Source organism: Moraxella haemolytica (assembly GCF_030177935.1).
Lineage (GTDB): Bacteria > Pseudomonadota > Gammaproteobacteria > Pseudomonadales > Moraxellaceae > Moraxella > Moraxella haemolytica.
Window position 1 is genome coordinate 1,038,085 of the sequence record NZ_CP089974.1, and the last position, 57,671, is coordinate 1,095,755.

52 protein-coding genes, 1 other RNA gene and 3 pseudogenes (2 of these 56 only partly in view) are annotated in these 57,671 nt (G+C 42.0%); 17 read left to right on the forward strand and 39 right to left on the reverse strand.

Annotation, left to right across the window (positions count from 1 at the left end; genetic code table 11):
• Positions 1 to 235, forward strand: partial view of a trypsin-like peptidase domain-containing protein gene (locus LU276_RS04860; protein ID WP_284674511.1) — the end only. 938 nt of this gene lie to the left of the window's left edge; 235 of the gene's 1,173 nt are visible here — the last part of the coding sequence; the start codon falls outside the window, past its left edge; its stop codon occupies positions 233 to 235.
• A gap of 103 nt (positions 236 to 338) precedes the next feature.
• Here the strand turns inward: LU276_RS04860 and LU276_RS04865 are convergent, their stop codons facing one another.
• Positions 339 to 1,523, reverse strand: coding sequence for an NRAMP family divalent metal transporter (locus tag LU276_RS04865; RefSeq protein ID WP_418001289.1), 1,185 nt, complete (start codon positions 1,521 to 1,523; stop codon positions 339 to 341).
• Between the two features lie 953 nt (positions 1,524 to 2,476).
• Between LU276_RS04865 and LU276_RS04870 the strand changes: the two genes are divergently transcribed.
• Entirely contained in the window at positions 2,477 to 3,232 is a 756-nt protein-coding gene (locus LU276_RS04870) for a MipA/OmpV family protein (protein WP_284674513.1), read from the forward strand.
• Positions 3,233 to 3,318: 86 nt separating this feature from the next.
• Here the strand turns inward: LU276_RS04870 and yghU are convergent, their stop codons facing one another.
• From yghU to LU276_RS04905, 7 genes are all read right to left on the reverse strand, one after another.
• Complete coding sequence (gene yghU / locus LU276_RS04875; RefSeq protein WP_284674514.1) at positions 3,319 to 4,122, reverse strand: glutathione-dependent disulfide-bond oxidoreductase; 804 nt, start codon at positions 4,120 to 4,122, stop codon at positions 3,319 to 3,321.
• A gap of 157 nt (positions 4,123 to 4,279) precedes the next feature.
• On the reverse strand, positions 4,280 to 4,759 hold the full coding sequence (locus tag LU276_RS04880; RefSeq protein WP_284674515.1) for a hypothetical protein: 480 nt from the start codon (positions 4,757 to 4,759) through the stop codon (positions 4,280 to 4,282).
• A gap of 184 nt (positions 4,760 to 4,943) precedes the next feature.
• On the reverse strand, positions 4,944 to 6,590 hold the full coding sequence (locus LU276_RS04885; protein ID WP_284674516.1) for a 2-oxo acid dehydrogenase subunit E2: 1,647 nt from the start codon (positions 6,588 to 6,590) through the stop codon (positions 4,944 to 4,946).
• Positions 6,591 to 6,600: 10 nt separating this feature from the next.
• Positions 6,601 to 9,426, reverse strand: a complete 2,826-nt coding sequence (gene aceE / locus LU276_RS04890) for a pyruvate dehydrogenase (acetyl-transferring), homodimeric type (RefSeq protein ID WP_284674517.1) — start codon at positions 9,424 to 9,426, stop codon at positions 6,601 to 6,603.
• Between the two features lie 312 nt (positions 9,427 to 9,738).
• Positions 9,739 to 10,212: a bacterioferritin gene (gene bfr, locus LU276_RS04895; RefSeq protein ID WP_284674518.1), complete on the reverse strand. Its 474-nt coding sequence runs from the start codon at positions 10,210 to 10,212 to the stop codon at positions 9,739 to 9,741.
• Positions 10,213 to 10,264: 52 nt separating this feature from the next.
• Positions 10,265 to 10,759 (reverse strand): bacterioferritin, encoded by a 495-nt coding sequence (bfr, locus tag LU276_RS04900; protein WP_284674586.1) that lies wholly within the window; start codon positions 10,757 to 10,759, stop codon positions 10,265 to 10,267.
• Between the two features lie 537 nt (positions 10,760 to 11,296).
• A complete protein-coding gene (locus LU276_RS04905; RefSeq protein ID WP_284674519.1) occupies positions 11,297 to 11,491 on the reverse strand; it encodes a (2Fe-2S)-binding protein in 195 nt (64 codons plus the stop codon).
• Between the two features lie 342 nt (positions 11,492 to 11,833).
• Here LU276_RS04905 and LU276_RS04910 point away from each other — a divergent pair, with 342 nt between their 5' ends.
• On the forward strand, positions 11,834 to 13,246 hold the full coding sequence (locus LU276_RS04910; protein WP_284674520.1) for an L-serine ammonia-lyase: 1,413 nt from the start codon (positions 11,834 to 11,836) through the stop codon (positions 13,244 to 13,246).
• Between the two features lie 197 nt (positions 13,247 to 13,443).
• Here LU276_RS04910 and LU276_RS04915 read toward each other — a convergent pair whose 3' ends face one another.
• From LU276_RS04915 to xthA, 3 genes are all read right to left on the reverse strand, one after another.
• Positions 13,444 to 13,632, reverse strand: coding sequence for an NF038104 family lipoprotein (locus LU276_RS04915; protein ID WP_284674521.1), 189 nt, complete (start codon positions 13,630 to 13,632; stop codon positions 13,444 to 13,446).
• Positions 13,633 to 13,663: 31 nt separating this feature from the next.
• A complete protein-coding gene (argJ, locus tag LU276_RS04920; RefSeq protein WP_284674522.1) occupies positions 13,664 to 14,881 on the reverse strand; it encodes a bifunctional glutamate N-acetyltransferase/amino-acid acetyltransferase ArgJ in 1,218 nt (405 codons plus the stop codon).
• Positions 14,882 to 14,942: 61 nt separating this feature from the next.
• Positions 14,943 to 15,758: an exodeoxyribonuclease III gene (gene xthA, locus LU276_RS04925; RefSeq protein WP_284674523.1), complete on the reverse strand. Its 816-nt coding sequence runs from the start codon at positions 15,756 to 15,758 to the stop codon at positions 14,943 to 14,945.
• A gap of 136 nt (positions 15,759 to 15,894) precedes the next feature.
• Here xthA and LU276_RS04930 point away from each other — a divergent pair, with 136 nt between their 5' ends.
• Positions 15,895 to 16,335, forward strand: a complete 441-nt coding sequence (locus tag LU276_RS04930; RefSeq protein WP_284674524.1) for a thioesterase family protein — start codon at positions 15,895 to 15,897, stop codon at positions 16,333 to 16,335.
• Between the two features lie 121 nt (positions 16,336 to 16,456).
• Here the strand turns inward: LU276_RS04930 and LU276_RS04935 are convergent, their stop codons facing one another.
• From LU276_RS04935 to LU276_RS04975, 8 genes and pseudogenes are all read right to left on the reverse strand, one after another.
• Positions 16,457 to 17,323: an SDR family oxidoreductase gene (locus tag LU276_RS04935; protein ID WP_284674525.1), complete on the reverse strand. Its 867-nt coding sequence runs from the start codon at positions 17,321 to 17,323 to the stop codon at positions 16,457 to 16,459.
• Positions 17,324 to 17,414: 91 nt separating this feature from the next.
• Positions 17,415 to 18,174, reverse strand: a pseudogene (locus tag LU276_RS04945) (S49 family peptidase).
• 104 nt (positions 18,175 to 18,278) lie between these two features.
• Entirely contained in the window at positions 18,279 to 20,132 is a 1,854-nt protein-coding gene (locus LU276_RS04950) for a potassium/proton antiporter (protein ID WP_284674528.1), read from the reverse strand.
• 264 nt (positions 20,133 to 20,396) lie between these two features.
• Positions 20,397 to 21,995, reverse strand: a complete 1,599-nt coding sequence (locus LU276_RS04955) for an ABC transporter ATP-binding protein (protein ID WP_284674529.1) — start codon at positions 21,993 to 21,995, stop codon at positions 20,397 to 20,399.
• 20 nt (positions 21,996 to 22,015) lie between these two features.
• On the reverse strand, positions 22,016 to 22,909 hold the full coding sequence (gene oppC / locus LU276_RS04960; protein WP_284674530.1) for an oligopeptide ABC transporter permease OppC: 894 nt from the start codon (positions 22,907 to 22,909) through the stop codon (positions 22,016 to 22,018).
• An 18-nt stretch (positions 22,910 to 22,927) separates the two neighbouring features.
• Positions 22,928 to 23,848, reverse strand: coding sequence for an oligopeptide ABC transporter permease OppB (gene oppB, locus LU276_RS04965; RefSeq protein WP_284674531.1), 921 nt, complete (start codon positions 23,846 to 23,848; stop codon positions 22,928 to 22,930).
• A 336-nt stretch (positions 23,849 to 24,184) separates the two neighbouring features.
• Positions 24,185 to 25,807 carry a peptide ABC transporter substrate-binding protein gene (locus LU276_RS04970; RefSeq protein ID WP_284672786.1) on the reverse strand — a complete coding sequence of 541 codons (1,623 nt, stop codon included), beginning with the start codon at positions 25,805 to 25,807 and terminating at the stop codon, positions 24,185 to 24,187.
• 15 nt (positions 25,808 to 25,822) lie between these two features.
• The gene (locus LU276_RS04975) at positions 25,823 to 27,481 is read right to left on the reverse strand and encodes an ABC transporter substrate-binding protein (protein WP_284672787.1); all 1,659 of its coding nucleotides are present in this window, start codon (positions 27,479 to 27,481) and stop codon (positions 25,823 to 25,825) included.
• A gap of 382 nt (positions 27,482 to 27,863) precedes the next feature.
• On the opposite strand from LU276_RS04975, the gene aspS reads away from it, so the two are divergent.
• Genes aspS through LU276_RS04990 form a run of 3 tightly spaced genes read left to right on the forward strand, consistent with a single transcriptional unit; the run spans position 27,864 to position 31,348 of the window.
• Positions 27,864 to 29,660 carry an aspartate--tRNA ligase gene (gene aspS, locus LU276_RS04980; RefSeq protein ID WP_284672788.1) on the forward strand — a complete coding sequence of 599 codons (1,797 nt, stop codon included), beginning with the start codon at positions 27,864 to 27,866 and terminating at the stop codon, positions 29,658 to 29,660.
• Positions 29,661 to 29,672: 12 nt separating this feature from the next.
• Positions 29,673 to 30,599: a lysophospholipid acyltransferase family protein gene (locus LU276_RS04985; RefSeq protein WP_284672789.1), complete on the forward strand. Its 927-nt coding sequence runs from the start codon at positions 29,673 to 29,675 to the stop codon at positions 30,597 to 30,599.
• Positions 30,596 to 31,348 (forward strand): glycosyltransferase, encoded by a 753-nt coding sequence (locus LU276_RS04990; RefSeq protein ID WP_284672790.1) that lies wholly within the window; start codon positions 30,596 to 30,598, stop codon positions 31,346 to 31,348. The genes LU276_RS04985 and LU276_RS04990 overlap by 4 nt, the downstream gene beginning before the upstream one ends.
• Positions 31,349 to 31,405: 57 nt before the next feature.
• Here the strand turns inward: LU276_RS04990 and LU276_RS04995 are convergent, their stop codons facing one another.
• The 4 genes and pseudogenes from LU276_RS04995 to LU276_RS10100 all read right to left on the reverse strand — a co-directional run bounded on the left by LU276_RS04995 (position 31,406) and on the right by LU276_RS10100 (position 33,538).
• Positions 31,406 to 31,576, reverse strand: coding sequence for a hypothetical protein (locus tag LU276_RS04995; RefSeq protein WP_284672791.1), 171 nt, complete (start codon positions 31,574 to 31,576; stop codon positions 31,406 to 31,408).
• 459 nt (positions 31,577 to 32,035) lie between these two features.
• Positions 32,036 to 32,302 (reverse strand): DUF3360 family protein, encoded by a 267-nt coding sequence (locus LU276_RS10090; protein ID WP_470365339.1) that lies wholly within the window; start codon positions 32,300 to 32,302, stop codon positions 32,036 to 32,038.
• A pseudogene (locus LU276_RS10095) lies at positions 32,286 to 32,950 on the reverse strand (DUF3360 family protein). Before LU276_RS10095 ends, LU276_RS10090 begins: the two are co-directional and overlap by 17 nt.
• Positions 32,931 to 33,538, reverse strand: a pseudogene (locus LU276_RS10100) (DUF3360 family protein). Before LU276_RS10100 ends, LU276_RS10095 begins: the two co-directional pseudogenes overlap by 20 nt.
• Positions 33,539 to 33,973: 435 nt before the next feature.
• Between LU276_RS10100 and LU276_RS05025 the strand changes: the two are divergent.
• From LU276_RS05025 to LU276_RS05035, 3 genes are all read left to right on the forward strand, one after another.
• Positions 33,974 to 34,168: a DNA gyrase inhibitor YacG gene (locus LU276_RS05025; protein WP_284672796.1), complete on the forward strand. Its 195-nt coding sequence runs from the start codon at positions 33,974 to 33,976 to the stop codon at positions 34,166 to 34,168.
• A gap of 14 nt (positions 34,169 to 34,182) precedes the next feature.
• Entirely contained in the window at positions 34,183 to 35,349 is a 1,167-nt protein-coding gene (locus LU276_RS05030) for an aspartate aminotransferase family protein (protein ID WP_284672797.1), read from the forward strand.
• Between the two features lie 225 nt (positions 35,350 to 35,574).
• Positions 35,575 to 37,143, forward strand: a complete 1,569-nt coding sequence (locus LU276_RS05035) for a phospholipase D-like domain-containing protein (protein ID WP_284672798.1) — start codon at positions 35,575 to 35,577, stop codon at positions 37,141 to 37,143.
• Between the two features lie 235 nt (positions 37,144 to 37,378).
• Here the strand turns inward: LU276_RS05035 and rpiA are convergent, their stop codons facing one another.
• The 7 genes from rpiA to LU276_RS05070 all read right to left on the reverse strand — a co-directional run bounded on the left by rpiA (position 37,379) and on the right by LU276_RS05070 (position 42,660).
• Complete coding sequence (rpiA, locus tag LU276_RS05040; RefSeq protein ID WP_284672799.1) at positions 37,379 to 38,044, reverse strand: ribose-5-phosphate isomerase RpiA; 666 nt, start codon at positions 38,042 to 38,044, stop codon at positions 37,379 to 37,381.
• Between the two features lie 114 nt (positions 38,045 to 38,158).
• Positions 38,159 to 38,255, reverse strand: an RNA gene (gene ffs / locus LU276_RS05045) — signal recognition particle sRNA small type.
• Between the two features lie 82 nt (positions 38,256 to 38,337).
• The gene (locus LU276_RS05050; protein WP_284672800.1) at positions 38,338 to 38,829 is read right to left on the reverse strand and encodes a SixA phosphatase family protein; all 492 of its coding nucleotides are present in this window, start codon (positions 38,827 to 38,829) and stop codon (positions 38,338 to 38,340) included.
• A gap of 5 nt (positions 38,830 to 38,834) precedes the next feature.
• Positions 38,835 to 40,157, reverse strand: coding sequence for an NAD(P)H-dependent glycerol-3-phosphate dehydrogenase (locus tag LU276_RS05055; protein WP_284672801.1), 1,323 nt, complete (start codon positions 40,155 to 40,157; stop codon positions 38,835 to 38,837).
• Positions 40,158 to 40,211: 54 nt separating this feature from the next.
• The gene (locus LU276_RS05060) at positions 40,212 to 40,793 is read right to left on the reverse strand and encodes a nitroreductase family protein (protein ID WP_284672802.1); all 582 of its coding nucleotides are present in this window, start codon (positions 40,791 to 40,793) and stop codon (positions 40,212 to 40,214) included.
• A 23-nt stretch (positions 40,794 to 40,816) separates the two neighbouring features.
• Positions 40,817 to 41,917, reverse strand: coding sequence for a cell division protein ZapE (gene zapE / locus LU276_RS05065; protein WP_284672803.1), 1,101 nt, complete (start codon positions 41,915 to 41,917; stop codon positions 40,817 to 40,819).
• 71 nt (positions 41,918 to 41,988) lie between these two features.
• Positions 41,989 to 42,660, reverse strand: coding sequence for an alpha/beta hydrolase (locus tag LU276_RS05070; RefSeq protein WP_284672804.1), 672 nt, complete (start codon positions 42,658 to 42,660; stop codon positions 41,989 to 41,991).
• Between the two features lie 315 nt (positions 42,661 to 42,975).
• On the opposite strand from LU276_RS05070, the gene LU276_RS05075 reads away from it, so the two are divergent.
• The 5 genes from LU276_RS05075 (at position 42,976) to LU276_RS05095 (ending at position 47,857) form a co-directional block, all read left to right on the forward strand.
• Positions 42,976 to 44,040: a sulfate ABC transporter substrate-binding protein gene (locus LU276_RS05075; protein ID WP_284672805.1), complete on the forward strand. Its 1,065-nt coding sequence runs from the start codon at positions 42,976 to 42,978 to the stop codon at positions 44,038 to 44,040.
• Positions 44,041 to 44,303: 263 nt separating this feature from the next.
• Positions 44,304 to 45,185 (forward strand): sulfate ABC transporter permease subunit CysT, encoded by an 882-nt coding sequence (gene cysT, locus LU276_RS05080; RefSeq protein WP_284672806.1) that lies wholly within the window; start codon positions 44,304 to 44,306, stop codon positions 45,183 to 45,185.
• Between the two features lie 89 nt (positions 45,186 to 45,274).
• Positions 45,275 to 46,120, forward strand: coding sequence for a sulfate ABC transporter permease subunit CysW (cysW, locus tag LU276_RS05085; RefSeq protein ID WP_284672807.1), 846 nt, complete (start codon positions 45,275 to 45,277; stop codon positions 46,118 to 46,120).
• 52 nt (positions 46,121 to 46,172) lie between these two features.
• Positions 46,173 to 46,886 (forward strand): sulfate/molybdate ABC transporter ATP-binding protein, encoded by a 714-nt coding sequence (locus tag LU276_RS05090; RefSeq protein WP_284672808.1) that lies wholly within the window; start codon positions 46,173 to 46,175, stop codon positions 46,884 to 46,886.
• A 167-nt stretch (positions 46,887 to 47,053) separates the two neighbouring features.
• Positions 47,054 to 47,857 (forward strand): hypothetical protein, encoded by an 804-nt coding sequence (locus LU276_RS05095; protein ID WP_284672809.1) that lies wholly within the window; start codon positions 47,054 to 47,056, stop codon positions 47,855 to 47,857.
• Positions 47,858 to 48,059: 202 nt separating this feature from the next.
• Here the strand turns inward: LU276_RS05095 and LU276_RS05100 are convergent, their stop codons facing one another.
• From LU276_RS05100 to fumC, 3 genes are all read right to left on the reverse strand, one after another.
• Positions 48,060 to 49,754, reverse strand: coding sequence for an amino acid ABC transporter ATP-binding/permease protein (locus LU276_RS05100; protein WP_284672810.1), 1,695 nt, complete (start codon positions 49,752 to 49,754; stop codon positions 48,060 to 48,062).
• Complete coding sequence (gene cydD / locus LU276_RS05105; RefSeq protein WP_284672811.1) at positions 49,751 to 51,556, reverse strand: thiol reductant ABC exporter subunit CydD; 1,806 nt, start codon at positions 51,554 to 51,556, stop codon at positions 49,751 to 49,753. The genes LU276_RS05100 and cydD overlap by 4 nt, the downstream gene beginning before the upstream one ends.
• A 263-nt stretch (positions 51,557 to 51,819) precedes the next feature.
• A complete protein-coding gene (fumC, locus tag LU276_RS05110) occupies positions 51,820 to 53,211 on the reverse strand; it encodes a class II fumarate hydratase (RefSeq protein ID WP_284674588.1) in 1,392 nt (463 codons plus the stop codon).
• A gap of 152 nt (positions 53,212 to 53,363) precedes the next feature.
• Here fumC and LU276_RS05115 point away from each other — a divergent pair, with 152 nt between their 5' ends.
• Together LU276_RS05115 and LU276_RS05120 are read left to right on the forward strand one after the other, a co-directional pair.
• Positions 53,364 to 53,930 carry a 5-formyltetrahydrofolate cyclo-ligase gene (locus LU276_RS05115; protein ID WP_284672812.1) on the forward strand — a complete coding sequence of 189 codons (567 nt, stop codon included), beginning with the start codon at positions 53,364 to 53,366 and terminating at the stop codon, positions 53,928 to 53,930.
• Between the two features lie 566 nt (positions 53,931 to 54,496).
• Complete coding sequence (locus LU276_RS05120) at positions 54,497 to 54,694, forward strand: ribbon-helix-helix domain-containing protein (RefSeq protein ID WP_284672813.1); 198 nt, start codon at positions 54,497 to 54,499, stop codon at positions 54,692 to 54,694.
• Here LU276_RS05120 and LU276_RS05125 read toward each other — a convergent pair.
• The 6 genes from LU276_RS05125 to LU276_RS05150 form a co-directional block, all read right to left on the reverse strand.
• On the reverse strand, positions 54,681 to 55,454 hold the full coding sequence (locus LU276_RS05125; protein WP_284672814.1) for an NlpC/P60 family protein: 774 nt from the start codon (positions 55,452 to 55,454) through the stop codon (positions 54,681 to 54,683). The two genes, LU276_RS05120 and LU276_RS05125, sit on opposite strands and share 14 nt — an antisense overlap.
• 8 nt (positions 55,455 to 55,462) lie before the next feature.
• Positions 55,463 to 55,966: a phage minor tail protein L gene (locus LU276_RS05130; RefSeq protein ID WP_284672815.1), complete on the reverse strand. Its 504-nt coding sequence runs from the start codon at positions 55,964 to 55,966 to the stop codon at positions 55,463 to 55,465.
• Positions 55,967 to 56,015: 49 nt separating this feature from the next.
• A complete protein-coding gene (locus LU276_RS05135) occupies positions 56,016 to 56,411 on the reverse strand; it encodes a hypothetical protein (RefSeq protein WP_284672816.1) in 396 nt (131 codons plus the stop codon).
• A 103-nt stretch (positions 56,412 to 56,514) separates the two neighbouring features.
• Entirely contained in the window at positions 56,515 to 56,844 is a 330-nt protein-coding gene (locus LU276_RS05140; RefSeq protein WP_284672817.1) for a phage tail protein, read from the reverse strand.
• Between the two features lie 59 nt (positions 56,845 to 56,903).
• Positions 56,904 to 57,167, reverse strand: a complete 264-nt coding sequence (locus tag LU276_RS05145) for a hypothetical protein (RefSeq protein ID WP_284672818.1) — start codon at positions 57,165 to 57,167, stop codon at positions 56,904 to 56,906.
• Between the two features lie 2 nt (positions 57,168 to 57,169).
• Positions 57,170 to 57,671: the end of a tape measure protein gene (locus tag LU276_RS05150; protein WP_284672819.1), read on the reverse strand. It continues 3,380 nt past the right edge of the window; 502 of the gene's 3,882 nt are visible here — the last part of the coding sequence; its start codon lies beyond the right edge, outside the window — the gene reads right to left on this strand; the stop codon is at positions 57,170 to 57,172.

Sequence of the window (57,671 nt, forward strand, 5' to 3'; positions counted from 1 at the left end):
CCAAGGCGTCATCGTCTCACAAGTATGGGAAGATACGCCTGCTCACCGAGCAGGACTTAGAGTAGGGGATATCATTACCGATCTTGATGGCATACCAACCAATGACATCAACACCCTAACAGGAATTGTCGCTAAGCACACCCCAAATACCAAACTTGACGCTCAGATTTTACGAGATGGCAAGTCGCTCAAGATTAGCATTACGCTTGGCGAACGACCAAGTATCCAGCAGTAGCTTACTAACCAATAAAAACAGCCTGTCAATAATGCAGGCTGTTTTTATTGGATTTATCAATGTGTATTATACAAAATATCATCGTTTTTGTTAGATAAAACCGCTAACCAATCACTTTGAAAAACTGCAACAAAAACAAGATGCTAAATCCAGTCAAAAAGATAATACCACTAATCGCAAACCATTTCATACCAGCAGAAGTGGTTGGCTGATTTTTAATCAAAGAATAATTAAGATAAGCATAAATCGGTGCGGCAATAAATGCAACAATCATGGCAAATTTCAATAAAGCTGCCATTTGACCTAAGAAAAATGCAATAATGGCATAACCCATCACTAATGCAAAAGTTGTCCATATTTTGACATATTTTTCGGTAAGTTCAGTAGTGCCTTTCATGATGAGTGATAAGCTCTCAGCATTGGTGCGTCCATAACCATCAGCCGAAGTGATGACCGTACCAAACATACATAAAAAAGCAATGAAAGTTACCAGTAATTTTGACCAGTCGCCAATGGTCATTGTATACATGCTGATGAGCTGACCAACATAAGCACCACCTTGCACGGCAATCTCTTGACCTGAGCCATACTGTACAAAGACGCCCAACGCCAAGAAAAATAATGCCAGCACCACTGAAGTTAAATAACCCACATTAAGGTCTACCATGCCCTGATAACGACTCGTGTTATCCGTGCTAATCTTTTTGGCAGTCCAAACCGAGGTGATTACTGAAAATTCAAGTGGGGCAGGCATAAAGCCCATCAGTGCAACAACAAAACCCAAAGCTGATAGATTCCAAGGCGATGGCTCAATAAAATCAGGTGCGACCACCGATGCCTTGCTTGCTGCAATGATCACCGCAACAACCGTAGCAATGGTCAAGGCTGCCATAATCCATTTTGTCAAATTATCCAACACCTTGTAACGACCACCTATCAGCAATACCCATGATGATGACATCACAATAGCTGACAACACCAAAGTATTCGTCTCAAAAGGCAATATATACCCCAAAATTACCGCACATAACAAGGAAACCGCACCTGTGGTGATGACACTTGAGATGGTATTCATCACAAAGAAAACCAATAGGTATAACCGAGATTTTTTTGCGTAACCAACCACTAGGCTATTGCCCGTATTGTACGCATACTCGGTGGCAAAACGATAAAAAGGGTACTTAAAAAAGTTTGCCAAGATGATTATGATTGCAAGCTGCCAGCCGTACAAAGCACCTGCTTGAGTTGATGAAATTAAATGCGAAGCCCCAATGGCTGCAGATGCCATCAAGATGCCTGGGCCAAATGCCCGCCAAGATAATTTTCTGTCGGTGCTGATTTGTGATAGATTGCTCACAAAACTCTCCTTAATCCAATTCAATATCAAAAATGATAGTGTAAATAAAATTGTTATATACTAAAACAAAAATGCTACAAAAACCATATTTTATTACTCAATTTTTACAAAATTAGCAATAAAAGCTGACCAATCTTGGAATTTTTAGAATAACTGGGCAGATTTTCCAATATTATGGCAAATAAAAGAAGGGTTGGTTTGGATTAGATATCTAAGTAAACGCATACCTTGACATTTGAGTATCAGATATTTCAACACATAAAAAAGCAATTAATAAAAGTTATTTAATGTAATTTGAAGCCATCAAAGAAAACAAGAGCTTGTGGAACAATCCAAAATTTGTAGTGCCTTGGGATTTTCGTCAGAACAAAAAGCAGTAAATAAACAAAAAACCCAAGTTTAAAAACTTGGGTTTTTTATAATTCATACACTTACGCATATGAATTAGCTTTATGTTGCTAAGACCAGTCCTGACCAGTGAGCCTAAAAGAAAGAAGATTACATAAAACACTTGCTTAGCTTGTAATGTTTTAGCTGCCCACACGAACCCTAGAAATGCTATATTGCATGAGATTAATAATAACACAAAAATACTATCTGTCAAGAATTTTTAATTTTTTGATAGAATATGCTTTGGCAATGACAGGTCTGTTTGAGAAGATAGGTGAAAAATATTTTATTTAACATAATATACATTATGCGAAGTATAACTAACCAAACCGGAGTTTTTTGGAATTGCTGGGCATCATGCCATCATACTTAACCAGATTCCAATATTGACGATAAAATTTTCTCAAAATTACAAATTAGCACAACCATTCACGCAAATTTTATTTTATAATAGATGTATGCTTTATCTGATTTGGTATCTTATCGGTGATTTTATGAAATTTGTTTATTTATCCTTGCTCATGGCATCTACCTTGCCATTCATCACTCACGCCCAAAGCCTACCAGTCAATCCCGACGCTCGCCTTAGTCTTGGTTTGAATGTTGCCTATGGCAAAAACGCTTATCAAGCAGACAATATTTTGGTCGTCAGTCCACATGGTTTTTATGACAACAACCGATGGTATATTGAAGGTGGTGAAGCTGGATTTTACCCTTATAAAGACAACAAGCACCATGCTCGCATTGGCTTGGCATATGATGGACCGAGTTTTAATCCCAAAAACTCTAAAGGCACACTACAGGGCTTGGATAAACGAAAAGCATCGGCACAAGCATTGATAAGCTATATGTATGTAAGCCCCATTGGCGGTTTTAAGGCAAAAGTTGCTACAGACGCCCTATCGCATCATGATGGCACTGTCATTACATTGTCGCATATTAGTCGTTTTGAGCACGATAAATTCACTATTTACCCCACCGTTGGTGTTAATTGGTATGATAAGAACTACAATAGCTACTACTATGGCGTATCCTCAGCTGAAAGTAATCGCACAGGCATAGATGCTTATCAACCTAATAGTGGCTTTGCCCCTTTTGCCTCAGCGATGATCAACTATGAAATGAAAGACAATATTACCTTATTTGCCAATCAACGCATAGAATGGCTTGCATCCGCCCAAAAAAATAGTCCAATGACCGACGACAAAATCACCAGTACCACAAGATTGGGCGTTAGCTATCGATTTTAAACAATGATGGGTATCTGGTTATGCCATACAGTAACCGCTCAGTATTTGAGCGGTTTTTTGTGGTTTAATCAGTACTGGCATTATGATTACTTGGTTAAGGGTTGTAATACCAGACTCTCTGCTTTTTTTACTGTCTCTTTATTGGCAATATTATTTGCCCATTTTTGCACATGTGGATATTCATCAACATTCAAGAACCGAGCAGCATTATAATGCTCACCAATATACAATTTACCCAGTACAAGCCAACCATACCAAGGATAAATTGCCATATCCGCCACCGTATATTCATCGCTAGCCACATACTCACGACTTGCCAAATGCTGATTTAGAACATCAAGCTGTCGTTTGGTTTCCATCGTGTAACGATTGATGGCATATTCTACAGGTTCTGGTGCATAAGCATAAAAATGACCAAAACCACCACCTACAAACGGTGCAGAACCCATCTGCCACATGAGCCACGACAACACTTCGGCATGCTTGGCGGTATCGGTTGGCAAGAATTTATTATATTTTTGGGCAAGGTGCAATAAAATCGCCCCGCTTTCAAAAATATTCACAGGCTCATCACCTGATCTATCAATCAAGGCAGGTATCTTAGAATTGGGATTGATTGACACAAAATCCGTACCAAACTGATCGCCTGCCACGATATCAATCTTATAGGCATCAAAATCTAAAAGACCTAACGCTTTTAGCTCCTCTAAGATGATGTTTACCTTAACACCATTGGGCGTATTTAGACTATATAGTTGATATGGTTTATCGCCTTTTGGCAGGATATATTCATGGCGAGCTCCTGCAGTTGGGCGGTTAGTGCCACCAAATTTACCGCCCATATTGATGGCATTAAAATCCCAGACTGCTGGCGGTGTGTATGTTGTCATAAAAAATCTCTCTTTTGGGGTAATTTTCTTAATAAACTTTATGGGTTAAGTCCATGCTGATTGATGGGCAATTATGCCATTACTTTATACATTCAAAATAAAGACAATGGCTATACCAACCATCACCATGCCAATCACTTTATGATTTCATCTGTTTTTATGTTAAGCGACGGCATTCACCAAAAAAACCATCTTCAAAAATATAGCGGTGCCTATCTTTACCATCAAATTCAACCGAATGCTGATTATTAACTTCCATCAACTGCTCGACTTCTGCTTTGATGTCGGCAGTTGCTTGATCGCTCAGTTTTACCAAACTGTCGCCAATAAAATGATAAGTATAATCTTCATTGATTTTTTGATTGGTCATATACAGCTTATCATCTTGAACATGCCAATCATAAGTAATGCTTGTTATATTAAGAAAAGATTGGTATGGAGGTAAGGACTTATCAATATACTCTATCAGTTCATGAGCCCATCCATCTTGATGATAGCGAATTATATTTTTCGCATGAATGTTTTGCATTTTTGCTTCACACAGCCAGTCACCCACCAAATCATCACGGATAGATGACTGGGCGTGGCTAAGCGTTGCCAGCAGCACAGACAGGCTACATAATAGTATTTTTAGCATTAGATACTCCTTATTTATTCTTTTTAAAAGAGTGCAAGACAAGATGATTGGATTTCTTTGTTCGCTCTTTTTTAATTAAATTAAGTATAGCCAAGTCATACCTATTTTACAATCGTCGATACAAATAAAAAGGCAGTATGACACCGCCCTTTTATTTGTATCGCCAGTTAATTTATCTTTGCCTTTATAGCAAAATCTTGCGTGGGTCAGCAAGCAGTTTGGCGATATAGCGAGTAAATACGGCAGCATCAGCACCATTGATGGTGCGATGGTCGTAAGACAGCGACAATGGCAACATCAAGCGCGGCTCGAATTCTTTACCATTCCAACGAGGTTGGAAGGTTGACTCTGAAATACCCAAGATTGCTACTTGTGGGTGATTAACTAACGGCGTAAAGTAAGTGCCACCCATATTACCTTGAGATGAGATGGTAAATGACGCACCTTGTAAGTCCTTAGCACTAAGTTTCTTATCTCGTGCTTTTTTGGCAAGCTCACCAATTTCAATCGCCAACTGCTTAATGCCTTTGGATTGAGCATCACGAATGACAGGGACAATCAAACCATCGTCAGTTGCCACCGCAATCCCCATGTGTACAGATTTTCGGATAATCATCTGCGTGTTGTCATCTGATACATGGCTATTAAATTTTGGATGCTGTGTTAGAGCATATGCCACCGCCTTAACAATAAAGGCTAAGATGGTCAAACCCACACCCTGTGCTTTAAACTCTGCTTTTAGTTCATTACGCAAGTTTTCGGTATCGGTGATATCCGCCAAATCAAACTGCGTTACCTGTGGTAATAGCGTGTTTAGATTCAGTTGTGGAATCGAGACTTTTTGTAGACGGGTCAAATTCACTGTCTCAATCTCACCCCAAATCTCTTTATTGGACATATCAGGCAATGGCGGTAAGCTAATGCCAGTAGCTTTGGCAGGTGTGCCATTTGCCACCGATGTGGCTTTTGCTCCTGTCATGACTGACTTCACATAGCCAAACAAGTCTTCTTTTAGAATGCGACCATGAGCCGCTGTGCCTGTAACCGCACTAATATCCACACCCAATTCACGAGCCAACTTACGCACAGCAGGCCCTGCGTGTGCATTGCGTGCTTTTTCATTCACTTGTACTTCAGATAACTTGGTGGTAGGTGCTGATGGTGCAACAGTGGCATTGGTTTCTGATTTTGGTGTATCTGCCTTTGGTTGTTGCGTTTGGGCCGGCTGTGCCTGCTCTGTCGCAACGGTTGTAGTAGCTGCAGCTGACTTGATGACCACAAAGGACTGACCGTTTGATACGCTATCGCCTGCATTAACCAAAATAGACTCAATCATGCCAGAAACAGGGGCAGGCACCTCAACCGATGCTTTATCCGACTCAACCAGTAGTAATGGCTGATTCTCATCAACAATATCGCCAACAGCCACTAAAATCTCAGCGACTTCGGCACTCTCTACACCCAAATCAGGTAGGTTATAGGTTTGGCTGCTAGCCACTTCGCTTTTGGTAGGCTGTGAATGCTCAACAACTGTGGTGGCTTGCGGTTGATTGTCTTGCTGAACTGACTGCTCTTCTGCTTGAACAGGTGTATTGTCCGCTGTATCTGTTGCCTCAACAGTTAACAGAATACTACCTTCGCTTACGCTATCTCCCACATTGATGGCAATAGCAGTAACTTTTCCTGAGACAGGCGACGGTATTTCTACCGACGCTTTATCCGATTCAACTAGGATAATGTTGTCATTTTCGCTGATCACATCACCGATATTTACCAAAATCTCGGCGACTTCAGCACTCTCTACACCCAAATCAGGGGCTTTAATTTCCATGTTCGTCTCCTTATTTTGGCTCTACAACTTGGTTGTCATTTAGGATTGGTGCATCAGCTTGATTCTTGATACGACCTTCGTTACTGATGACCTCGTCAGAATCCTCAACAAAGTCAGGCACTGGTGTTGGATTTTGATTGACCGATACCGCAGGAGCATCTGGGAAATAATCATAATGTGGTTGTGGCTGCCAAGCTGGTGCTTGATCCACATCAATCTCAAGGCTGTTGATGGCATCTAGAACCAAACGCACATCAATCTCACCTTCATCTGCCAATTTTTTCAATGTTGCCACAACAATATGTTCAGCATTCACATGGAAGAAATTACGCAACTGTTCACGACTGTCTGAGCGACCAAAGCCATCAGTACCTAGCGTGGTGTATGGACGGCTATCAGGTAACCAACCACGAATCTGTTCTGAATAGTTACGCATATAATCTGTCGCTGCAACCACGATACCTTTGTGCGGTGCAAGCTGTTTGGTTATCCAAGGTGTCTTAACCTCTTCGGTTGGGTGTAGGCGGTTATAATCATCACACGCCATACCATCACGAGTCAGCTCGTTGAAGCTAGTTACACTCCAGACATTCGCTTTGATACCAAAATCGTCATTTAAAATGCGAGCAGCTTTTTGAACTTCACGCAAAATAACACCTGAGCCTAACAACTGCACTTGGCTTGAACCGTTGTCTTCTAGAAGATACATACCACGCTTGATGCCTTCTTCAACACCCTCTGGCATGGCGTGATGTTGGTAGTTCTCATTCATCAAGGTAATGTAGTAGTACACACGCTCACCCTCACCATACATGCGTCTTAAACCATCGTGCATGATGACCGCCAACTCATAACCAAAGCATGGATCGTAGGTTACACAGTTTGGTACAGTGCCAAATAAGATATGACTATGGCCATCTTGATGTTGCAAGCCCTCACCGTTTAGCGTGGTGCGACCTGCTGTCGCTCCGAACAAGAAACCTTGCGACTGCATATCACCAGCAAGCCATGCCAAATCACCGATACGCTGGAATCCAAACATTGAGTAGTAGATATACATTGGAATCATCGGTAAGGCATTGGTTGAATAACTGGTTGCCAAGGCAAGCCACGCACTCATTGCCCCTGCTTCGTTAATCCCCTCTTCTAGCATATGTCCATCTTTGGCTTCTTTATAGCCCATCAAAGCTTCGGCGTCTTCTGCAGTATAATTTTGACCTGCAGCAGAGTAGATGCCCAACTGACGGAACATACCCTCCAGACCAAAGGTGCGCGCCTCATCTGGCACAATTGGTACGACATATTTATTTAGTGCTTTGTCTTTTAATAGAGCTGATAATAGACGCACGAACACCATCGTGGTTGATTGCTCTTTACCTTTTGAGCCTTGTAATACTTGGTCAAAGATAGACAGCTCGGGAATTTGTAGTGGAATATGACCGCTACGACGAGCAGGTAGATGTCCACCCAATGCCTGACGGCGACCCATTAAGTATTTGTATTCTGCCGAGTCTTCTGATGGGCGATAAAATGGTAGTGTTTGTAGGTCTTCATCACTAAATGGCAAGTCAAAACGATCTCGGAAATATTTTAGACCTGTTTCATCAAGTTTTTTTAGCTGATGTGCTTTGTTCACCGCTTGAATTTGACTTGATAGACCATAGCCTTTAACGGTTTTTACCAAAATAACGGTAGGCTGACCTTTGGTTTTCATTGCTTCAGCATAGGCAGCATAGACTTTCTTTGGATCATGACCACCACGGTTTAGGTGCATCAATTCTTCATCGGAAAGGTCTTTGACCATCTCTGCAAGTTCTGGATACTTGCCAAAGAATTCTTTACGCACAAAAGCACCATCACGAGCAGTATATAGCTGATATTCACCATCTACGACCTCTTCCATGCGGTGTTTTAAAGCGCCTGTATGGTCTTTGGCAAGCAGACTATCCCAATGGTCGCCCCAGATTACTTTAATTACTCGCCAGCCGGCACCACGGAAGACAGATTCTAGTTCTTGAATGATTTTGCCATTGCCACGCACAGGACCATCAAGTCGTTGCAAGTTGCAGTTAATCACCCAAATAAGGTTGTCAAGCTTTTCACGACCTGCCATGCTAATAGCACCCAAGCTTTCTGGTTCGTCCGTTTCACCATCGCCTAGAAACGCCCAAATTTTGCGGTTTTCGTCTTTAATGAGCTTGCGGTTGGTTAGGTATTTTTGGATATGTGCTTGATAAATTGAAGTCAATGGACCTAGACCCATTGATACGGTTGGAAACTGCCAATAATCAGGCATTAGGTAAGGATGCGGATAACTTGATAGACCCTTACCACCCACTTCACGGCGAAAATTGGTTAACTGCTCTTCGGTCAAACGACCTTCTAAGAATGAACGAGCGTACATACCTGGTGCACCATGACCTTGATAATAAATCATATCACCGCCAAAGTTCTCATCTGGGGCACGCCAAAAATGGTTAAAACCTGTTTCATACAAGGTTGCTGATGACGCAAAAGTCGCCAAATGCCCACCTAACTCATCGTCATTTTGGTTGGCACGCATCACCATCGCCAAAGCATTATAACGCACAAGGGCACGCAACTTACGCTCCATGTGCAAATCACCTGGATAGGTTGGTTCATCTTCTACAGGAATGGTGTTGATGTAGGCGGTATCTAGGCGGTTAAACGGTAGACCTTCTTGCACCGCCATGTTATACAAGGCTTTTAGCAAAAATTGAGCACGCTCTTTGTCGGCATTTTTAATGACTGAAGCAAATGCGTCAAGCCATTCTTGGGTTTCGACATGGTCAGAATCTTTATAGTAAGTCGTCATGATGATTCCTTAGGAAGTTTCGCCAAATTGGCAGTGAATTGGTGCACCACCTCATTCTCTTTGTTGTGTTCTACAGAGATATTTGAGATTGTTTTGCACTTTTTTGATGGTTTAATATTATAAAGGCTTTTTAAAAAAAAGTTTATCGCTTTTAGAAAATGTAAAAATTATCAGTATTTTTTAAAAAAATACTGATTGAAAATCAATTTATTATAACATAAAAATTTTATAAAAATAAGAATTATAATTATTTATACAATAAAAAACTAAGACCGATCAGCGTGATGCTCATCGGTCTTTTTGTGGTTAAATTTACGCTTCGCCGGCTTGCATTTGAATGTAGTTTTGGATACCAATGTCTTCAATTTTTTCTAATTGAGTCTCTAGGTAGTCCTCATACTCTTCATTAGCATCTTTTAGCGTGATGAGTAGTTCACGAGAAACAAAGTCCCGTTTTTGCGTGCAAATGTCAATGGCGTTAAGCAATACATCATGCTTGCGTTTCTCTAGACGCAAATCACAGTTTAGGATTTCTTGAACATCTTCGCCGATAAGCAATTTGCCCAGCTCCTGCAGATTTGGTAGACCCTCAAGCAACAAGATACGCTCAATGAGTTCATCAGACCATTTCATTTCACGAATTGACTGATGGTAAAATACATCGTTTAATTCATTGATGCCCCAATTTTTAACGATACGAGCATGCAAAAAATATTGGTTGATGGCAATTAACGACTGATTCAATACCGAATTTAATGCACGGATAACCTCTTTATCACCTTTCATGACTTATCCTTAATTGTATGATTTTATCTTTATGAGTAAAGATAGTCTATCATTAGTGAGTTACTGTTGCCATGTTTGGTTCGGCGGTTTGACTTTGTAGGTAGTTTTGTAGCCCCATCAAGTCAATCAAACGAAGCTGTTTTTCTAGCCAATGAGCATGGTCTTCTTCGGTGTCTTTTAGCTGTCCGACCAACATATCACGAGTAACATAATCACGCTCTGCCTCACAAATGGCGATACCCTCTTTTAGATGCTCTTGTACAGCATATTCTAGGTCTAAATCACTTTTTAGCATGGCTGGCACATCAGCACCAATATTAATCTCACCTACTTGCATATTTGGTGTGCCACCCAGCATAATGATGCGATTGATGAGCAAGCGAGCATGCAAGGTCTCATCTTCCATTTCGTGATAAATACGGTCATGTAACTTGCCAAGTTCCCATTCAGCATACATTTGCGAATGGATAAAATACTGATCTCTTGCACCCAGCTCACCTGCCAATAAGAAATTTAAATAATCAATAACTTTTTGAGACGACTTCATCATAAGCTCCTTTAATTAAACAAAACATGATTTCATACAGCATGGTTAATGAATATGATAAACGGAAAAATGAACGAACTACAATGGGTTTGGATAATGCTTAACCAACTTAATCTCGCTCACCGCTTAGCTTACTGCATTGATACTATCGTCTTATATTAACATAATCACCACAAAAATCATGTCAAAATTTGTATCACTAATGAACTGATAACGAAGTGCAATCTGCGAATGCCTCTCAAATTTACCAAGACATAAGCCTACTAACACAATCAAAGTCAAAAGATAATCATTTTAAAAAATATTTTATAACATATTGATTTTATTGATAAAAATAAAAAAATAACAACTCACAAAAGCAAGTTGTTATCATTTCATCATGATTGCGGTCATTTTATTCAAGAATGATTATTCATTAGCTATTTTAACCAATGCCCACCAAGCTAAACCACCCACCGCTTTCTTTATTCATAGAAACAATACGGTAATAATTTAATGGTAAAGATTTAATTTTTAGGTTCGGTGTTATTTGTAACATTAGCCTGCCATCACATCAATCGCAGGCAAATTGGCAAGATGCTCATCAACCAAATCTTGCACCATAGGAATACAACAACCACAACAAGTGCCTACCTGCAAAGTATCTTGTAGTCCCTGCACGGTCGTGATGCCTTGCACCATGGCAGTGTTGATTTGTGTGTCCTTGACATCATGGCAGATACATACATACATTATTATTCTCCCTAGGTGGCAACTCTCGGTTTATTGCTTGCTTGGATTTCACAACTGCATGATAGCAGAGATGATATATTAGCTGAAGCAATCGCTCAATTACTCGGATACTAATATAGCAAGAATAATTCTTGTTTGCAATAGTTTTTGAGAATTTTTCTTATATGATAAAGAAAATAAATAATAATATCCTTAACGATTGATAAAATCAAATATCCGACCAAAACACTCAGATTTGACAAGTTTGAATTTTATGATTGATTTGGTATCAAATATGGGCATTTTGTTTTGTGTTATTTTGTGGCATAATGGCAAAAAAATGATTAGATCTAAGGAGTGGTCATGATCAGTGTTTTTGATTTATTTAAAATTGGTATTGGGCCGTCCAGTTCGCATACGGTTGGACCAATGGTAGCGGCAAGTCGTTTTTTATCACTATTAGGCGAACACATCAATCAAGTTAAGCAAGTGCGAGTGGATTTGTATGGTTCGCTATCTGCTACAGGCAAAGGGCATGCTACCGATACAGCAACAATCTTGGGTTTGCTTGGGCATAAGCCACGAACCATTGACACCACCAAAACCGAAAGCTATCTACGCCCTGTCATGGAAGATGGCGTGATGATGCTAGGTGGCGTACAACAGATTGCCTTTGATTATGGTCGAGATGTTGTATGGTATGACGATGTTACCTTGCCTTTTCACCCCAATGGCATGACTTTAACCGCCTTATTTGATGAAGGCGAATCCATTAGCCAGACTTATTACTCAATTGGTGGCGGCTTTGTGATGGACGATAAGGAAATCAATGCAGAATCAGTCCATGATGATGAATGTCAATACCCCTACCCATTTAGGCTTGCTTCTGAATTATCTGCCATCTGCGAAGCAAAATCATGGAATATTGCAGAGCTGATGCAACACAACGAAACTGCCATTAGAAGTGAAGAAGAAGTCAAAAACTACCTAAATGAAATTTGGGAAGTCATGCAGGCGTGCGTTACAGAAGGCTGCAAAAAAGACGGTATCTTGCCAGGCGGTCTAAATGTCAAAAGAAGAGCTAAAGCTCTGTATGATCAGCTATCCAAAGAATATGGCAAATCCACTGATGGCGGACTGTTAGCAATGGACTGGGTGGATTTATACGCCCTAGCGGTCAATGAAGAGAATGCTGCAGGCGGTAAAGTGGTAACCGCCCCCACTAATGGTGCAGCAGGCATTATTCCTGCAGTTTTGCATTATTATCGTGGGTTTATTCCTGAATTTAGTTATCAAGGCGTGCGAGATTTCTTGTTGGTAGCAGGAGCAATCGGTGCACTCATCAAACAAAATGCTTCTATTTCAGGTGCGGAAGTTGGCTGTCAAGGCGAGGTAGGTTCAGCCTGTGCGATGGCGGCGGCAGGACTTGCCCATGTTATGGGCGGTTCGGTCGCTCAATGCCTAAATGCTGCCGAGATCGGTCTTGAACATAACCTAGGATTAACCTGCGATCCCATCGCAGGATTGGTACAGGTCCCCTGTATTGAGCGAAATGCGATGGCATCGGTCAAAGCAATCAATGCTGCTCGCCTTGCCTTGCGTGGCGATGGTTCTCATCATGTCTCACTGGATAAGGCAATCTTAACCATGAAAGAGACAGGAAAAGACATGATGGATAAATACAAAGAAACTGCTCGTGGTGGTCTTGCGGTCTATGCCGACAACCGCATTCCGACCGCAAGCGTTGGCGTAATGGTGGGTTTTAGTCAGTGCTAAGATATCCATCAGCCCTAAAATCAAGCCAATAAAAGAGCGATATGCTTTTTTATTGGCTAATTAAATACTTAGAGCAGTAAATACTTAAAACAGCAAGTTTTTAACAATTAAAGTAGCAGGCTTAATTAAGCTAAGTATCATGGATCGTAAAGCCTTGCACCTTCTTACAAAGATGCGGTCTTTTGGATAAACGCACATCAGTGCTTTTCTTTTTCTTTTTTATTATCATCTGGAACAACTGCCCGCACCACAGCCACCGTGCCTTTTACCACACCTTTGGTGGTCTTATAAGCAATTTTCACAGGTGTTGTTACAACCTTATGTACACAGGCTTGCAACACCAAGCCTGACAACCCAAGCGTTATTATCAATATCAATTTTTTCACGGTTATCTTATCTTTTTAGAACCCTAATCAGCTAGCTACGATAATCAGCATTGATACTGACATAATCGTGCGATAAATCGCAAGTATAAACCGTATCAACATAAGCTGTATCATACCCCAAATCAATACTGACGGTAATTTCAGGGCGATTCATCACCGCTTGACCTAGGCTTTCTGTATAGCCATCAACCAGACCGCCACGCTGACAGATGACAACTTCATCAAGCAAGACATTAACACAAGCCTGATCAATAGATGCACCCGCATAACCAACCGCCGCCAAAATCCTTCCCCAATTCGGATCAGACGCAAAAAATGCCGTCTTTACAAGCGGTGAATGTGCCACTGCATAAGCAACTTTGGTACAATCATTAAGACTTTGACCACCTGACACCTTTACCGTGATGAACTTGCTCGCTCCTTCGCCATCTCGTACGATAAGCTGAGCAATTTTTAGCATGACTTCTTTGATTAACTCAAATACTACCTGATAGTGGGCATGATTTTCATCATCAATAAGCGTACCCACTTTTCCTGTAGCAATGAGCGTACAGCAGTCATTGGTTGATGTATCGCCATCAACGGTAATGCGGTTAAAAGTCTGATTGGTGAGCGTAGCTAGGATTCGTTGTAAGAGTGGCCGGCTGATATTAGCATCCGTTGCTACAAAACCAAGCATGGTTGCCATATTTGGACGAATCATACCCGCCCCTTTACTGATACCAGTAACAGTATAGGTTGTGCCGTCAATAGTCGTCTGCACGCTATGCCCCTTTGGCGTGGTATCAGTGGTCATGATGGCATAAGCAGCGTTTAGCCAGTTGTCTGCTTTTAGGTCTGCTAACGCAGCATCAAGCCCAGCGATAATGCGTTCGCTTGGCAATCGCTCGCCAATTACCCCTGTAGAATATGGCAACACCTCTACCATATCCACACCGGTTTTATTCGCCAAAGCCTGACAGACTGCCACCGCCCTATCAATCCCTTCTTGACCCGTAGCAGCATTGGCATTTCCTGTATTAATGACAAGATAGCAAGGCATGGTTTTGGAGATATGCGACCGAACCACTTGCACAGGGGCGGCAGCAAAGGCGTTTTGGGTGGTAACCACCGCCACATTTGCTTTGTCGCTAATCTCAAATATGCTTAAATCACGGCGATTTTCATAACGCACCGCCGCCTCTGCAATACCAATTCTCACCCCATTGATGGGCAATAAAGGCACTAAGTTTACATCACCTACAGGCATAAGACCTCTTTATTTATCTAAAATTCACTGATTATTTGGGTTGTGATAAACACACAAACGATTACAATGCAAATCTCGCCCAAATTGGTGCATGGTCAGACGGCTTCTCCAATCCACGAATATCATAGCTAATCCCTGCATCCACACAGTCGGCGATGAGTTGATCCGTACACAAAATATGGTCGATGCGTAATCCTCGTTTTGGTGTATCCTCAAAACCCTTTGAACGGTAATCAAACCAGCTAAATTCATCAGCACTATCAGGCTTAAACTTGCGATAAGTGTCGTGCAAATCACGACTCATTAAAGCATCATACCACTCTCTTTCTTCTGGCAAAAATGAACAAGTGCCATTTTTTAACCAGCGTTTAGCATTTTGTTCACCAATACCAACATCACAATCATGCGGTGAGATGTTCATATCCCCCATGATAATCAGCTCTCGCCCTTGACCTTTTAGTTCATCAATATAAGTATTTAAATCCGCATAAAAAGCACGCTTCATGGGAAATTTAATCTCATGATCTCGGTTTTCGCCTTGTGGAAAATAGCCATTAATCACATCAATCTGACGCCCACCTACTTCAAATCTGGCATGAATCAAACGCCTTTGGGCATCAGCATCGGCAAAAGGGAAGCCCTTTTGCACAAAAATCGGTTTAGATTTTGATAAAATCGCCACACCATAATGGGCTTTTTGTCCAAAAAACTCCACATGATAGCCCAAGCTCTTAACATCAATCAGCGGAAATGCCTCATCATGCACTTTGGTTTCTTGTAATCCAATGATGTCCGCTCCCAACATATCACGCACAGCAACAAGTTGATGCGGTCTGGCACGCAGCCCATTGATATTAAAGCTCACAAAAGTTGTCATGTCTCAATCTCTATCTATAAAAATGATGCTATTGTAACAAACTTTTGATAAAAATTTTGCAAATTTTGCATGACTTTGCTAAATTGGGCGTAGCATAATGCCAATTTAGATAACTCACCCACCATCAGGATACACCATGAATAGCCCTATTTTTCATCATACTTATAAAGTCTATATCAATCACACAGACGCAGGTGGCATCGTCTATCATGCCAATCACCTGACCTTTTTTGAAAATTGTCGCAGAGATTGGCTAAGCTCGCTTGGGTTTCATGGTTATTTTTTTGATGCTGATGGTGTGGCAGGTGGTACAGACAGCCATGATGGAAAAATTCACTTTGTGGTCGCTCGTGCCGATTTGACCTATAAATTACCACTCTTTGTTGATGATGTGCTGATTGTTACCGTGCAAAAGATGACAAAAAAGTCCGCCAGTCTTATTCTAACCCAACATATTTATCGCTCGTATGATGATTTTAAAAGCGGTAAGGTTGCAAGTACTGGCGTGATTACCTTAGCTTGCGTTATCAATAGCGATGATGGCATTCGCCCCTGTCGACTGCCTCGCACCTTTTAACAGCACCACCAACTCATTTGTTATCGCCTAGAAAAAGGAGCGGTACTACCTACTGCTCTTTTTTATGCTCTTTATTTTAAAGCAAGTCAGTTATCAAGACTACCAAATCACAACCACCAAATCACAAAAACTTAGTAATCAATCGCAGTGGCAAATACTTCATGCCCAGACCAATTGGCAACCACGGCCATGCAGGCACATATGCTTCATCAACTTTCGCTTCAATCGCTTTGACAATCACATCAGCACCCTCCTCTTCTTCAACTTCAAAAGGTAGGTATTTTGCTCCAATATTTAAATCAGTACGAACATATCCTGGATAGATGGTTGATACCGTGATAGGCAGTTTTTCAGTGATGGCATCAGCACGAATTCCCTCTGCCAATGTTGCAAGCCCTGCCTTAGCTGCAGCATAGGTGGTTAAATGGCGTGGCAGACCACGCACAGCCGACATGCTAGATATGACCACCAGATGACCACTATTTTGACGGCGGAAAATCTGCATGGCAGATTCACACTGTGCCAATGCAGAGATGAAGTTGGTCTCAGCGGTAGCACGGTTAATGGCAAAACGACCATAACCAATCACACGGCTGTCCCCAACCCCTGCATTCACAATGATTTTATCAATGGTTGTGCCATTTGCCTGCACTTCTTTATCAAAGTCATCGAACACCAAGAATACATCATCATAGATGGTAACATCAAGTGGGCGAACATAAACCTTGATGCCAAACTCTTGCTCAAGCTCTGCTTTTAGTGCCTCTAGGCGGTCAAGCCGTCTGGCACAGATTGCCAAATCATAACCTAAAAAAGCAAACTTACGAGCCATCATCGCCCCAAGTCCTGAGCTTGCCCCTGTAATTAGAACAACTTTACCTTGACCGATGCCACGAATGTCTTTTAAATCTTTAATTTTATTAAACCGGTTTGCCACCACACGACCAAACTTATCCGCTTTAGCAAACAACTCTTCTAATCTTTTCATAACTTACCCATAAAACAACTTAAAAAATAAGTAGCTATTTTAGCGTATTTTTTGGTAAAATTCTAATAATTTACTGTGTACAATCAATCACTTAAGGGCGATTAATCTTCGCCAAAAACTCGGCAGCTCTTAAGCCAGCTTTACCAACAAAGTCTGTTATAGAAACGCCAATTTGCTCATCTAAGCCTAATTTTTCTAGCAAATTTGGCTTGGTGCGTAAGTTTAATGCAAAGACATTGTGATTATCCATTAATCCCAAAATATACGCATCTGATGTGCCAAGCTCATCAATCAAGCCCAAAGTATGGGCGTCTTTGCCAAACCAAAATTCACCTGTCGCTACTTTTTCAATATCTAGGCGTGGTCGATGATGCACCAATAATCTTATCAGCCACGCACGCCATCATATAGCCACCACTGGCAGCGATTTTATCCACACAGACGGTTAAAGACAGCTGAGCTTCTTTAATTCTTTGCAACTGTTCAGCAGCCAGTCCATAAGCATGCACCTGACCACCACCACTTTCAAGACGAATCACCACCTCATCGTTGGCTTTAGCCACGCTAATAATGGCACTAATCTCTTCACGAAGCTGTGATACGGCACTTGCTTTGATGTCGCCATCAAAATCTAGCACATAGATGGTTTTGGCATCATCTTGCTTATTGGTTGTCTTATCCTGCCCTTTTTCTTTAGCATTTGACTTAGCCAAAGACAAAAGTTTAGATAGACAACCACCACAATCATCGGCAGTAACTACTTGCTCAAACTCTTGTCGTTGCTTTTTTTGGACTTTGTTTAAGTGAGTGATTTGTAACTCTACTGGTTTTTTTGATGAAAAAAGTAGCATATTAACCCTTAAAATTTTATAGCATGGTTGATAAAAACTTTTATGCAAATTCACTAAAAATAAATTGGTGCGGTGTTTTTCAAGTTCAGCCAAACGGCAGACCCTTAGCTGTCTGTTGTATTTTTTAGACCTACGCCACGCAAGCGACCGTACCCATCAATATCACGAACAATCAGCGACCAAGCATCATTGAGTCTCACCTCATCGCCCTTGACAGGCTCCGCCTTAAAATGCGATAGCATGAACTCTTCAACCGTCTGATCACGAGCATCGCTCAAAGTTTGCATCAACTCATCATCAATACCAGCCAAGCCTGTGGCACTAGGCGATAAAGTAAACATATCTAAAGCACTGGCAACGGGTGCGATTTTACTAAAACGATTTTGACTAAGGCTACGAGTTGCCAAATTATAAAACGGTAAATCCATGATGCGTGCGTGTGGAGACAACAGCCAATCACCATAAAACTCACTGGTTTTTTGATATTGAGTAGCGGAGTTGTTAAAAACCTTAGCAATATTACCCGCCCAATCACCCAGCAAAGCATACCAAACAATATCGCCAACTTTAAGCACTGTATCATCGTCAACATGCACAAGATGACTGCCACGAACAACAGCGAAGACGCTGATTTCTTGAGGATTTACCTTTCCTGAAATGTCTTGTGGGTGGCGACCAATGGCAAACGCACCGGGCTTAACCTCAAACTCATATAAAGTTATATTGGCTTGATCACCCACCCAAATTTCATGTTCAGCCTTAGGTTCAGCATCGGTTGGCACCCAAACTTTAAACAACCGAGACATGAATGGAATTGTTGTGCCTTGTGCCAGCAAAGATAAAATCACCACACCAAAGACGATGTCAAACGCTAAATTTGCCCCTACAACACCGCTGACCACAGGAATGATGGCCAGTGTGATTGGTACCGCACCTCTTAGACCAACCCACGAGATAAAACCAATCTCTTTTAGACGAAAACCAAACGGTATTAGGCTTGTTGCCACCGCAATCGGACGAGCTACAAATAACAAGAATAAAAAGATTGCCAGTGAATAATACCACTCTTCAATCATTCTTGATGGTGTAACCAATAGACCCAACACCACAAATAGTACTGCTTGTGATAGCCAAGCAAAACTATCCATGACACGCAAAACATGTTCTGTAGCACGGACTTTGGTATTGCCAATGATGACACCTGCCAAATACACCGCCAAAAATCCACTGCCCCCAAATAAGTTGGTCGCACCAAACACCGCCATACCTGCTGACATGATTAAAATGGCGTACATACCATCAGCCAAATGCACCTTTGGTAATAACTTAGATAACAACCAACCTGCCGCCAATCCTGTAATCAGACCAACTAAAATCTGTTGGGTTAGCATTAGGATGATGCTGCCGATTGTTTGACTCTCTGGATTGAGATTCAAAGCAATCATGACCGTAACCAACAAAATTGCCAAAGGGTCATTCGTGCCAGATTCCAACTCAAGTGTGGCCTGCACACGATCATTGAGCTTGACCCCGCCATTTCTAAGTAGGCTAAAAACCGCTGCAGCGTCAGTTGAACCAACAATCGCTGCCATCAAAAAACCCAATCGCCAATCAATATCAAGTAGCCAGCTAACAAAAAGACCCAATGCACAAACCGTTGCAATAACGCCCCAAGTTGCCAGTGTAATCGCAGGTTTTAGACCGACACGAAAAGATTGGAATGAAGTGCGAAGTCCACCATCAAGCAAGATGCAGGCAAGTGCTGCCTGACCAATGAAATTTGCGGCAGAATACTCCTGAAATTCAATACCCAGCACCCCTTCTTCGCCAGCAAGCATGCCCACACCCAAGAAAAACAACAACAAAGGCACACCCAAGCGTGCTGACAAGGTGTTTGTCATGATGCTGATAAAAATCAGCATAGAAGTAACAAGATAAATGATATTTAAAGTATCCATCGGCGAAGAAATGCTCCTTTTGGTAAATAACCCGCTTGACAAGTAACGGCTAATTTGGCTTTATTACCACAAATAAATCAGCTAATACTATCACAATATACCGTCAAATTTCCATAACAAACTCATCAATTTAATCGGTTTTTTTATATTAAACATAGTTATTGATTATACTAATTGTATTTAGTACATAGAATATCAAAAACCACCTAAGCCGATATTCCGACAAAGGTGGTTTTATGGTAGTGATTTAAAGAGTTAAGTCAATCAAGATAGGTTTGATGCCTGTACCAAAATCTTGGTATACTCTTCTTGTGGGTTTTCAAAAATCTGCTCGGCAGTACCCTCTTCGATAACTTCGCCTTTACTCATCACCATCACACGGTCAGATAAAGCACGAACCACAGACAAATCATGGCTGATGAAAATATAGCTTAGTCCATATTTGCGTTGCAGGTCATTTAACAGCTCAACCACCATAATTTGGGTTGATCGGTCAAGTGCTGAAGTTGGCTCGTCCAGAAGAACAAACTTAGGTTCTAAAATAATTGCACGAGCAATGGCGATGCGTTGACGCTGACCGCCTGAAAACTCATGCGGATAGCGGTTAATCATTATAGGTGATAGATTAACCTCTTTGAGCATCTTCACCACTTTTTGACGACGCTCCTCTTTGGTCATCTGCGGAAAATGTACCGTCAGACCCTCACCAACAATCTCCCCCACCGTTAAGCGTGGCGACAGCGAGTTAAATGGGTCTTGAAAAACAATTTGCATATCACGGCGAAGCACATCACGCTCTTTGGCATTCATCTGCTTGATGGGTCTGCCACCAAAGCTGATTTCTCCTGTAGATTCCACAATTTGCATGATGGCACGACCAATGGTTGATTTACCAGAACCAGATTCACCCACAATCCCTAAAGTCTCCCCCTCTTTTAGGTGAAGAGAGATGCCCTTGACCGCACTAAAGGTCTTGGTTGGTTTACCAAAGAAACTACGCTCCATCACATAATCTACATGCACTTTGTTAGCAGTAATGATATCTGGCACACCCTCTCCCAATAACGGCTTTTGATTCATTGGGATTGGCATCAGCAGCTCTTTGGTGTATTTATGCTGTGGTTGATTAAATACGCTTTGAGTATCACCTCGTTCGATAATCACCCCATGTTGCATGACACACACTTGATGGCTATACCTTCTAACCAAACGCAAATCATGAGAAATCAAGATGATTGCCATGCCAAGATCTTTTTGTAATTGCATGAGCAAATCTAAAATCTCAGCTTGAGTGGTAACATCAAGTGCTGTGGTTGGTTCGTCAGCAATGAGCAAGTCAGGCTTATTGATGATTGTCATTGCAATCATAATACGCTGGAGCTGACCGCCTGAAAACTCATGCGGATAACAGTCCATCTTACGCTCAGCATCAGGGATTTTCACCGTTTCAAGGGTTTCCAATGCCATTTGACGAGCCTGTTTTTGGCTGATGTTTGGGTTGTGAATACACACCGCTTCGGCAACTTGTTTACCGATTTTCACAAAAGGATTAAGACTGGTCATTGGCTCTTGGAAAATCATGCCAATGCGGTCGCCCCTTAAGGATCGCATTTGTTTTTCAGACAGTTTTAAAATCTCTTTGCCATCAAAAACAACCGAAGAATTCTGACCAAATGTAGCAATCTTTTTGGGCAATAACTGCATGATTGCCATACTGGTAACTGACTTACCTGAACCTGATTCACCCACAATGGCAAGTGTCTGCCCACGATTTAGGCTAAATGTCATGTCTTTGACAACATGAACATTTTCCTCATCAGTCTTTAAAAATATATCTAAGTCTTGAACTTCTAATAGTGCCATCTTCTCATCCTACCATTCGATTATTTATCTTTAGGGTCTAAGGCATCGCGTAAGCCATCGCCTAAAAAGTTAAAACAGAACAATGTCGCTACCAAAAATATTGATGGAATGAGAAGTTGCCACGGTGCTACTTGCATACTTTGAGCTCCTTCTTGTAGCAATGCACCCCAACTGGTCATTGGTTCTTGTACTCCCAATCCTAAGAAACTTAGGAAGGATTCAAACAAAATCATGCCTGGCACAATGAGTGATGCATAAATTACAACCAACCCTAAGACATTTGGCACAATATGACGCATAATGATGCCAGTACTAGAGACGCCTGTGATTTTTGCAGCTTCAACAAATTCTTTATTTTTTAGGCTTAAAGTTTGTCCACGCACGATACGAGCGACATCCAACCATGACACCATACCAATTGCCACAAAGATTAAGAAAATATTTCTACCGAACAAAGTTACGAGTAAAATCACAAAAAACATAAAGGGGAAAGCGTTTAACACATCCAAAAAACGCATGAGCAACATATCCACTTTACCACCCAAGTAGCCTGATAAAGCACCATAGATAGTACCAATCAATACCGCAACGAACGCACCTGCCACACCTACCATAAGCGAAATGCGACCACCAACAGCAACACGAACAAGCAAATCTCTACCAATCGGATCTGTGCCAAAATAATGTCCTGAGCTTAGTGAAGGTGCAGTACCCATACTTGCCCAATCAGTGTGGTCATAAGTATAAGGTATGAACATTGGTGCACAAATAACAAAAATGGTAATAATTAGCAGAATTAATGCACTAGCAATGGCGGCTTTATTTCGGCGAAAGCGTCGCCACGCATCCTGCCAAAGACTGCGTCCTTTAACATCATCAAGGTTGTGAGGCTTTATGGTTGTATCAATAGACATAAAACATCCTTTTTTATTTTAATATTTGATTTTTGGATCAATGAGTGCGTATAAAATATCAACGATAGCATTAAATGTAATTGTTAGCACTCCCACCAGGATGGTTAGGCTTAGCACCAAACTATAATCACGGTTTAATGCCCCATTGACAAAGAGCTGACCAATGCCTGGCAGACCAAAAATTGACTCAATCACGATAGAGCCTGTAATAATACCTACAAAAGCAGGTCCCAAAAATGAGATAACAGGCAACATCGCAGGACGCAAAGCGTGTTTAAAGACAATGTGAGAGGTTGGCAAGCCTTTTGCTTTGGTGGTGCGGATATAAGGGCTGTTTAGCACTTCAATCATAGAACCCCTTGTTACCCTTGCGATGCTAGAGGCATAACCAAGAGCTAACGTGCCCACAGGTAGGATAAGATTTGGCAATGCACCACTATTCCAACCCCCTGCTGGCAGTACCTGCCAAATAACAGCAAACAACAAGACAAGCAATGGACCTTTTACAAAACTTGGCATGACCACACCTGTCATGGCAACCGTCATGAGTGCATAGTCAAAAAAGGTATTTTGTTTTAAGGCGGCGATAACGCCAAGCGTGATGCCCAATACAAGTGCTATCACGAAGGCGTAAATACCTATCTCCACCGAGACAGGCAAAGACTGAGCAAGCAATTCATTGATGGTGTAATCTTTGTACTTAAAAGAAGGGCCAAAATCCCCCATGAAGAGTTGCTTTAGATAATTTAGGTATTGAAGCCATAACGGATCGTTTAAATTATATTTAGCTTCAATATTAGCAAGTACTGCAGGCGGTAAGTTACGCTCACCAGTAAATGGGCTACCAGGTGCCAAACGCATCATGAAAAATGACACAGTGATAAGAAACAACATGGTTGGTATCGCTTCTAAAAAACGCTTAAAAATCAGTTTTAACATAAAAAACCTTGTGTTCTAAATACCATGAACAAAAGCCAAAAACTTGCTAAATGCAGGTCTTGTCATCCATCTCAGGCTTGCTTTTTATCCTTGAATAGCGAGCCGATCTTGTATCAATGCCACCAATCACTTATCATCATATCTGCTAAGTGATTCAATGATAAAGCTAGCGTATGATACCTAATTTATAGGAAATTGCACAAAATAATCATCAAGTTGTGCTAATTTATCCTGCTTTACGATCTATCTAATTATTCTAAATTACCAATAAATTAGGTAGATTTAGCGAATAAAAACAAGCATATTATTCAACATGCTTGTTTTTTCATACTTGCCTTATTTAACAGACCAATCTTTGACTAACCAGCCATTTAAAGGATCGGCCAATGAATCAGCATTAATATTGTTTTTAACCAAACGGTTGTAAACAGATACATACAAAAAGATTCCAGGGTTGTCTTTTTGTAGTATAGATTCTGCTTCATAATACAACTGCTTACGCTCTTCATCATTAGCCACCATCAATGTTTTATCAAGCACTTGATCAAAGACGGCACTTTGATATTTACCTGTATTATTACCATTGTTTGTGCGTAACATGTTATAAAAACTTGATGGCTCATTATAATCAGCACACCAACCAGCCAGTGCCGAATCAAATTTTCCTTGACGGCGAGTATCTAATGAGGTTTTCCATTCTTGGTTGATGGTGCTAACATCCACCACACCATCTGACTGCTGTTTCATCATAGAAGCAATGGCGGTGGTTAAGCGTTTGGCAGATTCACTGGTACTATATAACAACTCAAATTGAAGAGGTTTACTGGTGCTATAGCCAGCTTCAGACAACAGCTTCATTGCCTGCTCGGTACGACCTTTCGCATCAAGAGATGCCCATATAGGATCAATTCTCTTCATGCCATTGATGATTTCAGGGGTAAACTGATAAGAAGAAATCTCACCTCTTCCTAAAATCTGTTGAGTGATGGTGTCTCTGTTTACCAACATGGTTAACGCTTGACGCACTTTAGGGTCAGAAAACTGTGGCTTGTTCATATTATATTCAATATAAAAACTGCACAAACGAGGCGTAGTGCCAACTTCATTTGGGTGTTCGGACTTGATTTTGGCAAACTGCTCTGGTGGTATGCCTGCTGTAATATCAAGCTCACCTGCCTTATAACGATTGATCTCATTCGCCCCTTGAATGGGTAAAAACGATACTGTCTCAATCTTGGTATTGGCATTATCATGGTAGGCAGTATTACGCTCTAAGGTCAAATGACTATTAACCATCCACTCTTTGAGTTTATAAGCACCACTAACAACTATATTAGCAGGCTCAATCCATTTGTCGCCATGTTTTTCGATGACTGACTTTGGCACAGCATAAGTTACAGGCAGTAACATCAAGTCGGGCAAATACGGCACAGCTTCATCAAGTGTGATTTGTAGGGTATGATCGTCAAGAGCCTTAACACCCAAAGCATCAACTTGTGCCTTACCTAAACTCACCGCTTTGGCATTTCTAACCTTTGCATCAACCAAGTATTCGCCATAAGGTGCACCTGTTTTAGGGTCAGTTAATCGTTGCATGGCATATACGAAGTCATGTGCTGTTAGCGGTTCTCCATTTGACCATGTTAGCCCTTGCTTAATGTTAAAAACCCATACTTTTTGGTCAGCACTTTCCCAGCTTTCGGCTGCCGAAGGGATTGTTTTGCCATCAGCATCAGATGCTGTTAGACCCATGAACATCTGGCGGATGATGTTGCCAGAGCCTACATCAGATGATTTTTGTGGATCTAAAGTTTCTGGCTCTGCACCATTACCAATATTTATATGACCTGTAGAGGCAGTGGACTGCACTGCTGCCTTATCATCCGCACCGCCACAGCCAGCAAGCACTAGCATGGTGCCTAGTACCGCACTACCAAGCAGTTTTTTATGTAAATTCATATGATTCTCCTTTAATCAATGCTTCAAAATTTTTATATCTTTGATATAGTAATTATTTAGTGGGTCTTTAGCTGAAAAGCCCTGCACATAAGGTTTAATTAGACGAGGTGAAACATATTGATACACGAAAATATTTGCCGAATCCTTATCTAACAAAGCCTCCGCTTGTCTATAGATATCGGCACGAGCCTCATCACTAACACCTGCTTCAAACGCACTATCCAATAGCTGGTCAAATGCTGGGTTATTGTACTTACCATTGTTGTTTGAGTCAGTAGAAAGAAGTGTATTTAGGAAAGTAGATGGTTCGTTGTAATCAGCACACCAACCACCACGAGCCATTTCATGATTTTGGTTGCGACGAGTCTCAAGATAGGTTTTCCACTCTTGGTTATTCAATGATACATCAACAAAGCCCAAACTATCCTTCCAGAATGATGCCGCTGCCACTGCCAATGTTTTATGTTGTTCACTGGTGTTATACAATAGCTCAAATTTCAAAGGATTTGATTCATTATAACCAGCTTCGTTTAATAAACGCTTAGCCTCGCTGATTCGCTTTGCATCATCCCAATTTTTCCATTCTGGCTCGTAAGGCTTGACACCATTAACTGCTTCTGGGGTGAATTGGTAGGCTACTTTTTGACCTTGTTTTAAGATGCTGTCTGTGATGATCTCACGACGCAGCGTCAAAGACAGTGCCTTACGCACACGCACATCGTTAAATGGTGCTTTGGTGTGATTAAATTCATAATAATAAGTACATAGTTTTGGCTGTGCAACCACTTGATCGCCCAATTCTTTTTTTAGCTGCTCAAACTGAGTCGGAGGTAGAGCATCGGCTGTAATGTCTAATTCACCCGCTTTAAAGCGTGCAACATTAACCGTATCTTGAGGGATTACCAAAAAAGTCGCCTCATCAATGGTGGTGTTAGCATCATCAAAATAGCTTGGGTTACGCTTGAGTACAATGCTTTCATTCACACGCCAATCTTGTAGAATATAAGGACCATTGCCCACAAAGTTGCCTACATTTGTCCATTTATCCCCCAGTGCTTCCACTGTTTTTTGATGTACAGGCTTAACAGATGTGTGGATCATCGCATCAGGAAAGTATGGCGTTGGCTGAGTCAATGTGATTTTAAGTGTCTTGTCATCAATCGCTTCTACACCTAGCGTTTCAGGCTTGGCTTTGCCATCAACAATCGCCTCTGCATTAAGTACTTTTAGACCTGACAGATAGGTAGCATAAGGAGATGAGGTTGCAGGATTTACCAAACGGCGAAAGCTATATACGAAGTCATGTGCTGTTACAGGCTCTCCATTAGACCAATTTGCATCACGCAGTTTAAATATCCATACTTTATTATCCTCAGATGACCATTCTAGTGCCATGGCTGGGATGGTTTTTCCATCTTGATCGGTCGTTGTTAGCCCCACAAGCATTTGACGCAGCAAGTTGGATTCTGGCACACCGCTAACTTTGTGTGGATCTAAAGACTCTGGCTCTGCACCATTGCTGATGGTAATTTTTTGAACTTCGCTAAGCTCGCCAATTTTTTCGGCAACGGCAGACTGAGCGTCCTTTGTCTTGTCCTCACTGCCACACCCTGACAATGCAAACATACCGATTGCTACCATGCTTGCCAATAATGGTACTCTTAACTGCATCATATTTTCTCCTTTGTGATGATGTTTAATGAACTAGCAACATTCATTGTACAATTAGTCAACCAAAATAACAAGCATTTAATCTAAAGAATTACCGTTTATACCAACTCGTCAACAGTCCACTTCAGTTAAATATAAAGTTCATTTATATGTTAAGATTTTGGCAGTTAGGTGCATCACAAGTATCATGACAACCATTAACACAACGCCTTTTACTTTATCTTTTTTCATTCTAAGGCTCTTTTTTATTGTCAAAGCCGTCCCATTTTGTAAAATTCACAATTTTTAATCAATTTGGGATTAACTTTTTGGTTTATTTTTGTTAAAATCCCAAAAGCATATTTATTGGATTTATAGTTTCTACTTTATTTAAGGCAATTTATTTATGATGCGTAGCCATTATTGCGGTCTTGTTACCGAAGAACTCATTGACCAAACCATTACCATCGCAGGCTGGGTGCATCGCCGTCGAGACCACGGTGGGGTTATCTTTTTGGACATGCGAGACCGTGAGGGTCTACTACAAGTCGTGATTGACCCAGATACGCCTGAAGCTTTTTCAACCGCTGACTCAGCTCGTTCTGAATACCTGCTAAAAATTACAGGTCGTGTTCGTCGTCGTTATGAAGGCACAGAAAACAGCAACATGACCAGCGGTCAAGTAGAATTACTGGGTAAAGAGATTGAATTGCTTGCCAAAGCAGACACCCCACCTTTTCCATTAAACGATGACAACATCAATGTATCAGAAGAGTTACGCCTAAAATATCGCTTTTTGGACATTCGCCGTCCAGAGATGTTAGACCGCCTGCGTTTTCGCTCAAAAGTTACCAATCTTATTCGTAACTATTTAGATGAGCATGGCTTTTTGGATGTTGAAACGCCAATTTTAACTCGTGCCACTCCAGAGGGTGCAAGGGATTATCTGGTGCCGAGTCGTGTCTCCAATGGCGAGTTTTATGCTTTGCCACAATCACCCCAGCTATTTAAACAACTGTTGATGGTTGGCGGCGTTGATCGTTACTATCAAATCGCCAAATGCTTCCGTGATGAGGACTTGCGTGCAGACCGTCAGCCAGAGTTTACCCAGATTGATATCGAAACTTCATTCCTAGATGATAATGACATCATGGACTTGATGGAAGGTATGACTGTCAAACTATTTGATGAGTTGTTGGGCGTGAAGTTTGACAAATTCATCCGTATGCCATACAGCGAGGCAATGCGTGATTATGCTTCTGACAAGCCAGACTTACGCATTCCACTAAAACTTGTTGATGTTGCTGATATCATGCAAAATGTTGAGTTCAAAGTATTCTCCGCCCCAGCCCAAGACCCCAAAGGTCGTGTGGTTGCCTTGCGTGTGCCAAACGGTGCCGAGATCAGTCGTAAACAAATCGATGAGTACACCAAATTTGTTGGTATCTATGGTGCTAAAGGCTTAGCATACATTAAAGTCAATGATGCAAGCAATATCAACAATGGCGTAGACAAAGAGTCAGGACTGCAATCACCCATCATTAAGAACATGACTGATGAGGTATTGACAGAACTGATTGAGCGTACAGGTGCACAGTCTGGCGATTTAATTTTCTTTGGTGCAGATAAGGCTAAAGTTGTCAATGATGCAATGGGTGCGTTGCGTGTCAAGCTCGGTCATGACCTTAATTTATTAACTTGTGAATGGGCACCGTTATGGGTGGTTGATTTCCCAATGTTTGAAGAGACCGATGATGGCAAATGGACTTCAGTTCACCATCCATTCACCTTGCCAAAATCAAGCGTTGAGGAAGTGAAAAACAACCCAGGTGAAGCACTGTCTGTCGCTTATGACATGGTGCTAAATGGTACTGAAATCGGTGGTGGCTCACTGCGTATCTACACACTTGAAATGCAAAAAGCAATTTTTGAAGCATTGGGTATCAGCGAAGAGGAAGCTGAAGAAAAATTCTCATTCCTACTCAATGCTCTAAAATATGGTGCACCGCCACACGGTGGTTTGGCATTCGGTCTTGACCGCCTTATCATGCTAATGACAGGCTCATCATCAATTCGTGATGTCATCGCATTTCCAAAGACCAAAACAGCTGAATGTCCACTTACCCAAGCCCCTGCTGCTGTAGAAAGCAAACAGCTGCGTGAGCTAGGTCTTCGCATCCGTGAACAAAAAAGTGCAGAATAAGGCATCATTTGGATGTTGAGGTTGATTCGGTTTGTGCCATTGTCCTTACTTAGGACTTTGGCACGAGCCATCGCTTGCTTGGCACTACTGATTGATGCAAGCATCTATCGCAGTATTCGCAAGAATTTACTGATAACCAGACCACTACTGTCTAATGAGCAACGAAAAGCAATGGCTAAGCAACTGCTTTTTAATCAGCTCATCAGCACCGCAGACAGCCTAAAAAGCTGGGCAATGCCAACAGAGTGGTCAGTCAGTCAAATTAAGTCCGTACATCGTTTGGATATACTACAAGATGGCTTAAATCACCCCAACGGTATGCTTGCCATAGTACCGCACATTGGTACTTGGGAAATGATGAACGCATGGATCAATCAGTTTGGTCAACCTGTCATCATGTATAAACCTGTCAAACAAAAAGCAATCGACAACTTCATCCGTGAAGGACGACAGCGTCTTAACGCCACACTTGTGCCAACAGACAGTACAGGCGTCAAAGCAATATTTAGGGTGCTAAAACAAGGTGGATTTAGTATCATCTTGCCCGACCATGTCCCTGACCCATCAGGTGGCGTAATTGTGCCTTTTTTTGGCATACCTACGCTAACTGGTACGCTTGCCCCTAAACTTGCCCAAAAAACAGGTTGTGCTTTGGTTGGATTAAGCTGTGTACGCTGCGATGATGGCAATGGGTTTGAGGTTCATTGCCACAACTTATTCGACCCGAAATTATATGACCCAGACATCAATATAGCTACCCAAGCGTTAAACGATGCCATGCAAGGCATGATTGATGAGCATTTTACTCATTATATGTGGGGCTATCGCCGTTTTAAGTTTACATCCTTTGAGAACAATCCCTACTTGCTTGATGAAAGTGAGCTACACCAACGAATACTTTCTTATCATGCTACACAGAATAATAAGGATAGGACATGAGTACAGCCAATACCAATTACATCATCTGTATGAAATGGGGCAATAAATACGGTGCTGACTATGTAAACAGACTGTACAATATGGTACAGCGTAACATGACCCTACCCTTTACTTTCGTTTGTCTAACTGATGACAGTACAGGCATACGCTCGGAAGTCGTCTGCTACCCCATACCTGAGCTGAATCTACCGAGCAATATTCCTGAGCGTGGCTGGAAAAAGCTCACCACATTTAAGCCTGATTTATACGGCTTAAAAGGTACGGCACTATTTTTAGATATTGATATTGTCATTGTTGATAATATTGATTGTTTCTTTATGCATCAATCACAACATGATGACAGTGTGATGATTATCCGAGACTGGAAAAAACCATGGCGAATGGTTGGTAATAGCTCAGTTTATCGCTTTAAGGTGGGACAAAATACTTACCCCAACCTACTGGCATATTTTGAACAAAACTTTGAAAAAATCCGCTCGGAAGTTCGCCATGAACAGGCGTTTTTATCTAACTACCTAAGAGAACATTATCATTTAGAGTATTGGGATGAATCGTGGTGTGTGAGTTACAAATATCACTGCCTACAAAAAATCCCTTTGGCGTATTTTAAGCCACCTGTTAAGCCAAAAGATGCCAAAATCATCATCTTTCATGGCGAGATCAATCCACCTGATGCCATCGCAGGTGGTGGTGGTAAATGGTATCGCCATGTATTGCCAAGCGATTGGATTAAGCAAGCATGGCAATAAGACCCATCAATTGTAGCAATCAAACTAAAAAAGCACCTATTAGGTGCTTTTTATTTATTAGCGTTTGAACATATCGCCTTGCCGATTTTTCTTGACATATTCAATCATGCAATCACGCAACAACTGGCTTGCAGTACGGTTATTATCTCGTGCTGCTTGTTTAAATTGCCCAATCAAATTCTTATCAACACGCATGTTAAAAGTAGTTTGTTCGTCTCGCTCCACCATATCTAGCCCCTTTTGCCTACAAGAAATAAAATAGGGCGTAATTATAACAATCAGTATAGATTTTTCAAGTATTTGTTAAGATTTTTTTACTTTTTTTGCCAATTTTAATGAATCTTTTCATGATTTATTCAAAAAAAATTAACCAATCTCAAACCATGCTAGCAGTCAGACATTCTTAAAACATGATTCATGATAAATACAGGATAAGGTTTGAGTGTCATTATCAGACAACAAATCAAATACTAGAAGCTCTCGCCAGTTCGTCATGGCGTTGGCAAGTATATTCAAAATAGCACTACAAAAGCCAAACTAAAAGGACTAAGCTCTGTTAAGTGCAGAAACTTAGTCCAATCAAGTCTTTAAAAACCGACCACTTAATACAACCTAATATTTATTTCGTGTTGTATCAGTTGGTTTATTGGGTATTTGGATTTGTTGTTCATGCCCAATTTGGCAGTCTTATACTCTAAACTGAGGCAAGAACGCTTCAACGCCTGGAAACATACCAACAGCACCCATCGCAAGACATAAGACAACAAAGCCAATCAGCGGAATCATCACACGCCCAGAAAAACCAAGTTCACGGCTGCGTTGTTTATCACCAATAAGACCTAAGTTATCTAACATCATGGTTAAAGACCAACCAAAAACAGGGTTTACCAACGCTGATGCAAACACCACAATGGCAGCAGATTGCGTTGTCTTGCCCTTACGAGACATTTCCATACCTGCTTCTAACAAAGGTACGAATACCACCACAATCAACACTGTGCTTAGTACAGGTTGCCAAAAACCGCCAAATCCATCGGGGATAACCCCAAATCGCCGCTACAATACAAAATACAGCGGTTAAAATTGTACCTGCAGGGATTGGACGCTTGGCAATGGCAGCTGGCACAATATAAGTACCCCACGATGAGGTAAAATTTGCACCGCCCAACGCTGAGCCAACTGCTTGACGCACTGAACAGGAAATCATCGTATCGTCAATATTCATGTACGTGCGTTCTGAGCGTGGTGGATAGCTAATTTTTTGGAATACTTGATGACCCAAAAAGTCAGGCGACCACATGGCAACTGCCAACACCGCAAATGGGAAAGCAACGATATACGCCTTCAAATCTGACAGACCCAATGTCCAACCTGTATCTTCACCCCACCAGTACATTGGGTTTAATGGTGGTAGTCCTGGGTCGGTCTTAAATTCAAAGGTGCACCCAAGGCGAACGCCAACCCACCTGCAATGGCACAGCCAATCGGTACAGCCAACCAGCGTTTTTGCCAATGCTCAAGCAAAGCATACATAACAATGGTTGCTACAATGATAATAAAGGCGATGTGCGGTAAACCAATTTTATCCGCCCATGCAATCATTGCTTTTACCTGTCCTATCGTACCAACAAAACCCAGATACAAGAGTAAGCCGCCCGCCACGCTTACTGGTTAGGCGTGCCATAAGGCTACCACCCTTACACAAGGCAAGAGCAATGCCAAACACTCCCATCAATACACCAAATGCTAGCGGATGTCCACCTGCGGCGACAACGATAGGAATGAGCGGAATGAGTGGTCCATGTGTACCAGGTAGATTTGAAGTAGGTAGGATAAAACCTGAAAGAATCAGGACAAAAAATGCCGCAATTAACATCTCATAGCGAACATTCTCAAGAATGAAAGCATCGGATAGTCCCAAAGGCGTAGCAAATGCCGCCGCCATCGCCCCCCCACCATAACGATTTTACCGATGGTGGCAGCAATTGCAGGAATGGTATCCTCCAACTCAAAACGATAATCACGAAACGGCAGGTTAATTTTCCAGCGTTTTGGCTGCATGATTTGCAGTTCGTGGTTTAGATATTCGTTGCGTGTGGCAAAATTAGAGCTTGGTCTATATAGCTCGGCATAACTTTTATTGCCCAAGTCGCTTGACTGACCATTGTTTGCCACTGAATTATCAATCATATCACTCACAATACATACTCCTTAACATTGTGATGACTAACGGCATTTAAGATTCATTTTTTCCATCGGCCTTGATGCCGAAAAAACACGCTTAAACACCACTGGTTGTTTACAATGAGCATAGAAGCTACTGTATTGTGCATTTTTTAAAATACATTTCTAAAAATAACCAAACCTAGATGACTAAAAATACTCAAAGCCGAACAGACAAATCTGCTCGGAAATTTGTTCATTTTTTGAAATACATTTAAAAGTATTTGATCCACAAATACAGCGTCATCCATGTTCGGGCATGATTATATATTGGTTTTATTCATCTGTCATGCACTATTTTTATAATGATTAAAAAATTTGCAAATAAATCATCGCCAAAACATAACAATTCCATCATTTATGGTACAATAAATCATCAGTATTTTTCAATCAATAAGCATCATGGCAATCACCACCACCTACCCCTGCCCCACCTGTAAGACACTCACAACATGGGCAGATAATCCAGTCAAACCTTTTTGCTCCAAACGCTGTCAGCTTATCGACCTTGGCGAGTGGGCATCAGAAAACTACAAAATCCCCACAGCAGACACCCCATTTAGCGAAGAAATAGAACATCACAGTCCAAATGCCTAGACAGGAGTTTTTTTATGAGTCATCTTATGCCCACCTATGCCCGACAGCCAGTCAATTTTGTGCGTGGTGAAGGGTCTTATTTGTACGATGATCATGGCAAGCGTTATCTGGACGCATTGACAGGCATTGCTGTATGCGGGCTTGGGCATTGCCACCCTACCATCTCCAACGCCATTAAAGAACAAGCTGACACACTCATTCATACCAGCAATTTATTTGGCGTTCCATGGCAAGAAAAAGCAGCAGATATTCTATGCAAAAAAGCAGGCATGGAGCAGGTGTTTTTTGGCAACTCTGGGGCGGAAGCCAACGAATGTGCCTTAAAACTGGCTCGCTTATACGCCCATCAACAAGGCAAAACACGACCAAAAATAATCGTCATGACCAATGCCTTTCATGGTCGCACTTTACTGACCGTTACCGCCACTGCCAACCCCAAAGCACGAGAAGGATTTTATACCCTAGAAGATGACTTTATTCGTGTGCCATTTGGCGATGCTGCTGCCATATCTGCCCTAAGCGATGATAAGGATATTTGTGCGGTATTGGTTGAACCAATTCAAGGTGAAGGAGGGTTGCATACGCCACCTGATGGTTATCTTGAGGCATTGTCTAGTATCTGTGAGCGTAACAACTGGCTGTTGATGCTTGATGAAGTGCAAACAGGCAATGGTCGTACAGGCAAATATTTTGCTTATCAATACACCAGTATCCGCCCTGATGTTCTGACCACCGCAAAAGGTCTAGGCAATGGCTTTCCTGTGGGTGCGTGCATGGTGGCAGGTCGTGCTGTTGGACTTTTTGGGTATGGTTCGCATGGCTCTACTTATGGTGGCACACCACTTGGTAGCCGTATTGTCTGTGCTGTGTATGATGAGCTGACCGATGCCGTACTTGACAATGCCAAAAAACAAGGCGATGCCATCAGATGTGCCATCAACAAAAAATTCTCTCATCAAGGCGTACAACTGCGAGGTCTTGGCATGATGATTGGCATCGTCTTGCCAGATGGCATTGATTGTAGTCAGTTGGTAGACATCGCACGAGATGACCACCAACTCATCATCAATGTTACTGGTGGCAATGTCATACGCCTACTGCCCGCCCTTAACCTAAGCGATGCTGACACCACCTTGTTAATAGCCAAGCTAGAATTGCTATTAACAACGCTTTTATCTTAAGTCGTGCAATCAAGTCAGCCACAACCCACAGTCAGCTTTTGGGGTGTGCCTTGCTCTTTTTTGCACAGTTTTATTCAAATCAATCGTCAGTACACCCCAAGATAACAGCAAAATAAACAACAAATTGATTTTGGCCTTTTTTGTATTTACAATACTTATTCATCAGTGCTGAAATATTTTTTATAGTATAGGCAATTTTATAGCCACCAGATAGCCAGACCTGCCATGCTCAATTCTAGTTTTTCCATCTACTCGTTGGTATCGCTACTTACTCTTAGCGTGAGTATGACCGCCTGCCAAACCCTGCCAAGCAACGCTCACCTGAATAAAAGCACCCAACTCACCCAAAAAGCACATAGCCGTCAACCAACCTTTTTGGCAAATACTGACAGTGGTCATTCAACGCCACATAGCACTTTTAAACACCTTATCAATTATCAGCAAAATAACCCACCATCAGGCTACTATCCGATAGCCACAGGTGCAGATGCCCTAGATGCTCGTAGCTCATTGACCAAGATGGCAAAATCCACCATTGATATCCAATATTACATTTGGCACAATGATAAAGCAGGACGCAAAATGATAAAGGAGTTATGGCAGGCGGCAGAGTGTGGGGTCGTTGTACGGCTATTGCTTGATGACTTTAATAGCTCGCCTACGCTTGATGAGTTACTACTGGCATTTGATCAACACCCCAATGTCGCCGTCAGACTTAGCAATCCTTTTGCTCATCGCCGATTCAAAGCCATCGACTTTTTGACCAACCCTACTCGAATCAATCGCCGTATGCACAACAAAAGCATGACTTTTGATAATGAGCTTAGTATCATCGGTGGTCGCAATATTGGCAACGAATACCTAAATCATCACAAAAATAACAACTTTGCCGACTTAGATGTACTGCTAGCAGGTTCTGTGGTGAAAGACATCAATCAAAGTTTTGAGCAATATTGGTCATCGCCATTAAGCTATGACATACGCACACTGGTCAAACCTTCGCCAAAAAAGCTGTCTGACCTCATTGAAGATGATATGACCGATGACACCAATTCCCGCACAAACCCATTTACCCAGACCATTGCTTTTCGTTGGGCTGATATTGAATTTTTGGTTGATGATGTTGGCAAGCTAGATAAAAGTGCATCACTGGACGAGCATTTGGTCAGTTTACTACAACATAAGCTCGGTCATCCCAATAAACGCATCAGTATCATCTCATCATACTTTGTACCCACCAAAGATGGGGTGCTAACGCTTAGACGATTGGCAAGAAGTGGTGTAAAAATTAACATTTTGACCAATTCTTTTGATGCCTCCGATGTAGGGGTGGTACATGCAGGGTATGGACATTGGCGACACGATTTACTTGCAGCAGGGATTAATCTGTATGAAATAAAATCCACTGCCATCAATACCAAACAGAATGACAATAAATTTTGGCGTACCAAACAAATCACCACAACCAGTTTACACGCCAAAGCCTTTGCCATCGATGATGAGCAGGTATTTATCGGCTCATACAATATTGACCCTCGCTCGGCAAACATTAACACCGAGCTTGGTGTGCTGATTTATGATGAAAGATTGGCAATGCAGCTGCATAACGCCCTACAAAATCAAAAAATCCTAAACCAAGCCTATAAAGTTGTACTGACCAAACAAAATACGCTAGAGTGGCACACCTTAGAAGATGGTAAATACACTGTTTATACCAATGAACCCAACATGAGCCTAAAAGACCGAGCAGGCGTGGCATTGATGGCAATAATGCCAATAGACTGGTTATTATGATGTCATTCTAATAAAAGCGGTTTTGTTGTTAGTTCTTGATGGTCTATTGGAAGGGAAAGTAAGACAAGTTTAAATTATAACACCTTTATCACTCATCAACAATGCAGAAAATGCCCCACTCAATGCTATACCAATCAAGTGAATGCTTATGCTTAGCCCTTAAATAACAAAAAACCCATCAAAACGGGTTTTTTGTTATTTGGGAATTTCTTTACTAAAAGTATCTTTTGATCAGTTAGAAGCTGACGGTCTCAACGCTCGCATCTGATGCTTTTAGCATGATGTTGGCAGATTGGTGGGCAAATATGCCGTTACAGACCACACCAACAATGTTGTTTAACGCTTCTTCTAGCTGTACTGGTGATACAATATCCAAATCATAAGTATCTAAAATGACATTACCATAATCAGTAACAAAACCTTCACGATATACAGGGTCGCCACCCAACTTGACAAGCTCTCTGGCGACATAGGAACGAGCCTGTGGCAACACTTCTATGGCAACGGGGAATTTACCCAGCTTTTGTACAATTTTTGACTCATCAACCATGCACACAAACGACTTAGAAGCAGCAGCGACAATCTTCTCACGAGTCAAAGCACCGCCACCACCTTTAATCATGTTACCCTGAGCATCAATTTCATCTGCACCATCAATGTACAAATCAAGCTCGCCAACCGTATTTAAATCAAAAATCTCAATACCGAGTGCCACAAGTTTTTCTTCGGTAACCTTAGATGACGATACCGCACCTTTTAGTTTGACTTGTGGCAAAAGCTCAATTAAGCAATTTACCGTACTGCCTGTACCCACGCCTAAAATCATACCATCTTGAATATAGTTTAGGGCAGCTTTGGCAGCAGCTTGTTTTTGTGCCAGCTTTGGGTCGACTATCGTCATATCACACCTATTGGATAAAAAATAAATGCTTGGTAAGTAGCCATAAGATTTTAACTCATTAAAAAGCAACGAATAAAATCATAAACTTAGCTTAATTTTAAATAAAAAAAATGACTTCATCAGCACATCTTCGGCACACTTTGTATCTACTACCGTTGCTACCTTCCGGTCCTGGCGGGGTTCATAGTACATAGTTGCGAAGCTACCGATGAAGCCAAGCCATTATTATACTTAATAATTTAAAATATGCAAGGGGATTTTAAATTTTTTAAGTCAAAATAACATACAAATCATTAAGGCTGTATCGGCACAAATCTTCTTATCTGATGTGCTAGCCCTTCTGCAATGATTTCTGCTTGTAACACTCGGCATTCTGCCAGTTCAAAATGACTAGGACAATCCCCTTCAAGGATTGCTGTCATGTGTGCCACAATTGGCATATGGCATACGATGGCAACGGTTAAACCGTTCATCTGGGTACCATATTTATGACGAAGGGCGTACTCAATATCATTTATTCCAATCTTTGGATTGTCATCAGGGGTGATGCGATTGACCGTGATAAAATCAAGCTCTTGACCTGCTACCACAAGCTCATCAAAAATAATGCTCGCAGTTTGGTTGGCACGATTATAAGGGCTTGTAATAATAACATCAATCAAACCTTCGCTGACCAAAAACTCTGCCGTTTGCTTGGCTTGCTGTCTGCCAAAATCAGTTAAATCACGCCCTGCATCATCATGATGTGGCACAGCCTGCCCATGTCGAACAAAAATTAATTTCATTGTCATCACTTGTCTTCTGCTTCTTTATCAATACCACTTAGCGTGCTTGGTTTGGCATCTTTACTGGTTCTTAGCACTTCACTAAACTCTTGGCTTAATCGCTGATTACTCTCATCATGTGGCATGACAAACTCCACATCACTTCTAAAGCCTGTCTCCATCAAGTTCAACGCCACACCCAGCGGAGCTTTATCTTCATATAATACGGCATGCAGAGCGTGCGTGATGGGCATATACACACCCATTGCTTTAGCACGCTCATGCACTTGTAAGATGGTATTCACCCCTTCTGCAGTTTGTCCGAGTTTTTTTGCGGCATTATTCAAACTTGTGCCTTTGCCCAACATATTGCCAATACGATAGTTACGACTCAGCACTGAATTACAGGTTGCATACAGATCGCCAACACCTGACAACCCCAAGAAGGTCAAAGGATTAGCTCCCATCGCCACCCCAAATCGGCTCATCTCCGCCAATGCACGAGTTAATAACATGGCTCTAGTGTTATCGCCCACATCATAGGCAGCTGCCATACCCATGGCAATGGCATAAATGTTTTTTAAGGTGCCGCCAAGCTCCACACCCTTAACATCATCAGATGCAAACACCCGAAAAAATGCACTATGTAATGCCTCTTGCACCGCTGTACGCAACAGCTCTGATGGTGATGCGATGACAGTCGCTGATGGCATATTGTCCATGATTTCAAGGGCTAAATTTGGACCACTCATCACACCATAATTGACCTGTGGTAGCACTTGTTGAATGATATCGCTCATCATGGCAAAGGTCTGTTTTTCCATTCCTTTGGTCAAGGATATCACTGCTTGATGTGTGATGAACGGCTTGATTTGTGTCAGCATCTCACGAAATGCCGAGCTTGGCACTGCCACAAAGATAATATCTTTACCCTTGACCACAGATTCTAGGTCATGGCTGAATTTTAAAGCATCGTCTAGCTTATGATTAGGTAGGTATTTTTTGTTGATGCGGGTTTTCTTCATTGCCTTGACAGCAGCCTTATCACGCACCCATAGCGTAGCATCACAGCCGTTGCGTGCCGCCATGTTCGCCATCGCCGTACCAAAACTACCACCCCCTAAAAACACCAGTCTTAAGGCATTGGTGCGAGATGTTTTTTGTTCATCTATTGGTGCTGTTAGATTTTTTTTCTTGCCAAGCCGTGCTAATTGTGCAATATTTGCGATGATGGGTGTATTTTCAAGACCTACATCTTTGATGGCATGTATTGCATCATCAATGCCACTACTTGCCGCATTGACAATTTGTTTTACCGCTGTGCCGCTTATTGGTTTTGGTAATTTCATAAATTAAGCCTTTATTTGTGGTAGTAATGGCAACAGCCATACAGCACATAAACATCAATGTCTAAACTCAGTCAATTCATCAAAATCAATGGCTTCTCGAGCAGGCACTTTAATATCACTAGAACCCACATACACAAAACCACAAATCATATCTTTATCCGCCACCTTAAAATACGCCTTAACAGCAGGTTCATTACAAAGCGGACCTGTACGCCATACGGTACGATAACCCAACGACTCAAAAGCAAGCAACATATTTTGAACCAATGCTCCTGTACTTAGTAACTGCTCAAAAGATGGCACCTTTTCATGTTTTTTGATATCGGTAGCAACCGTGATGATCATTGGTGCTCTTAGTGGCATATTTAATAGTTTTTGCTTGGCGGTATCATCAAGTGGCTCTTTAGATGCTTCTTCACCTGACTGTAGCAACGCCCGACCAAACGCCACCAATGCATCACCTGTCATCACGGTCAGACGCCAAGGCTTTAGTTGCATATGGTCAGGAGCGGTTACAGCCGCCCGTAAGACATGGGCAAGCTCATCATCGCTTGGCATGGGTAAGATGAGTTTGCCAATGCTACGGCGAGCGTGCATGACATCAGTGATGGGGTTGATTAGGGTATCGTATTTCATTACTTATCCTTGTTGCATTCATATTATTCCACACGATGCTCTTCGGCAAGATAGTCTTCTGACTGCATCTCAAGTAGGCGTGAACGAGTGCGTTCAATCTCAAAGGCAAGTTTTTGCCCTTGATATAACTCCAAGATGGATTGATCGGCACGCACCAACAGTTTGACACGGCGGTCATAAAATTCATCCACCAAATAAATAAAGCGTCTGACAGGATCCATCAGTGTATCTGTCAAAGCAGGAACATTGTCCACCATCACCGTATCAAAATCATTGGCAATCTCAATAAAATCCGCTGCAGAGCGAGGCTGCATACACAAAGCACGAAAATCAGCCAACAAAATAGTTTCGGTTCGCTTAACAATCTCTATCTCACGCCCTGCCACCACAATGGGAGCGGTTGTGATCGATTGTCCTGCCGACAAGGAATCAAATCGCTCAGATAGCCAGTCTTTGGTGTCGTCCGTCAAAGGATAACTGTATAGTTTGGCCTGTTTTAATAACCTTAAACGATAATCAACGCCGATGTCAATATTCATGACGGTATTATTTTTCTCAACTTGAGCAATGGCAGGTAAAAAGCGGTTACGATGAATGCCGTTCTTGTACAGCCCTGATGGCTCAATGTTTGATGTCGCCACCAAAGTGATGCCACGCTCAAATAGCATGGTAAATAAATCTCCTAAGATCATCGCATCAGATACATTAGAAACAAAGAATTCATCAAAACAGATGACGACTGCTTCTGAATGAATGATGTCTGCCACCTTCTGCAATGGATCGGTCTGCCCTTGTAGCTTGACCAGTTCAGACTGTACACGCTGCATGAAGTGATGAAAATGCATACGCATCTTGCGTTTGATGGGCAAACTTTCATAAAACATATCCATCATCCATGTTTTACCACGACCGACACCACCCCACATATAAAGCCCTTTTGGGGGGGTTGGCTTAGATTTAAATAAGCTAGCAAAAAACCCTTGCTTGGTAGCACCATCAGCCGTAATAAGCTCGTGATATAGGTTATCCAAATAGGTCATGGCTTGGCGTTGCACTTCATCTTCGCTAAAATTACCTGTTGCCAATGCCGCATGATAACGCTCAAGGGGCGTTTGATTGCTCATGATTATCCTTAAAACTTAACTTGCAATGATAGATAAAATATAAAACCCAAAATATTGTACATACTCATGACTTAATACAACTTAGATGGTTTGGTATTTTGGATTAAGGCTTGCTTTAGGTCGGTCAGCTTGCCATGAAAAAGATGACCAGCACCTGCAATAATCGCTTGATTAAAGCCACGATGAACAGCAAATTGATGTAACAAAGCAGGTGCAACAAGCCCATCGTTATCACCATAAATAACAAAGGCATGACCAGCGTTAATCGTCAGACGACTTGCATCATTACGCACAACCGATGGGGCAATTAAAGCCAGATTATCAAGGCGTAATGACTCAAAGACACCGCCCGTCCGCTGATGCTCATCAAGCAAATCCGCCATACGACAAGCAATAAAACCCCCAAAAGAAAAACCGCCAAGCCAAAGCACTCTAGCATTCGTACGGCTCATCGCCCATTTTAATACCGTCTGTGCATCCATAAATTCGCCATCGCCATATTCTGATACACCTGATGAGCGACCTACGCCACGATAATTAAAACGCACCACATCCATATTAGCATCACGACAAAATCGATACATGGTGCTTACCACCTTGTTCATCATCGTACCGCCATCTATTGGATTTGGGTGGCATAGTAAAGCAAGCGTATCTGTCGGTTGTCGGTATCCCTTTTGCCATATAGCATCTACTTCTAATACGCCATGGGGTGCATCTATTAAGGTGGTCTCGTTATTCATGATAAAAATTTTCCTAAATCCTCACATTATAACACAGTTTTGGTTATGGTGCATTTATCTAAGTTTTAAGCTCGTCTGGCTTTGCCATTTCCTTTTTTCAGCTAAAAATCTGTTAAGTACCCAAAAAAGCAGTATAAAATCAAAAATAACCCACTCTTTATTAAAAACCCATTATGCTCCAAATAAATAAGTGTATGACCATCTCTTATTAGTCCACTAATTCTAAAATGGAATAATAATTTGTATTTTTGCACTTAATCATTTGCACGCAACTATCATATAATGATTTACCTGTTTAACAAATTGGAACAATTCATGAAAAAACAACTACTTCCCCTAACGCTTACCATTGCCACCCTTACCCTAACCGCCTGCGGTAGCAATCAAGACAAAGAAAACACTACCGCTAAGACAACAGACACCAAGATTGAGCTTTTGAATGTCTCTTATGATGTGGCAAGAGATTTTTATAAAGACTATAATCCCTTGTTTATTGAGCATTACAAGAGCATCAATCCCAATGCTAGCATTGATATCAAGCAATCTCACGGCGGTTCTAGCAAACAAGCCCTATCGGTTAAAAACAGTCTTGAAGCTGATGTGGTTACCATGAATCAAGGCTCTGATGTTGAGCTACTTGCTGACAGTCAGCTTGTTGATAGCAAATGGCGTCAAAATTTTCCAAATAACGCTATTCCATTTACCAGTACCATTGTCTTTATTGTACGAGATGGCAACCCTAAGGGCATTAAAGACTGGCCAGACCTAGCCACACAAGGCAAAGAAATCGTCATTGCCAACCCAAAAACTACAGGTAACGGTCGTTATGCTTTTTTGGGTGCTTATGGCTATGGTTTGCACACCTTTAATAAAGACGAAGTCAAGACCCAAGAGCTTGTTAAGGGTCTGTTGAGTAATGTCAAAGTATTTGATAATGGCGGACGAGCAGCGACCACAACTTTTGCCCAGCGACAAATTGGCGATGTACTCATCACCTTTGAAAACGAAGCTAATGTCATCAAAGAAAAATTCGGCAATGTGCAAATCATCTATCCAAGCTACACCGTCAATGCCGAAAACCCTGTGGCGGTCGTCAATGCCATCGCTGAAAAGAAAGGCACAACTGAAGTCGCCAAAGAGTACCTAAACTACCTATACAGCGATGCAGGTCAAGAGCTTGCAGTGAAATACTTCTTACGCCCAAGCAACCCCGATATTTTGGCTAAATATCAAGATAGATTCCCAACCATGCAGACTTTTTTCCCAAATGATGTGTTTAGCGATTGGAAATTTATTATGGATACCTACTTTAAAGAAGGCGGTATTTATGACAAATTGGCAGTCGGTGCTACAGGCGAAGTAGTCAAAGCCAATAAATAATTAGCCCCAATACGCTGATGACAAGCTCGCTTTTTATGGTGAGCTTATCTTTTTTTAGACCGCCTAAGTTCATCAGTATCTTGAGTTTGTCAAATGTCATATCTATACAATAAAAATAAATCATTAAATCGCATTGGTCATTTGCCCAAATCAAATCAACACTCAATCATTCCAAAAAGGAAAAAGCATATTCCATATTAACCATAGCATAACGCCATCAATATTTTACAATACACTCAAATTTTTATAAAAAGACAGCAGTCATGACAGCATCAGCCATACACCAACCAAAAAACAAACAAAGACGCATCATGCCATTTTTTGGACTAAGTTTGGGAGTAAGTGTGTTTTCGCTATCGTTACTTGTGGTATTGCCTTTTGTGATGATGATTTTTACGACACTCAACATGGGGTTTGGTGAAATCATTGACACCATCAAAGAACCACAAGTCTTTGCTGCCATTAAATTATCGCTATCTATGGCAATTTTAGCGACCTTGACCAACCTTGTCTTTGGCACACTGATTGCTTGGGTGCTGGTACGCTATGATTTTTGGGGCAAATCGCTCATCAATGCTTTGGTAGATTTACCCTTTGCTCTACCAACCGCTGTAACAGGCATCGCTCTTGCCACACTTTATGCTCCCAATGGGTTTTTTGGACAATGGTTTACCAAAATAGGCATGGCTTTAACAGGAGAGCCTATTCGCATTGCCTTTACCCCAATAGGCATATGGCTTGCCCTGATTGTGGTGAGTTTTCCTTTTATTGTGCGTGCAGTACAGCCCGTACTTGCCGAGATGTTGGTTGAATTTGAAGAAGCGGCGGCTGTGATGGGAGCAAATCGCCTGACAACTTTTACAAAGGTCATCTTACCTGAGATTGCTCCTGCCATGCTAATCGGTGCAGGCATGATGTTTGCTCGTGCTACAGGCGAATACGGTTCGGTGATTTTTATTGCAGGTAATATCCCCATGAAATCTGAAATCCTACCACTCATCATCGTCTCAAAATTAGAGCAGTTTGATGTAGCAGGGGCATCATGTGCAGCACTCTTTATGCTACTGGTCTCCATGGTTGTATTGCTTGCCATCAACTTTACTCAATGGAAACTTTCTGCCAAACTTGGGGCAAAAACCAATTAAGACAGCTCATCAAACACCCCTTAATTCATTAAAGTAAATCAGCAAACACGATAAAGCATCATCATTTAAGCAAAAATTGGAAAAACGACATGGCAAGCCAATCCACCTACGACTATCAAGCCCACCCTGCCACCAAAGATGCCACATGGATGAAATGGCTGCTTATTGCTTTTGCGGTTGGCTTTATGACCATTATGCTAGTGATACCACTCATTACAGTATTTTATGAGGCCCTAAAAGAAGGTTGGGAAGCGTATGTTATTGCACTATCCGACCCAGATGCTCTGCACGCCATCAAGCTGACACTCATGACCACTGCCATCGTCCTACCCATCAACATCATCATTGGGGTGGCACTCGCCTATCTCATCACACGGCATAAATTTCGTGGTAAATTTATCATCACCACCCTACTTGACCTACCTTTTGCCGTCTCTCCTGTTGTGGCAGGTCTTATGTTTGTACTACTGTTTGGGGCAAATACACTAATTGGGGGATTTTTTGAAAGCATGGGCGTTAAAATCATTTTTGCCACAACAGGAATCGTGCTTGCCACGCTATTTGTTACCTTTCCTTTTATTGCACGAGAAATCATACCGCTTATGCAATCCATTGGCGACAGCGAAGAAGAAGCTGCCCTAACCTTAGGTGCTAATGGTTGGCAGATGTTTTGGCACATCACCCTACCAAACATCAAATGGGCATTGCTCTACGGAATCATTTTGACTAATGCTCGTGCAATGGGGGAATTTGGTGCGGTATCAGTAGTCTCTGGACACATTCGTGGTCAGACCAATACCATGCCATTAATGATTGAAATCGCTTATAACGAATACGCTTTTACGACCGCTTTTGCCATGTCAAGCCTGCTAGTCTTACTTGCTTTGATTACTTTGGCGGTACAAAATATCATGGCTCGCAAGAAAGCTACATAAAACCAACCTGCCCCATGATAGACATTAGATATTAACTTGCACTGGAAAAAATATGAGCATTGATATTAAAAACATCTACAAACAATTTGGCAGTTTTACCGCTTTAAATAACATCAACTTTACCGTTAATACAGGCGAACTGACTACTCTACTAGGACCATCTGGCTGCGGAAAAACCACACTGCTTCGCATCATCGCAGGTCTTGAGACGGCGGATTTAGGAGACATATGGTTTGATGACATCAATGTTACCAACCTGCCCGTACAAAAGCGTGGCATTGGCTTTGTGTTTCAAAACTACGCCCTATTTCGCCACAAAACCGTTGCCCAAAACATTGCCTTTGGTCTTACTTTACTAAAAAACAGACCAAGTACCGCTAACATTGATGCACGAGTGGCAGAGCTTTTAGAATTGGTGCAACTTGGTCATACCAAAGACCGTTATCCACACGAACTATCAGGCGGTCAGCGTCAGCGTATTGCTTTGGCACGAGCCTTAGCAACATCACCCAAACTATTACTACTCGATGAACCTTTTGGGGCATTAGACGCCAAAGTGCGTAAAGAACTGCGTACTTCACTTAAACAAATTCAAAAAGACATCGGCATCACTTCCATCATGGTAACACATGACCAAGAAGAAGCAATCGCCATCTCTGATAAAATCATCATCATGAATCACGGTGTGGTTGAGCAAATTGGCACGCCTGATGAACTATTTGCTCGCCCAAATAGCGAATTTGTGGTGGACTTTTTGGGTTTATAGTAAAACAAAATTGGGGGTAGATTGGCTAAATTTAACCACACTTAGGTTAAATACTGGCGAATTTTTATTAGCCAATCCACCCAAAAAGAACAATGGTTTACTAATATTTTTTTGCTAATAACGCAAAAAATTTGTTACAATGGTTAAAATTTTAATCCTGATTTGACATGATGCAACAAGAACACACTTTTAACCACTCATCAGATAACGCTTCACAAAAACCACAATCCACGCTAGAGAATTTTGCTCAGATCAGCGGTTTTGACGGCGATAGACTGATTGAAGATATTTTTATCAGTTGGCAACAAACCCTAAGTAGCCTAAAGCACACTTATGCTAACGCTACTAGCCAATTTATTGATGAGATTAAAATACCCATCAGTCAAAATCAAATCAACGATGCACTATTTACCTATGTCGTTAAAAATGTTGATATGGTGCACGATTTAAGACTTGATGTTCACGATGGTTGGTTGCGACTATATACCACGGTTCATGTTCAAGGGATATTTGCCAGTCTCGCTAGCAATTTTGAATTGGTGCATTTGCAACTAGACAAACACACTCAACGACTGGTGCTACGCCAGACTGGCGATACCGATGTATTAGAACTACACAGTAAAAAATGGTGGCAAGCACCTTTGGCAAAATTTGCCCTAAATAGCTACCGTGCGATCTTCAGAAAAGACCCGCTACCTGTCATTTTAAATAATATTAAAATTAAACAAGTGCCATTCGTTGAATACAAAGGCAATATCGTCTATTTAGAAATCGGACGATGGCTAAAAAACAGCGAACTTGTCATGAACGCCATTAAAAAAGTACAGGTAAATCAAGGCGTTCTAGAAAAGCAGCAGCTGTCTTTATACATTGAGCCAAACTTCGCTGAGATTTTAAGTTTTGGCGATCCTAACACTCCCATCATCACCGAACAAGACAATCCAAACCCAGATGACGACAAGAAGGATTGATGATTGTAGAGATTTTGGCAGTTTGATTATGCCATGACACACGACTTTTCCATCACAGACGGCTAAAGCCTACTTCATACTTACTAAGAAAATACCCCAAAGCCAGAGTTCTAGCTTTAGGGTGTGGCTTAAAGACAGACTGGTTTTTCAAGCCCATGACTGGTCAGTCTATTGGATTAAACGCACTTGGTCAATCCATCTATTATTGACCGACTTTCATGATATTGATATCACTCATTTCATCGCCAATCTGATGCGTAGCAATGGCAAGTACGCCAATCTGCCCATTAGTTTGTAACTGAACAAGGCTATGCCAAACTGTTTGGCGAGTACTTTGATCAAGCCCTGCAAATGGTTCATCAAGTAACAGCACCGCCTTTGGAGCAAGTAGTAGCCGTGCCAAAGCCACACGCCTGCCTTGACCGCCAGAAATTGCCGTGCCATATTCGCCAAGCGGAGTATCTAGTCCTTTTGGTTGGGATTTTGCCCAGTCAAGCAGTCCCACCTTATCTAACACCGACCACAGTTCATCGTCATTTGCAGATGGCTTACCCAGTCGTAGATTATCCGCTAATGTTTGATCAAAGATATCGACATTCTGCCCCAAATAGCCAAGAGAGCTACCAAAATCCACCGCATCAATATCCACACCATTAACCAAAATTTCACCACCAACACGAGCAATCTCTCCTGCCAATGTAGCAAGCAAAGTGGATTTACCTGCACCTGATGCACCAACAATGAGTGTTGGCTTAGTGGGAGTTAATACGCCATTGATGTTGGTTGTAGCCATCAGCCCTTTTGGCATTTTTACGGATACACCATGCAGATGAATCGTGGGCGTGCTGGCTATTGACTGCTTTTGGGGAATTGACTCACCATCAATCAAGGTGTTAATGCGAGTTTTAGCAAGCAGGCTTCTACCCCAAGCCAATGGCTCGCCAACCAGTCCGAGCAAGATTTCTATCAGACCTAGTAAACCAAGTAACAGTGCCAGAACAACAGCAGGAGTTGGAGTTAAGGCTTGATTGCTTAGTAACTGTATGACAAATGATTTAGCCTGACCATCAAACAGACTGCCTGCCACCATCAGCAGTGCAACCGAAGCAATGGCGATGATGACTTGAATGAGTGCTTGACGGTTGCGTCTTAATCGCATGGCTTGGCGTGTGGTTTGGGCGTATGCTTCATCTTGTGCCGACAAAGTCGCTACTTGCTCTTGCCACCTATTCCATGTCAATAGTGCGGTTAAAGCAGGCAAAGTATCCAATAGCTTACTCTTTTTTTGGGTTAATAGTATACTTTCACGCTCTGCTAGCCTTACCCCTTGTTTTAGCGTCCAAAGTGCCACAAGCAAAGATGCTAGCAGACACAGCACGGTAAATAATGCCGTTGGTAACACCAAAAGTATCAACACCGATAATACACCAACCGCCAAAGTGGCCACAATAAATGGCGAAATCAGCCGTAGTGGTAATTCATCAAGTATATCAATATCTCGCACGAGCCGTTGCATGGTCTCGCTACTACTTTGAACATCTTGTCTATTCATACGAACTGACAGTGGCAGACTTGCCCAACGAGCAAAAAATCTCACCCTTAGTTCTTTTAATAGACCAAATACCGCATGATGCGACACCATCAAATCACCATAACGAGCAAAAGTACGCACGATGGCAAAACCACGAATCATCACAGATGGTATCAGATAATTAAAGGTTGCACCAAGAACAAGTACACCTGCCACACCTGCCATCGTAATAAACCATCCTGAGAGCATCACCAAGCCCAATACAGACAGAACGGTTGCAATGCCCAAAAGCCATGCAATGCCCCACAATAACTTTTGACTTAACAAAAGCTGTCTTAGGCGAAACTTATCATTTTGCCCTCTCATGGTGCCTCTCCATTAACCAAATCCTGATTGTTATCCTTGCCTAAATAATACACCTCATCAAATGCCACGCCCGCCTTATCATGCGTTACCCAAATCACGGTTTTATCCCTACTAATATGGCTAAGTAACGCCTTGATATGCCCTGCTGTCTCGCCATCTAGGTGCTCGGTTGGTTCATCAAGTAGCCATACTTTGGCATCTTGAAGTAACAACTGAGCGATGGCAATACGCTGACCCTGACCACCTGATAGACCACCGCCACGCTCGCTAAGCATGGTATGAATACCGCTAGGCAACCCATCAATCACCTCTTTTAGACCGACCGCCTGCAACACTGACACCAACTCATCATCACAAGCATCAGGCTTGGCTAGGCGTAAGTTATCTGCAATACTCATCGGCAACAGTGGCACGGTCTGCGACAGATAACCAAATTGTTCTCGTAGTGTAGCAACATCTATGTCATCATAGCGTACCGACTTACCATCAGCATGAATAATAATATCGCCCTCAAAATCGCCAAAACCCAATAAAATCTGCAAAATCGTAGATTTACCCACACCACTTTCACCCATGAACGCTGTGCATTGACCTGCCTGACAAGTCAGCGTAGTTGGCGACAGTCTCACTCGACCATCATCACCAAAGACTTGCACATTTTTTAATTCAAAAGCAGGAGATGAATCAAAGATAAAAGGAGTACCACCGATTTGTTTTACCTTAAAATTCAATATAGGAGCAATCGCCTTAGCACAAGCTACCGCTTGACCTTTCACATGATATTCCGCCCCCAATCTGCGAAGCGGAGCATAAAATTCAGGGACGAGTAGCAAGATAAACAATGCTTCGCCATAACTGGTCAGCACCTGCCCTTTAGCCCATGGCAGCACACCCATCAAACCAAAGCCCAAATACATGGCAACCAAAGCGATTGATAAAGCCGATAAAAACTCAAGCACTGCACTGTTTAAAAAAGCAATCTTTAGCACTTCCATCGTCCGCTTGCGATAGTTGTCCGAGCTTCGTTCAAGGTCTGATGTTGCAATATCTACCACACCAAGTCGTGAAAGTGTATTCACCCCACGAATCCAATCCAAGAACCGACCGCCAAGCTGTGCTAAAGCATCCATCTGCTCACGACTCTTGCGAGCAGTTGCTATGCCAATCAGCATCATAAAAATCGGTACAAGCGGTGCAGTGGCAAGCAGTATCACTGCCACTGTCAAGTTATAATACGCCACACATCCTGCCAGTATGATGGGCGTAGCTATGGCAGTCATCTTTTGGACATTAAAACGAGCGTAACCAACCAGACGGTCAGGTTCATCAATGATTTTGCTTGATAACGCCCCATCAGAACCAAAGTAGCGTCTGGCTTGTCCCAATTTACCTAACTTATCAAACAGCCTTGCTCGCACACGCCCAGCAATATCAATACCAATATTTGTCAGCACAACATCTTTGATATAACCAAGCCCAATGCGTATCAGCATACAACCAAGTAGCACCGCCAAACTCGTCCAAAGCCCCCTTGCCCGATATGGCACATCATGCACAAAAACATCAAACCAGCCACCAAACAACACCATCAATTCATACGACTGCACCACAAACACCAATACGCTTGCCACATCCAGTAGCCATACCATCATCATGGGTTTTTTAGCGGTGGCGAAAGTCGTGCGTAAAAATTTATTTGCCATGATGTCATCTTGACTGCGTTTGGACTTTCGTTTTGATTGTCTTATGGGCTTTTGAATAGTTGTTCGGCTATGGCTGTTATTTGGGGATTGATCGGTCATGGCGTTATTGTTATATAAAAGATGCTATTAAAGAATTTTAGGATAAATAATGACGAAAAACAAAATGTTTCATTATCGCTAAATTTACCCAACTTTTCAAGATAGCATGACAAAATATAGAAAAATAGACCATTATTGATGATGCTTTATTGGTTATATTGCCACCTTACTATCATTCCATTTATAAATGAGTCATTGAATTAAAATACCAAAATAAAATAAGGGTCGTTACCAACCCTTATTTTCAGACATCAAATGAAAAATTATTTTGGCGAGACCATCTGTTCTGGACGAACAATCTCATCAAACTCTTCGCTTGTCAATAAACCCAACTCAATGGCGGTCTCTTTTAGCGATTTGTCATTTTTATAGGCAGTTTTTGCAACTTTGGCTGCATTTTCGTAGCCGATTTTGCGGTTCAGTGCCGTAACAAGCATGAGCGAATGATGCAAGAAATAATCAATCTTCTCGTGATTTGGCTCAATACCTATTGCACAGTTATCATTAAAACTATTAATGCCATCACTTAGCAGACGAATGGATTGCAATAAATTATAACCAATCACTGGCATATAGACATTAAGTTCAAAATTGCCACTTGCTCCAGCCATCGAGATGGTTGTGTCATTACCAATCACTTGACAGCACACCATCGTCATCGCTTCAGATTGGGTAGGATTTACCTTGCCTGGCATGATGGATGATCCAGGTTCATTCTCAGGAATGCGTAGCTCACCCAATCCACATCTAGGGCCACTGGATAGCCAACGGATATCATTGGCGATTTTATTCAAGCTGACGGCCAAAGTTTTTAGAGCGCCACTGGCAAACACTTCAGCATCACGAGCCGCCAGTGCCTCAAATTTATTCGGAGCGGTAACAAAGGGCAATTTGGTCAAATTAGAGATTGTTTGAGCAACTTCAATAGCGTACTTTGGGTGACTGTTTAACCCCGTCCCAACCGCTGTTCCACCCAGTGGCAGCTGATATAGACCAGTTAAAGCATCATCAATGCGACTAAGTGCCAAATCAAGCTGTGCCACATACCCACTAAACTCTTGCCCCAAAGTTAAAGGGGTGGCATCTTGCAAATGAGTGCGTCCGATTTTGACAATATCGGCAAAGTCAGCGGATTTTTTAGCAAGGGTTTCACGCAATGATTTAACGGCAGGAATGAGCTTATGGTTAATCTCTATGGCACTTGCCACACGAATGGCAGTAGGAAAGCTGTCGTTAGTAGATTGGGCATGATTGACATCATCGTTCGGATGAATCGGCTGATACAAACCTTTTGGACTGCCTGCAAGTTCATTGGCACGATTAGCAAGAACTTCATTCATGTTCATATTAGACTGCGTACCAGAACCTGTCTGCCAGACCACAAGCGGGAATTGATCCATAAGCCCGCCTGATAAAATTTCATCACAAGCCTTAACAATCAGCTCCGCCTTATCACCATCAATACGACCTAAATTGCTATTAGTGATGGCAGCTGCTTTTTTGACGATTGCCATTGCTTGAATGAGTGGAACTGGCAAGGTTTCACCACCGATTTTAAAATTCTCACGACTGCGTTGAGTCTGTGCACCAAAGTAAGCATCGCTAGGGACAGCAATCTCACCCATCGTGTCTTTTTCTATGCGAATATTGGTCATATCAGTCATTGCATTTTCCTTCTAAGTGAATTTAAGATAAAATAAGTGCTTGGTATATTCACCAAATACTATACCACCATTAAAAATAATTCTCAATCATTAGTTATTATCATTTAATCATTAAACGCCTAGCTTGGTTAATTGGAAGCCCTATGGACAACGCCACACTCAGAAAAAACATCAAAAAACAACGAAAGGCACTCACTCAAAAACAACGGCAAAGATTCGCTTTTCTTGCCGGCTTGCACCTACCCAAGTTATTACTACATCTGCCTAAGCACGCTAACATTGGGCTGTATTTGGACGATTTTGGCGAATTGCCAACAGCTCCCATCATGAAGTTCTGCCAAAAATATGGCTTTACGCCCTACTTGCCCATCACCAAGCAAGGCAAACCCTTAACATTCGCTCCTTGTTTTTATCAGCCAACCAAAACCCCCTTAAAACGCCACACGCTCGGCATGAAAGAACCCATGACCAAGCCATCATTAACAGCAAAGCAAATGGACTGCATCATCTGCCCTTTGGTGGCGGTGGATCAGCTGGGTCATCGGCTGGGCATGGGTGGTGGATTTTATGACAGAACTTTTGCCAATTTTCACGGCTTAAAGGTCGGTTGGTGCTACCACTTTCAAATGGTAGATAGATTGGCGGTCAATGATTGGGATCAAAGGGTGGATCTGGTGATTACAGATAGCAATATTCTCAGATTTTTCTAGGGTTAGCTCCATCTTATCCAATAACTCGCCCTATTTGTTGTCATGTGATGACAATATAATGACAAAGAATATATTTTATAATTACTCGTTCCATCTCATAACCGCTAAACTTTTTGGCTAAAATGTCATGCAAGTAGATGGGTTTTTTATGACTAAATCTTCCCCAATAAAAAACCGCCCACGATGAATCATGAGCGGTTAAAATCACTGTTTTTTTGATAACAAAAAAGCCAAATAACCCATACATTTTTTAACATTTTTGCAAAAAAAGTGTATAAATTACTTGACTTTTAATGTAGTTTAAACTATAATATGTTTATCAAGACAAGGTGTTGCAGCACCAAGCCTTGATAGGTTATCCGCCACCGACCTTGTGAAGTGGTGGCGACCTTAGGAGATAAGACAATGAAGGCAGTCGTAAAGCTAATTATCATTGTTATCCTGCTACTACTAAGCAACAACGCTTACTAATGGCAGGTAGCCTGTAAAGGCTGGGGCGGTGGGCAAGCACACCGCCTTCTCCTAAAACTTATGATTATCTTACCAATAATGTAAGGATTTGTCAAATGCCTAAGATTGTCAAAACCCCAAAAAGCCGTGCCGAAACTCAGCGTGAGAGTGATGAACGCCGTGGCGTAAAACCGATTGGTTTTAAAGTGCCGATAGAATTTGCCGAACTGCTTGATGACCTTGCTAAACAAACAGGCAAAACCAAAAACATCATTATCATGGAGGCGGTGGAGCTTTGGGCTAAGCAAGTTTAGCATGACGCACGACAAGCCCAACCCTATCCGCCCACCCCTTGCCATAAATCTCACGCACCGACTGCCGTCCGTAGGGGTGGTGCAGGATTAGAGTGTTGCCCACGCAAGGCGGTGTAACTTCGCTTTTGAGTGTGTCATTGTTGCCGAGCCAAATTAAGGCATGATTAACATGGTGCGTGCGTCCGACACGGCAAAGCAGGACATCGCCGTATTGCAGGTTGTCTTTGTCCACTTCCACAAAGCCTGCTTTTTCAAAGTTCTGCTCATACAGTGGGGCGTGATTGAGGTCTTCCCACCAAGCGTCTGTGCGGTCAAAATCAGGCAATTCAATCTCAAACTCACGGCGATAAAAATCACGGACAATGGCATAACAATCTTGCACACCGTGAATGTAATTTCGCCCCAACAGTGGCGGTTTATACCCACACGGTTCATAAATACCAAAAGCAGGCTCATCACCATAATCTTGCTTGGACACTGCCACGATGACCCACGCCACACCGTGCAGTTCAATTTGTAATTTATCCAAATCAGACGGCAACACACCGCCGTCAGGGTGGTTATGGACGATGGCTTGTATCTGCCCCATACTTTCAGCACGGGCATACTCTTTTGGACAAAGAGTAAATTGCTCATTGTCATGGGCGGTGTTGGTGCAGGGTATGTATTTGTTATTCACAATCACGCCACAGCACTCGGCAGGGTAGCAGTCAAGGGCGTGGGAGGTAATGTCCGATTTTAATTGTTTGGTTAATTTCATCTTAATTCCTATGAGCCAATCAAACTACTGGCAGGACAGCCGCCAAAGGGCAAAGGCTTGTTTTTACCAAATCGGCGAACGCACGATTTCATGCGACCACCGCATTTGTCCAAAATTGGGTTGTCGGTTGGTTTGTCGTGTTCGTCAAACATTGTCGCCCCTGTATAGCCGCATTCTTCGCCACGATACTTGCCCACGACCGCCCAATGGCAATAATTGGTAATCTCTCTGACTGGGATTTTTAAGCCCTCTAAATCAATCGGATTTGACAGCTCAAAAGTAACTTGTTGGGCATTTTCCGATGTTTTTTGTTCCACAAACCAAATCTGCTCTTTACATTCATCGCTTGCCGTAGGGTTGCCGTTGTCAAAAAAGGTAATTACAACATCGTTTTTGTCGTGATTATGTCCGTGAAAGCGTAAAGTGCCCGCTCCAAGACGGCTTGCATCCAGTTCAAACAAGGTAATTAGTCCATCTACGGATAATTTTTGAAAGTCGCTGTTTAATGGCATAAGCCCTCCAAATAAAAAACGGAAAAATCACTTTTTCCGTCTTTGTGTGTTATACTTCTTCGTCTGCCAGTTCGTCGGTTGGCTCGGTTTCGCTTGCCAGACTTGTCGTCGGCACAACTTCCACCGCCACGCCAAATTCATCATTAGCATAGACTAAATGCAGGACGGTAACAGCTTTGTCATTACCCCAACCTTTAAGCTGGTTAAGTTGGTTGGTCGCCCATGCTAGAATCTCGGCACGAAATGCGGTGGTGCGGTTACGCTTTAATACGCCATTGTCTTTTTCTCCATTGACGACTTCAAAGCCGTCATCTTCGGGGTAGTAGATAATTTCAATATGATTGGCTTTGTCGCCGTGCTGAGCCTGCCAAGCGTCCACTTGGTAGATAAAGTCTTGCAAGGTCTTGGCTTCGGTGCGGTTTAGGGTGGTTAGGGTTTGGGTCATGGTTTATCTCCGTTAAAAAAATACCACCTTGCCAGGTGGCAAAAAATAAAACCCATTAAAATCAATGGGTTTTGGCTTGAGTTGTCAAATTTTACTTAACAACTTAAAAGGTTTGCTCGAATTTTAGGCTAATTTCCCAAAAATTACCTTTTCTTTGAGAAATTTCATAATCTTGGCAAATGTATTTGGCGGTCGTGCCATGCGGATCAGCCCAATAAAAGGGCGTAACACCACCATGCTCATCAAGAAAATCTTTGATGGGCTTGATGACGGTCGCCCAGTCGCCTGTCTTAGTACCACTCCAATCGGTGCGTTTATTGTTAATACCAAAACTCACACGCTGGGCGTAGCCGTCGCCAAACTGGGCTTTTGCCACAGAGTGCTTGACGCTGGCAGACGCTCCCATGTTCATTTTCCATTTAAAGGTTTTCATGCACTACTCCAAAATAAAAAATCCCATCAAATGATAGGATTTTTTATTCAAGTCATTTTCTATTTTTTGAATTTAGATTGATAAAAATCAAATTCTTGTTCAATAGCATCTTTAGTTTCTTGACTATAATCGGGTGATTGCATCAATCTTTCTTTTAAATCATCCATATAATTTAAATAATCATCCAAATCAATAATACCTTTTTCGGCTAAGTAAAGCACCGTACCAGCACTAAACAAACTGTTTGCGTGTAATTGTGTAGCTATCGGCTTTGCAACACCTTCCGCCAATAGTGCCAAACCTTTCATGTGTTGTTCATTCATAATCATCTCCCATAAAGCTCACCGCCTTGTCGGCGTGCTTGCATAAAACGTTGATTGACCATGGCATTCACCTTGTTATCAATCATCTTACCAATAGTTACCATCATATCACCATTTGGCATTTGTTGCACATCTGTTTTTTCACCTGTATAGTTATTGATAATCACTTTGGCTTCACCACGACCCTGCAAACGATTGAGCGTATTATCAAGGTTTTGGGCGGTGTGTTTAGGCAGTACTCGTTCGCCTTTTTCAAGATTCCAAGTGCCAGACTTGGGGACGGACATGATGCCGTCGTGGGCTTGACCGACTGGCATGACCACCGACTTGATAGCACTGATGATTTTCGCCCCATGCGACACCGCCAACGCCATATCAGCAAGTCCTGTCGGAAAGCCTTTGGCGAGACCCTGTGAAACGGCTTGTTGCATGGCAAGACCTGCCTGTGCAATCGCAAAACCCTGCTGCATGGCAAACATCGCACGGTAGACCTTAGATTGCTTG

Bases quoted from the DNA above. Each gene is read 5' to 3' on its own strand.
- LU276_RS04865 (WP_418001289.1), bottom strand. From the start codon at position 1,523: ATGGCATCTGCAGCCATTGGGGCTTCGCATTTAATTTCATCAACTCAA.
- LU276_RS04870 (WP_284674513.1), top strand. From the start codon at position 2,477: ATGAAATTTGTTTATTTATCCTTGCTCATGGCATCTACCTTGCCATTC.
- yghU (WP_284674514.1), bottom strand. From the start codon at position 4,122: ATGACAACATACACACCGCCAGCAGTCTGGGATTTTAATGCCATCAAT.
- LU276_RS04880 (WP_284674515.1), bottom strand. From the start codon at position 4,759: ATGCTAAAAATACTATTATGTAGCCTGTCTGTGCTGCTGGCAACGCTT.
- LU276_RS04885 (WP_284674516.1), bottom strand. From the start codon at position 6,590: ATGGAAATTAAAGCCCCTGATTTGGGTGTAGAGAGTGCTGAAGTCGCC.
- aceE (WP_284674517.1), bottom strand. From the start codon at position 9,426: ATGACGACTTACTATAAAGATTCTGACCATGTCGAAACCCAAGAATGG.
- bfr (WP_284674518.1), bottom strand. From the start codon at position 10,212: ATGAAAGGTGATAAAGAGGTTATCCGTGCATTAAATTCGGTATTGAAT.
- bfr (WP_284674586.1), bottom strand. From the start codon at position 10,759: ATGAAGTCGTCTCAAAAAGTTATTGATTATTTAAATTTCTTATTGGCA.
- LU276_RS04905 (WP_284674519.1), bottom strand. From the start codon at position 11,491: ATGTATGTATGTATCTGCCATGATGTCAAGGACACACAAATCAACACT.
- LU276_RS04910 (WP_284674520.1), top strand. From the start codon at position 11,834: ATGATCAGTGTTTTTGATTTATTTAAAATTGGTATTGGGCCGTCCAGT.
- argJ (WP_284674522.1), bottom strand. From the start codon at position 14,881: ATGCCTGTAGGTGATGTAAACTTAGTGCCTTTATTGCCCATCAATGGG.
- xthA (WP_284674523.1), bottom strand. From the start codon at position 15,758: ATGACAACTTTTGTGAGCTTTAATATCAATGGGCTGCGTGCCAGACCG.
- LU276_RS04930 (WP_284674524.1), top strand. From the start codon at position 15,895: ATGAATAGCCCTATTTTTCATCATACTTATAAAGTCTATATCAATCAC.
- LU276_RS04935 (WP_284674525.1), bottom strand. From the start codon at position 17,323: ATGAAAAGATTAGAAGAGTTGTTTGCTAAAGCGGATAAGTTTGGTCGT.
- LU276_RS04950 (WP_284674528.1), bottom strand. From the start codon at position 20,132: ATGGATACTTTAAATATCATTTATCTTGTTACTTCTATGCTGATTTTT.
- LU276_RS04955 (WP_284674529.1), bottom strand. From the start codon at position 21,995: ATGGCACTATTAGAAGTTCAAGACTTAGATATATTTTTAAAGACTGAT.
- oppC (WP_284674530.1), bottom strand. From the start codon at position 22,909: ATGTCTATTGATACAACCATAAAGCCTCACAACCTTGATGATGTTAAA.
- oppB (WP_284674531.1), bottom strand. From the start codon at position 23,848: ATGTTAAAACTGATTTTTAAGCGTTTTTTAGAAGCGATACCAACCATG.
- LU276_RS04970 (WP_284672786.1), bottom strand. From the start codon at position 25,807: ATGAATTTACATAAAAAACTGCTTGGTAGTGCGGTACTAGGCACCATG.
- LU276_RS04975 (WP_284672787.1), bottom strand. From the start codon at position 27,481: ATGATGCAGTTAAGAGTACCATTATTGGCAAGCATGGTAGCAATCGGT.
- aspS (WP_284672788.1), top strand. From the start codon at position 27,864: ATGATGCGTAGCCATTATTGCGGTCTTGTTACCGAAGAACTCATTGAC.
- LU276_RS04985 (WP_284672789.1), top strand. From the start codon at position 29,673: ATGTTGAGGTTGATTCGGTTTGTGCCATTGTCCTTACTTAGGACTTTG.
- LU276_RS04990 (WP_284672790.1), top strand. From the start codon at position 30,596: ATGAGTACAGCCAATACCAATTACATCATCTGTATGAAATGGGGCAAT.
- LU276_RS04995 (WP_284672791.1), bottom strand. From the start codon at position 31,576: ATGGTGGAGCGAGACGAACAAACTACTTTTAACATGCGTGTTGATAAG.
- LU276_RS10090 (WP_470365339.1), bottom strand. From the start codon at position 32,302: ATGGAAATGTCTCGTAAGGGCAAGACAACGCAATCTGCTGCCATTGTG.
- LU276_RS05025 (WP_284672796.1), top strand. From the start codon at position 33,974: ATGGCAATCACCACCACCTACCCCTGCCCCACCTGTAAGACACTCACA.
- LU276_RS05030 (WP_284672797.1), top strand. From the start codon at position 34,183: ATGAGTCATCTTATGCCCACCTATGCCCGACAGCCAGTCAATTTTGTG.
- LU276_RS05035 (WP_284672798.1), top strand. From the start codon at position 35,575: ATGCTCAATTCTAGTTTTTCCATCTACTCGTTGGTATCGCTACTTACT.
- rpiA (WP_284672799.1), bottom strand. From the start codon at position 38,044: ATGACGATAGTCGACCCAAAGCTGGCACAAAAACAAGCTGCTGCCAAA.
- LU276_RS05050 (WP_284672800.1), bottom strand. From the start codon at position 38,829: ATGAAATTAATTTTTGTTCGACATGGGCAGGCTGTGCCACATCATGAT.
- LU276_RS05055 (WP_284672801.1), bottom strand. From the start codon at position 40,157: ATGAAATTACCAAAACCAATAAGCGGCACAGCGGTAAAACAAATTGTC.
- LU276_RS05060 (WP_284672802.1), bottom strand. From the start codon at position 40,793: ATGAAATACGATACCCTAATCAACCCCATCACTGATGTCATGCACGCT.
- zapE (WP_284672803.1), bottom strand. From the start codon at position 41,917: ATGAGCAATCAAACGCCCCTTGAGCGTTATCATGCGGCATTGGCAACA.
- LU276_RS05070 (WP_284672804.1), bottom strand. From the start codon at position 42,660: ATGAATAACGAGACCACCTTAATAGATGCACCCCATGGCGTATTAGAA.
- LU276_RS05075 (WP_284672805.1), top strand. From the start codon at position 42,976: ATGAAAAAACAACTACTTCCCCTAACGCTTACCATTGCCACCCTTACC.
- cysT (WP_284672806.1), top strand. From the start codon at position 44,304: ATGACAGCATCAGCCATACACCAACCAAAAAACAAACAAAGACGCATC.
- cysW (WP_284672807.1), top strand. From the start codon at position 45,275: ATGGCAAGCCAATCCACCTACGACTATCAAGCCCACCCTGCCACCAAA.
- LU276_RS05090 (WP_284672808.1), top strand. From the start codon at position 46,173: ATGAGCATTGATATTAAAAACATCTACAAACAATTTGGCAGTTTTACC.
- LU276_RS05095 (WP_284672809.1), top strand. From the start codon at position 47,054: ATGATGCAACAAGAACACACTTTTAACCACTCATCAGATAACGCTTCA.
- LU276_RS05100 (WP_284672810.1), bottom strand. From the start codon at position 49,754: ATGAGAGGGCAAAATGATAAGTTTCGCCTAAGACAGCTTTTGTTAAGT.
- cydD (WP_284672811.1), bottom strand. From the start codon at position 51,556: ATGACCGATCAATCCCCAAATAACAGCCATAGCCGAACAACTATTCAA.
- fumC (WP_284674588.1), bottom strand. From the start codon at position 53,211: ATGACCAATATTCGCATAGAAAAAGACACGATGGGTGAGATTGCTGTC.
- LU276_RS05115 (WP_284672812.1), top strand. From the start codon at position 53,364: ATGGACAACGCCACACTCAGAAAAAACATCAAAAAACAACGAAAGGCA.
- LU276_RS05120 (WP_284672813.1), top strand. From the start codon at position 54,497: ATGCCTAAGATTGTCAAAACCCCAAAAAGCCGTGCCGAAACTCAGCGT.
- LU276_RS05125 (WP_284672814.1), bottom strand. From the start codon at position 55,454: ATGAAATTAACCAAACAATTAAAATCGGACATTACCTCCCACGCCCTT.
- LU276_RS05130 (WP_284672815.1), bottom strand. From the start codon at position 55,966: ATGCCATTAAACAGCGACTTTCAAAAATTATCCGTAGATGGACTAATT.
- LU276_RS05135 (WP_284672816.1), bottom strand. From the start codon at position 56,411: ATGACCCAAACCCTAACCACCCTAAACCGCACCGAAGCCAAGACCTTG.
- LU276_RS05140 (WP_284672817.1), bottom strand. From the start codon at position 56,844: ATGAAAACCTTTAAATGGAAAATGAACATGGGAGCGTCTGCCAGCGTC.
- LU276_RS05145 (WP_284672818.1), bottom strand. From the start codon at position 57,167: ATGAATGAACAACACATGAAAGGTTTGGCACTATTGGCGGAAGGTGTT.